54 protein-coding genes, 2 tRNA genes, 1 other RNA gene and 1 pseudogene (2 of these 58 cut by a window edge) are annotated in these 55,051 nt (G+C 69.2%); 31 read left to right on the top strand and 27 right to left on the bottom strand.

Annotation, left to right across the window (positions count from 1 at the left end; all coding sequences use genetic code 11):
- A protein-coding gene (locus AERO9AM_RS10965) for a helix-turn-helix transcriptional regulator (RefSeq protein WP_236602579.1) crosses the window boundary here: on the bottom strand, positions 1–17 show its 5' end (the start). 271 nt of this gene lie to the left of the window's left edge; 17 of the gene's 288 nt are visible here — the first part of the coding sequence; its start codon is at positions 15–17; its stop codon lies off the left edge, out of view.
- Between the two features lie 123 nt (positions 18–140).
- Between AERO9AM_RS10965 and AERO9AM_RS10960 the strand changes: the two genes are divergently transcribed.
- Positions 141–689 carry a DUF5067 domain-containing protein gene (locus AERO9AM_RS10960; protein ID WP_159576170.1) on the top strand — a complete coding sequence of 183 codons (549 nt, stop codon included), beginning with the start codon at positions 141–143 and terminating at the stop codon, positions 687–689.
- Between the two features lie 47 nt (positions 690–736).
- Here the strand turns inward: AERO9AM_RS10960 and AERO9AM_RS10955 are convergent, their stop codons facing one another.
- The 4 genes from AERO9AM_RS10955 to pepN all read right to left on the bottom strand — a co-directional run bounded on the left by AERO9AM_RS10955 (position 737) and on the right by pepN (position 6,886).
- Positions 737–2,404, bottom strand: a complete 1,668-nt coding sequence (locus tag AERO9AM_RS10955; protein WP_159576169.1) for an FAD-binding dehydrogenase — start codon at positions 2,402–2,404, stop codon at positions 737–739.
- Between the two features lie 42 nt (positions 2,405–2,446).
- Positions 2,447–2,884, bottom strand: coding sequence for a globin (locus AERO9AM_RS10950; RefSeq protein WP_159576168.1), 438 nt, complete (start codon positions 2,882–2,884; stop codon positions 2,447–2,449).
- Positions 2,881–4,173 (bottom strand): mechanosensitive ion channel family protein, encoded by a 1,293-nt coding sequence (locus AERO9AM_RS10945; RefSeq protein WP_159576167.1) that lies wholly within the window; start codon positions 4,171–4,173, stop codon positions 2,881–2,883. The genes AERO9AM_RS10950 and AERO9AM_RS10945 overlap by 4 nt, the downstream gene beginning before the upstream one ends.
- A gap of 118 nt (positions 4,174–4,291) precedes the next feature.
- Entirely contained in the window at positions 4,292–6,886 is a 2,595-nt protein-coding gene (gene pepN, locus AERO9AM_RS10940) for an aminopeptidase N (RefSeq protein ID WP_159576166.1), read from the bottom strand.
- Positions 6,887–7,065: 179 nt separating this feature from the next.
- Between pepN and AERO9AM_RS10935 the strand changes: the two genes are divergently transcribed.
- The 5 genes from AERO9AM_RS10935 (at position 7,066) to AERO9AM_RS10915 (ending at position 12,036) form a co-directional block, all read left to right on the top strand.
- Positions 7,066–8,256 (top strand): ferrochelatase, encoded by a 1,191-nt coding sequence (locus AERO9AM_RS10935; RefSeq protein WP_236602578.1) that lies wholly within the window; start codon positions 7,066–7,068, stop codon positions 8,254–8,256.
- Between the two features lie 84 nt (positions 8,257–8,340).
- Positions 8,341–8,826 carry a ribose-5-phosphate isomerase gene (locus tag AERO9AM_RS10930; RefSeq protein ID WP_159576165.1) on the top strand — a complete coding sequence of 162 codons (486 nt, stop codon included), beginning with the start codon at positions 8,341–8,343 and terminating at the stop codon, positions 8,824–8,826.
- On the top strand, positions 8,826–9,824 hold the full coding sequence (locus tag AERO9AM_RS10925) for an Fpg/Nei family DNA glycosylase (protein ID WP_159576164.1): 999 nt from the start codon (positions 8,826–8,828) through the stop codon (positions 9,822–9,824). The genes AERO9AM_RS10930 and AERO9AM_RS10925 overlap by 1 nt, the downstream gene beginning before the upstream one ends.
- 56 nt (positions 9,825–9,880) lie before the next feature.
- The gene (locus AERO9AM_RS10920) at positions 9,881–10,531 is read left to right on the top strand and encodes an FMN-binding negative transcriptional regulator (RefSeq protein ID WP_159576163.1); all 651 of its coding nucleotides are present in this window, start codon (positions 9,881–9,883) and stop codon (positions 10,529–10,531) included.
- On the top strand, positions 10,528–12,036 hold the full coding sequence (locus AERO9AM_RS10915) for an amidohydrolase (RefSeq protein WP_442923256.1): 1,509 nt from the start codon (positions 10,528–10,530) through the stop codon (positions 12,034–12,036). Before AERO9AM_RS10920 ends, AERO9AM_RS10915 begins: the two co-directional genes overlap by 4 nt.
- A gap of 80 nt (positions 12,037–12,116) precedes the next feature.
- On the opposite strand, the gene AERO9AM_RS10910 is transcribed toward AERO9AM_RS10915, so the two are convergent.
- Complete coding sequence (locus tag AERO9AM_RS10910; RefSeq protein ID WP_159576162.1) at positions 12,117–12,602, bottom strand: Dps family protein; 486 nt, start codon at positions 12,600–12,602, stop codon at positions 12,117–12,119.
- Between the two features lie 204 nt (positions 12,603–12,806).
- Between AERO9AM_RS10910 and AERO9AM_RS10905 the strand changes: the two genes are divergently transcribed.
- From AERO9AM_RS10905 to AERO9AM_RS10895, 3 genes are all read left to right on the top strand, one after another.
- A complete protein-coding gene (locus AERO9AM_RS10905; protein ID WP_159576161.1) occupies positions 12,807–14,930 on the top strand; it encodes an acyltransferase family protein in 2,124 nt (707 codons plus the stop codon).
- Between the two features lie 33 nt (positions 14,931–14,963).
- Entirely contained in the window at positions 14,964–15,494 is a 531-nt protein-coding gene (locus tag AERO9AM_RS10900; RefSeq protein ID WP_159576160.1) for a gamma carbonic anhydrase family protein, read from the top strand.
- A gap of 46 nt (positions 15,495–15,540) precedes the next feature.
- A tRNA-Ile gene (locus tag AERO9AM_RS10895) sits at positions 15,541–15,614 on the top strand.
- A gap of 12 nt (positions 15,615–15,626) precedes the next feature.
- Here the strand turns inward: AERO9AM_RS10895 and AERO9AM_RS10890 are convergent.
- The 3 genes from AERO9AM_RS10890 to AERO9AM_RS10880 form a co-directional block, all read right to left on the bottom strand.
- Positions 15,627–16,682, bottom strand: a complete 1,056-nt coding sequence (locus AERO9AM_RS10890; protein WP_159576159.1) for an MFS transporter — start codon at positions 16,680–16,682, stop codon at positions 15,627–15,629.
- 170 nt (positions 16,683–16,852) lie between these two features.
- Positions 16,853–18,823, bottom strand: a complete 1,971-nt coding sequence (locus AERO9AM_RS10885) for a right-handed parallel beta-helix repeat-containing protein (protein WP_159576158.1) — start codon at positions 18,821–18,823, stop codon at positions 16,853–16,855.
- A 44-nt stretch (positions 18,824–18,867) separates the two neighbouring features.
- A complete protein-coding gene (locus tag AERO9AM_RS10880) occupies positions 18,868–19,947 on the bottom strand; it encodes a LacI family DNA-binding transcriptional regulator (RefSeq protein ID WP_159576157.1) in 1,080 nt (359 codons plus the stop codon).
- A gap of 197 nt (positions 19,948–20,144) precedes the next feature.
- Between AERO9AM_RS10880 and AERO9AM_RS10875 the strand changes: the two genes are divergently transcribed.
- From AERO9AM_RS10875 to AERO9AM_RS10855, 5 genes are read left to right on the top strand one after another with little or no spacing between them, the layout of a single operon-like run.
- On the top strand, positions 20,145–21,443 hold the full coding sequence (locus AERO9AM_RS10875) for an extracellular solute-binding protein (RefSeq protein WP_159576156.1): 1,299 nt from the start codon (positions 20,145–20,147) through the stop codon (positions 21,441–21,443).
- Positions 21,444–21,448: 5 nt separating this feature from the next.
- The gene (locus AERO9AM_RS10870) at positions 21,449–22,405 is read left to right on the top strand and encodes a carbohydrate ABC transporter permease (RefSeq protein WP_159576155.1); all 957 of its coding nucleotides are present in this window, start codon (positions 21,449–21,451) and stop codon (positions 22,403–22,405) included.
- Positions 22,402–23,289 (top strand): carbohydrate ABC transporter permease, encoded by an 888-nt coding sequence (locus tag AERO9AM_RS10865; RefSeq protein ID WP_201298622.1) that lies wholly within the window; start codon positions 22,402–22,404, stop codon positions 23,287–23,289. The genes AERO9AM_RS10870 and AERO9AM_RS10865 overlap by 4 nt, the downstream gene beginning before the upstream one ends.
- A 39-nt stretch (positions 23,290–23,328) precedes the next feature.
- Positions 23,329–24,519, top strand: a complete 1,191-nt coding sequence (locus AERO9AM_RS10860; RefSeq protein WP_159576154.1) for a Gfo/Idh/MocA family protein — start codon at positions 23,329–23,331, stop codon at positions 24,517–24,519.
- Between the two features lie 29 nt (positions 24,520–24,548).
- Positions 24,549–25,403 carry a sugar phosphate isomerase/epimerase family protein gene (locus AERO9AM_RS10855; protein WP_159576153.1) on the top strand — a complete coding sequence of 285 codons (855 nt, stop codon included), beginning with the start codon at positions 24,549–24,551 and terminating at the stop codon, positions 25,401–25,403.
- Positions 25,404–25,466: 63 nt separating this feature from the next.
- Here the strand turns inward: AERO9AM_RS10855 and AERO9AM_RS10850 are convergent, their stop codons facing one another.
- The 3 genes from AERO9AM_RS10850 to AERO9AM_RS10840 all read right to left on the bottom strand — a co-directional run bounded on the left by AERO9AM_RS10850 (position 25,467) and on the right by AERO9AM_RS10840 (position 29,049).
- The gene (locus AERO9AM_RS10850) at positions 25,467–25,673 is read right to left on the bottom strand and encodes a CsbD family protein (RefSeq protein ID WP_159576152.1); all 207 of its coding nucleotides are present in this window, start codon (positions 25,671–25,673) and stop codon (positions 25,467–25,469) included.
- 113 nt (positions 25,674–25,786) lie between these two features.
- Positions 25,787–27,049, bottom strand: a complete 1,263-nt coding sequence (locus AERO9AM_RS10845) for an alpha/beta fold hydrolase (protein ID WP_159576151.1) — start codon at positions 27,047–27,049, stop codon at positions 25,787–25,789.
- Entirely contained in the window at positions 27,049–29,049 is a 2,001-nt protein-coding gene (locus AERO9AM_RS10840) for a DUF262 domain-containing protein (protein ID WP_159576150.1), read from the bottom strand. Before AERO9AM_RS10840 ends, AERO9AM_RS10845 begins: the two co-directional genes overlap by 1 nt.
- A 170-nt stretch (positions 29,050–29,219) precedes the next feature.
- Between AERO9AM_RS10840 and AERO9AM_RS10835 the strand changes: the two genes are divergently transcribed.
- Complete coding sequence (locus AERO9AM_RS10835) at positions 29,220–29,993, top strand: hypothetical protein (RefSeq protein WP_159576149.1); 774 nt, start codon at positions 29,220–29,222, stop codon at positions 29,991–29,993.
- Positions 29,994–30,196: 203 nt separating this feature from the next.
- The gene (locus tag AERO9AM_RS10830; protein WP_159576148.1) at positions 30,197–30,700 is read left to right on the top strand and encodes a DUF3145 domain-containing protein; all 504 of its coding nucleotides are present in this window, start codon (positions 30,197–30,199) and stop codon (positions 30,698–30,700) included.
- Between the two features lie 257 nt (positions 30,701–30,957).
- On the opposite strand, the gene AERO9AM_RS10825 is transcribed toward AERO9AM_RS10830, so the two are convergent.
- From AERO9AM_RS10825 to AERO9AM_RS10795, 7 genes are all read right to left on the bottom strand, one after another.
- Positions 30,958–32,199, bottom strand: coding sequence for a beta-ketoacyl-[acyl-carrier-protein] synthase family protein (locus AERO9AM_RS10825; RefSeq protein WP_159576147.1), 1,242 nt, complete (start codon positions 32,197–32,199; stop codon positions 30,958–30,960).
- An 88-nt stretch (positions 32,200–32,287) separates the two neighbouring features.
- On the bottom strand, positions 32,288–32,536 hold the full coding sequence (locus AERO9AM_RS10820; RefSeq protein WP_045250084.1) for an acyl carrier protein: 249 nt from the start codon (positions 32,534–32,536) through the stop codon (positions 32,288–32,290).
- A gap of 64 nt (positions 32,537–32,600) precedes the next feature.
- Complete coding sequence (locus tag AERO9AM_RS10815) at positions 32,601–33,599, bottom strand: beta-ketoacyl-ACP synthase III (protein WP_159576146.1); 999 nt, start codon at positions 33,597–33,599, stop codon at positions 32,601–32,603.
- Positions 33,596–34,528, bottom strand: a complete 933-nt coding sequence (locus AERO9AM_RS10810) for an ACP S-malonyltransferase (RefSeq protein ID WP_159576145.1) — start codon at positions 34,526–34,528, stop codon at positions 33,596–33,598. The genes AERO9AM_RS10815 and AERO9AM_RS10810 overlap by 4 nt, the downstream gene beginning before the upstream one ends.
- 101 nt (positions 34,529–34,629) lie before the next feature.
- The gene (locus tag AERO9AM_RS10805) at positions 34,630–35,841 is read right to left on the bottom strand and encodes a PucR family transcriptional regulator (RefSeq protein ID WP_159576144.1); all 1,212 of its coding nucleotides are present in this window, start codon (positions 35,839–35,841) and stop codon (positions 34,630–34,632) included.
- Positions 35,842–35,853: 12 nt separating this feature from the next.
- Entirely contained in the window at positions 35,854–38,577 is a 2,724-nt protein-coding gene (aceE, locus tag AERO9AM_RS10800) for a pyruvate dehydrogenase (acetyl-transferring), homodimeric type (RefSeq protein WP_159576143.1), read from the bottom strand.
- A gap of 145 nt (positions 38,578–38,722) precedes the next feature.
- A tRNA-Val gene (locus tag AERO9AM_RS10795) sits at positions 38,723–38,795 on the bottom strand.
- A 42-nt stretch (positions 38,796–38,837) separates the two neighbouring features.
- Here AERO9AM_RS10795 and AERO9AM_RS10790 point away from each other — a divergent pair.
- The 3 genes from AERO9AM_RS10790 to AERO9AM_RS10780 all read left to right on the top strand — a co-directional run bounded on the left by AERO9AM_RS10790 (position 38,838) and on the right by AERO9AM_RS10780 (position 41,176).
- A complete protein-coding gene (locus AERO9AM_RS10790; protein WP_159576142.1) occupies positions 38,838–39,968 on the top strand; it encodes an aminotransferase class V-fold PLP-dependent enzyme in 1,131 nt (376 codons plus the stop codon).
- Positions 39,965–40,351, top strand: a complete 387-nt coding sequence (locus AERO9AM_RS10785; RefSeq protein ID WP_236602577.1) for a YchJ family protein — start codon at positions 39,965–39,967, stop codon at positions 40,349–40,351. Before AERO9AM_RS10790 ends, AERO9AM_RS10785 begins: the two co-directional genes overlap by 4 nt.
- A gap of 63 nt (positions 40,352–40,414) precedes the next feature.
- Positions 40,415–41,176, top strand: a complete 762-nt coding sequence (locus AERO9AM_RS10780) for a zinc ribbon domain-containing protein (RefSeq protein ID WP_159576140.1) — start codon at positions 40,415–40,417, stop codon at positions 41,174–41,176.
- Positions 41,177–41,204: 28 nt separating this feature from the next.
- On the opposite strand, the gene AERO9AM_RS10775 is transcribed toward AERO9AM_RS10780, so the two are convergent.
- A complete protein-coding gene (locus AERO9AM_RS10775; protein WP_159576139.1) occupies positions 41,205–42,044 on the bottom strand; it encodes an aldo/keto reductase in 840 nt (279 codons plus the stop codon).
- 145 nt (positions 42,045–42,189) lie between these two features.
- Between AERO9AM_RS10775 and AERO9AM_RS10770 the strand changes: the two genes are divergently transcribed.
- Both AERO9AM_RS10770 and rnpB read left to right on the top strand, forming a co-directional pair.
- Positions 42,190–43,914, top strand: coding sequence for a bifunctional 3'-5' exonuclease/DNA polymerase (locus tag AERO9AM_RS10770; protein ID WP_159576138.1), 1,725 nt, complete (start codon positions 42,190–42,192; stop codon positions 43,912–43,914).
- Between the two features lie 12 nt (positions 43,915–43,926).
- Positions 43,927–44,291, top strand: an RNA gene (gene rnpB, locus AERO9AM_RS10765) — RNase P RNA component class A.
- A 15-nt stretch (positions 44,292–44,306) separates the two neighbouring features.
- Here the strand turns inward: rnpB and AERO9AM_RS10760 are convergent.
- The gene (locus tag AERO9AM_RS10760) at positions 44,307–44,669 is read right to left on the bottom strand and encodes a site-specific integrase (RefSeq protein ID WP_236602576.1); all 363 of its coding nucleotides are present in this window, start codon (positions 44,667–44,669) and stop codon (positions 44,307–44,309) included.
- Between the two features lie 9 nt (positions 44,670–44,678).
- Between AERO9AM_RS10760 and AERO9AM_RS17575 the strand changes: the two genes are divergently transcribed.
- The 5 genes from AERO9AM_RS17575 to AERO9AM_RS10740 all read left to right on the top strand — a co-directional run bounded on the left by AERO9AM_RS17575 (position 44,679) and on the right by AERO9AM_RS10740 (position 47,991).
- Positions 44,679–44,813 (top strand): hypothetical protein, encoded by a 135-nt coding sequence (locus AERO9AM_RS17575; RefSeq protein ID WP_268892367.1) that lies wholly within the window; start codon positions 44,679–44,681, stop codon positions 44,811–44,813.
- 70 nt (positions 44,814–44,883) lie between these two features.
- Positions 44,884–45,639 carry a M15 family metallopeptidase gene (locus AERO9AM_RS10755; protein ID WP_159576137.1) on the top strand — a complete coding sequence of 252 codons (756 nt, stop codon included), beginning with the start codon at positions 44,884–44,886 and terminating at the stop codon, positions 45,637–45,639.
- Positions 45,640–45,658: 19 nt separating this feature from the next.
- A complete protein-coding gene (locus AERO9AM_RS10750; RefSeq protein WP_159576136.1) occupies positions 45,659–46,129 on the top strand; it encodes a hypothetical protein in 471 nt (156 codons plus the stop codon).
- Between the two features lie 101 nt (positions 46,130–46,230).
- Positions 46,231–46,464 carry a hypothetical protein gene (locus tag AERO9AM_RS10745; RefSeq protein ID WP_159576135.1) on the top strand — a complete coding sequence of 78 codons (234 nt, stop codon included), beginning with the start codon at positions 46,231–46,233 and terminating at the stop codon, positions 46,462–46,464.
- 369 nt (positions 46,465–46,833) lie between these two features.
- Positions 46,834–47,991 (top strand): Fic family protein, encoded by a 1,158-nt coding sequence (locus tag AERO9AM_RS10740; RefSeq protein ID WP_159576134.1) that lies wholly within the window; start codon positions 46,834–46,836, stop codon positions 47,989–47,991.
- Positions 47,992–48,324: 333 nt separating this feature from the next.
- On the opposite strand, the gene AERO9AM_RS17570 is transcribed toward AERO9AM_RS10740, so the two are convergent.
- Positions 48,325–48,447 carry a hypothetical protein gene (locus AERO9AM_RS17570; RefSeq protein WP_268892366.1) on the bottom strand — a complete coding sequence of 41 codons (123 nt, stop codon included), beginning with the start codon at positions 48,445–48,447 and terminating at the stop codon, positions 48,325–48,327.
- Between the two features lie 422 nt (positions 48,448–48,869).
- On the opposite strand from AERO9AM_RS17570, the gene AERO9AM_RS10730 reads away from it, so the two are divergent.
- A complete protein-coding gene (locus AERO9AM_RS10730; protein ID WP_159576133.1) occupies positions 48,870–50,132 on the top strand; it encodes a hypothetical protein in 1,263 nt (420 codons plus the stop codon).
- 189 nt (positions 50,133–50,321) lie between these two features.
- Here the strand turns inward: AERO9AM_RS10730 and AERO9AM_RS10725 are convergent, their stop codons facing one another.
- The 3 genes and pseudogenes from AERO9AM_RS10725 to AERO9AM_RS17640 all read right to left on the bottom strand — a co-directional run.
- Positions 50,322–51,002, bottom strand: a complete 681-nt coding sequence (locus AERO9AM_RS10725; RefSeq protein WP_159576132.1) for a cation transporter — start codon at positions 51,000–51,002, stop codon at positions 50,322–50,324.
- The gene (locus AERO9AM_RS10720; protein ID WP_159576131.1) at positions 50,999–51,337 is read right to left on the bottom strand and encodes an ArsR/SmtB family transcription factor; all 339 of its coding nucleotides are present in this window, start codon (positions 51,335–51,337) and stop codon (positions 50,999–51,001) included. The genes AERO9AM_RS10725 and AERO9AM_RS10720 overlap by 4 nt, the downstream gene beginning before the upstream one ends.
- 92 nt (positions 51,338–51,429) lie before the next feature.
- Positions 51,430–52,059, bottom strand: a pseudogene (locus tag AERO9AM_RS17640) (SOS response-associated peptidase); the annotation flags it as partial.
- 348 nt (positions 52,060–52,407) lie between these two features.
- On the opposite strand from AERO9AM_RS17640, the gene AERO9AM_RS10705 reads away from it, so the two are divergent.
- Both AERO9AM_RS10705 and AERO9AM_RS10700 read left to right on the top strand, forming a co-directional pair.
- The gene (locus tag AERO9AM_RS10705) at positions 52,408–53,055 is read left to right on the top strand and encodes a hypothetical protein (protein WP_159576129.1); all 648 of its coding nucleotides are present in this window, start codon (positions 52,408–52,410) and stop codon (positions 53,053–53,055) included.
- Between the two features lie 17 nt (positions 53,056–53,072).
- Positions 53,073–53,279: a hypothetical protein gene (locus AERO9AM_RS10700; RefSeq protein ID WP_159576128.1), complete on the top strand. Its 207-nt coding sequence runs from the start codon at positions 53,073–53,075 to the stop codon at positions 53,277–53,279.
- Positions 53,280–53,380: 101 nt separating this feature from the next.
- Here the strand turns inward: AERO9AM_RS10700 and AERO9AM_RS10695 are convergent, their stop codons facing one another.
- On the bottom strand, positions 53,381–53,572 hold the full coding sequence (locus tag AERO9AM_RS10695) for a hypothetical protein (protein WP_159576127.1): 192 nt from the start codon (positions 53,570–53,572) through the stop codon (positions 53,381–53,383).
- Between the two features lie 45 nt (positions 53,573–53,617).
- Between AERO9AM_RS10695 and AERO9AM_RS10690 the strand changes: the two genes are divergently transcribed.
- Together AERO9AM_RS10690 and AERO9AM_RS10685 are read left to right on the top strand one after the other, a co-directional pair.
- The gene (locus AERO9AM_RS10690; RefSeq protein WP_159576126.1) at positions 53,618–53,773 is read left to right on the top strand and encodes a hypothetical protein; all 156 of its coding nucleotides are present in this window, start codon (positions 53,618–53,620) and stop codon (positions 53,771–53,773) included.
- Between the two features lie 272 nt (positions 53,774–54,045).
- Complete coding sequence (locus AERO9AM_RS10685; RefSeq protein ID WP_236602575.1) at positions 54,046–54,372, top strand: hypothetical protein; 327 nt, start codon at positions 54,046–54,048, stop codon at positions 54,370–54,372.
- A 12-nt stretch (positions 54,373–54,384) separates the two neighbouring features.
- Here AERO9AM_RS10685 and ppgK read toward each other — a convergent pair whose 3' ends face one another.
- Positions 54,385–55,051, bottom strand: the 3' portion of a protein-coding gene (ppgK, locus tag AERO9AM_RS10680; protein WP_159576124.1) for a polyphosphate--glucose phosphotransferase. 80 nt of this gene lie beyond the right edge of the window; the window shows 667 of its 747 coding nt (coding positions 81–747); the start codon falls outside the window, past its right edge; it ends in the stop codon at positions 54,385–54,387.

The raw sequence follows: 55,051 nt of genomic DNA, 5'->3' as shown, positions 1-55,051 counted from the left end.
GGCGGCGTGTGGGGCACCCCTCAAGTCGACCTGCGCAGGTGCAATGAGTCAGCATAGGAATCTGTACTATCGGTACAGCTATCTGTATTGGCGCCGGAGGGCGCCTCACCCGAGGGGACCTGGACATGAAGAAGCCTTCGATGCTGCTCGCGCTCGGCGCGGTCGCTGTGATTCTCAGCGGTTGCAGCACAATGGCCCCGACCGCCGAGCCGGCAGCTACGGTGCCCGCGGGCACGGGTGCCGCGTCGAGCGCCTCTGGCGATCCCGGCACCACGAACGGCTACTCCTTCGAGGACGGTGTTCTCACGACACCCGAGATCAAGATCGTCATCACCGATCACAAGGTGATCCCGGTGGGGCAGCCGGGCAACGAATACGGGGACAAGCCCGTCATCGCCTTCTGGTACGACATCACCAACCTCTCGGACAAGAAGAAGGATCCGATGGAGTGGATCTTCCTGTTCGCGGCGTACCAGGACAACAACCCCGACTCCGTGAATGAACTCCACGTCGCCTCGCTTCCCGATCAGGCCTTTCTCGAGACGCAGATGGAGGAGATCAAGAAGGGCGGCACGGTTGCGAATGCGGTGGCCTACGCCCTCGACGATGAGACAACGCCGGTGGATCTTGTGGCCTTGCGGAACGTGAAGCAGACCGAGATCGGCAGGATGACCCTGACGCTCAAGTGACCGTGCTCGCGCACCAGATGCTCGACGCCGTCGCCCGGCCCCGCCCCTCAGACCCGTGCAGCGGATCGCCCGGCCTGACGACCTGAAAACAGGCAGCCGCCGAGGAAAGTGCCCTCCAGGGCGCGGTAGCCGTGCATCCCGCCCCCGCCGAAGCCGCTGGCCTCTCCCGCGGCGTACAGACCGGGAATCGGACCGCCGTCCGCGCCGAGCGCACGTCCGTCGAGATCCGTCTCGATGCCGCCGAGCGACTTGCGCGTGATCACGCGCAGGCGCACGGCGACCAGGGGACCGGCGGAAGGGTCCTGCAGACGGTGCGGGGTGGCCGTGCGGATCAGCCGGTCGCCGCGATAGGCGCGGGCCGACCTGAGCATCGCGATCTGCGCATCCTTCGTGAAGTCGTTGTCGATCTCGCGATCGCGGGCCACGACCTCCTCGCGAACGCGGTCCGGATCCAGCGCGTCGCCGCCGGGAAGCTGCTGCATCCGCTCGATCAGCCGGGCCAGGTCGGGCTCGACGACGAAGTCCTCGCCGCGGTCGAGGAAGGCCTGCACCGGATCCGTCGGCCCCTTGGCCAGGCGCGAGCGCAGCAGCAGGGGCACGTCCTTGCCGGTGAGGTCGGGGTTCTGCTCGCTGCCGGAGAGCGCGAACTCCTTCTCCACGATCTGGCGCGTCGTGACGAACCAGGAGTGGTCGTGCCCGGTCGCGCGCAGATGCTCCAGGGTTCCGAGCGTGTCGAACCCGGGATACAGCGGGACCGGCAGGCGGCGGCCCGTGGCGTCCAGCCACAGTGACGACGGGCCGGGCAGGATCCGGATGCCGTGGCCGGGCCAGACCGGATCCCAGTTGCGGATGCCCTCGACGTAGTGCCACATCCGGTCGCCGTTGATGAGGTGCGCGCCGGCCGCCGCGGAGACGACCTGCATGGAGCCGTCGACGTACGCGGGCACGCCCGTGAGCATGTCCGCCGGCGGGCTCCCGAGCCACGCCGGCCACGCCGCCCGGACGAGGGCGTGGTTGCCGCCGATGCCGCCCGACGTCACGATCGTCGCAGCCGCGGTGATCTCGAAGTCGCCGACCCGCTCGCGGCCGCTCGCCACGCCGCGTGCGGCGGGCGAGGAGGCGAGGATCTCGCCCTGGGCACCCGTGACCACGCCGTCCTGCATGGTGAGCGTCGTCACGCGGTGCCGCGGGAGCACGACGATCCGTCCGGTGCGCTCGGCCTGCTCGACAGCGGCCTGAAACGGCGCCACGATGCCGGGCCCTGTGCCCCACGTGATGTGGAAGCGCGGCACCGAGTTCCCGGGCCCGAGCGCGCCATAGCCGCCGCGCTCGGCCCAGCCCACCACGGGGAAGAACCCCACGCCGCGCTCGCGCAGCCAGGCGCGCTTCTCGCCGCTCGCGAACTGCAGGTACGCCTCGGCCCAGCGTCGTGGCCAGGCGTCCTCGTCCCGATCGAAGCCGGCGTTGCCGAACCAGTCCTGTCGCGCCAGATCGAGGGAGTCCCTGATGCCCATGCGCCGCTGCTCGGGCGAGTCGACGAGGAACAGCCCGCCGAACGACCACCACGCCTGGCCGCCGAGGTTCGTGCGCGGCTCCTGATCCACGATGACGACACGTCGGCCGGCGGCGGCCGCCTCGGCGGCGGCGACGAGGCCTGCCAGCCCCCAGCCGATCACGAGGACGTCAGTGGAATGCGTGCTGGTCTTCACCGTCATGAGATCTCCGTCGAACTCTGGGTCTGCTGATTCGCTGCCGGGCTACAGGAGCGGGCGGCCGCCGAGGGGAGGCGCGCCGTCGGCGCCGGCGCGGCTCGGCTCGAACGTGTTCACCATCGCATGCGCCGCGCGCTCCAGGTAGTCCCACAGCGTCGCTTCGTGGATGGGTGAGAGCTTCGCATCGTCGACGGCCGTGCGCATGCAGCGGAGCCAGCGGTCGCGCGCGTCCGGGTCGACATGGAACGGCAGGTGCCGCATGCGCAGCCGGGGATGGCCGCGCTGCTCGCCGTAGGTCGTAGGCCCGCCCCAGTACTGCTCCAGGAACATGCGGAGCCGATCTGCGGCCGGTCCCAGATCCTCCTCCGGGTACATGGCCTTCAGCACCGGGTCGAGGGCGACCTCCCGGTAGAACACGTCGACGAGGCGCTGGAAGGTCGCGTGGCCGCCGACCTCGTCGTAGAAGGACACCGGCTCGCTCATCGTTCGTCTCCCCGCTCCTGCGGCTTGTTCGGACCCTCCGGGCGCTGCGGATCCGCTGGGCTCTGGGGATCCGCCGTGCTCTGCGGATCCGGCAGGGGCGGCAGCGGCAGGCTCTGCGGCGCGTCCGGGGGAGTCTTCTTCGGCTTCCCGGCCGGCTTCGGCGCGGCGGGCTTGGTCGTCGCCGAGGCGGCGGGGTTCGGCTTGGTGCGCGGCGCAGCGGCGGTGGCCGGCGTCTCCTCGGCCTTCTTGCGCCGCCAGAATCCGCGCTCAGGGGCGCTGCTGGGCGCCGCGATCGGGGTGGGGCGGGTGCGCGGGGGATTGGCGCCGTGCACCCGGCGGGCGCCTTCGGAGCCGGTGAGCTGAACGGACTCGAGGCTCGGCATCGCGAGATCCATGCCGCGCATCGTGTCGCGCAACCGCATCCGCAGCTCGCGGGCAACGTCGTCCATCGCGTTCGTTCGGGTCTTCATCACCACGCGGATCACGAGCGTGTCGCCCTCGACCGACTCCAGGCCCCAGATCTCCGGCTTCTCGATGATGCGGGTGCGCCACTTCGGATCCTTGGCCAGCGCCTGCGCGGTGACCAGGAGCGCCTCCTCGACGGCGGGGACGTCGGCGTCGGCCGGCACGCCGAGGTCGACGATGGCGCGGGCCCAGCCCTGCGACATGTTGCCGAGATGAGTGACCTCTCCGTTGCGCACGTACCAGAGGGTGCCGTTCACGTCGCGCACCTGGGTGACGCGCACGCTGACGTACTCCACGACGCCGGTTGCACCGCCGCTGGCCAGTCGCAGCTCGACGACGTCGCCGATCCCGATCTGGTCCTCGGCGACGAGGAAGATCCCGTTCAGCACGTCCTTGACGATGTTCTGGGCACCGAAGCCGAGACCGGCGCCGACGGCCGCGGTGAGCAGCGTGAGCGATCCCAGCAACGCGGTGTCGACCGTGTTCACCACGAGGATGAACGCGATGACGACCAGGGAGACGTTGACGATGTTCTGCAGGATCGTGCCGAGCGTCCGGGTGCGCTGCACGAGCCGCATGTCGGCGAGGGGCGAGCGCTCGAGCGCCTGGGTGTCGTCGACGTTGGCCTTCGACTTCGCGCCGGACACGATGCGGCGTACGACCCGGCGGATCACGACCCGCAGCGCGTAGCCGATCAGGATGCAGACGACGATGATGATGAGGCAGTTGAGGGCCTTCAGGCCGACGTCGCCCAGGACCTTGAGGATCTCGGCCCATTGGTCGACGACCGGGGCCGCGGTGAGCGCAGTGGGCAGCATGTTCATCGCGTCCGATCCTAGTTCGGCGTGCCTCGGTGAGGACTGAAGGCGGGAGCGGCGACACCTCCGCACGACGACGGCGCCGGACGGATCCCCGTCGCGGCGCCGTCGTCGGAACGGTCGATCAGGCCTGCGCCTTCTCCTCGGCGCCGTCCGCGTCACGCGCCTGAGCGGCCAGGGCCCGCTCGACGTCGGCGAGGTTCTCGAACACCAGGCGGCGCAGCGCCGGCGCCGCGTCCTGATGCGCGGTGAGCCACGCGCGGGTCGCGTCGCGCAGCGCCGTGTTGGCGAGCGCCTTCGGGTACAGCCCCACGATCAGGTAGTTCGCGACCTGGAAGGTGCGTCCCTCCCAGATGGCCAGCAGGCTGTCGAAGTACAGCGCTACGAAGGGCTCCAGCAGCGCGGCACCCGCGGGGTGCGTGAACCCGAGCGCGGCCGAGCGCACGATCGTGTTGGAGAGGTCGTCGCGGTCGACCAGGGAGGCCCACGCGGCCTGCTTCGCCTCGGGGCTCGGCAGTGCGGCGCGAGCCTGTGCGGCGAACTCGGCACCCTTGGCGGTGTTGTCGCCCGCCAGCGCGTCGTCGATCGCGGCGCCGTCCACCGCGCCGACCGTGGCGAGCCCGACGAGCAGCTGCCAGCTCAGGTCGGTGTCGATCGTGAGGCCGTCGAGCACCAGCTCGCCGTCGCGCAGGCGGCGGACGACGTCGGCGTGCTCGGGCGTCGTGAGCGAGTTCGCGAACGCGGTCACGAACTGCAGCTGGCTGTCGGATCCGGCCTCCGCGGCCTGGGCGAGCGCCCACAGTCCGTCGGCGACGCGGGTGCGCGCCTCGGCGCGGTGTTCCGGAGTGACGTACAGGGCGGCGGCGGTCTGCAGCTGGCTCAGGGTGGTGCGCACCGTGGTGGACTCGGTCTCGCGGCCGATGTTGCCGAGCACGAGGTCGATGTAGTCGCTCGCCGCGCTCTCCGCGTCGCGGGTCTGATCCCAGGCCGCGCCCCAGACCAGCGAGCGCGCGAGCGGGTCGCTGATGTCCGCGAGGTGCGCGACGGCCGTCGCGAGCGAGCGCTCGTCGAGGCGGATCTTCGCGTACGCGAGGTCCTCGTCGTTGAGCAGCACGAGATCGGGGCGCTTCAGGCCCTGCAACTCTGGAACCTCGGTGCGGTCGCCGTCGACGTCCACCTCGACGTGGTGCGTGCGCACCAGGGCGCCGCTCTCGTCGAGGTTGTAGAACCCGATGCCCAGGCGGTGCGGGCGGATCGTCGGGTAGTCGGCGGGCGCGGTCTGGGTCACGGCGAAGCGCGAGATCGTGCCGTCACCGGCCTCGGCGACGACCGGGGCGAGGGTGTTCACGCCGGCCGTCTCGAGCCACTTCTTCGACCAGGTGGTGAGGTCACGGCCACTGGTCTTCTCGAGCTCGACGAGCAGGTCGCTGAGCTCGGTGTTCTGCCAGGAGTGCTTCTTGAAGTACTCGGAGACGCCCGCGAAGAACGCCTCGATGCCCACCCACGCGGCGAGCTGCTTGAGGACGGATCCGCCCTTCGCGTACGTGATGCCGTCGAAGTTGACCTGCACGTCGTCGAGGTCGTTGATCTCCGCGACGACCGGGTGCGTCGAGGGGAGCTGGTCCTGGCGGTAGGCCCAGGTCTTCTCCATGGCGTTGAACGTGGTCCAGGCCTCGGTCCACTCGGTGGCCTCCGCCGTCGCGATGGTCGACGCCCACTCGGCGAACGACTCGTTCAGCCACAGGTCGTTCCACCACTTCATGGTGACGAGGTCGCCGAACCACATGTGCGCGAGCTCGTGCAGGATCGTGACGACGCGGCGCTCCTTGACGGCGTCGGTCACCTTGCTGCGGAACACGTAGGTCTCGGTGAAGGTCACCGCGCCCGCGTTCTCCATCGCACCGGCGTTGAACTCCGGCACGAACAGCTGGTCGTACTTGGCGAACGGATAGGGGACGCCGAACTTCTCCTCGTAGTAGGCGAAGCCCTCGCGCGTCTTCTCGAAGATGTAGTCGGCGTCGAGGTGCTCCCACAGGCTCTTGCGGCCGTAGACGCCGAGGGGGATCACCCGGCCCGAGGCGCTGGTGAGCTCCGAGAACGTCTCCTCGTACGGACCCGCGATGATCGCCGTGATGTACGACGAGATGCGCGGCGTGGGCTCGAAGCCCCAGGTCGCGGACGCCTCGGTGCCGGAGCCCGTGGACGGGTCGTGCACGATGGGCTCGGGGGTGGGGGAGTTGGACACGACCTTCCACGCTGCGGGCGCGGTGATCGTGAACTGGAACGTGGCCTTGAGGTCGGGCTGCTCGAACACGGCGAACACGCGCCGCGAATCCGGCACCTCGAACTGGGAGTACAGGTAGACCTCCCCGTCGACCGGGTCGACGAAGCGGTGCAGGCCTTCACCGGTGTTGGTGTACTCGCAGTCGGCGTCGACGACGAGCACGTTCTGCTCGGCGAGGCCGTCCAGGGTGATCCGGGAGTCGGCGAACGCGGTGGTCGGGTCGATCTGCTCCCCGTTGAGGGTGATCTCGCGCACCTCGCGCGCGATGAGATCGATGAAGGTGGAGGATCCGGGGGTCGCCGTGAACCGGACGACGCTGCGGGATCCGAAGACCTCCGCGCCCTTGGTCAGGTCGAGCGCGATCTCATACGACTCGGTGTCGACGATCGCGCGGCGCTCCTGCGCCTCGATGCGGGTGAGGTTCTCTCCAGGCACTGCTCAGACTCCCAGGGGTGAGGGTTTCGGCCGCAAGATCCGCGCTGCTGGCGCCGGCGGCAACCGTCCCAGCCTACGCCAGAGCGCCCGCGCCCGGTTTCGCGGGGCGTCACGGTCGGTCGCGACAGCGCGCGGCGGCGTTCGGCCCGGGCAAAGGAGAACCGGGAGAGGATGGAGGGGTGACCGCCCCAGATGTGACCGAAGCCACCGTCCCCTTCGCCTCCGCCGCCGCGGCGTGCGGGCCCGAGTACGTCGAGACGCCCGTCGCGTACGACGGCGTGCTGCTCGCCGGCTTCGGCGGCCCTGAGGGCCAGGACGATGTGATCCCGTTCCTGCGCAACGTCACCCGCGGGCGCGGCATCCCGGACGAACGCCTCGAGGAGGTCGCGCACCACTACCGGCACTTCGGCGGCGTGAGCCCGATCAACGCGCAGAACCGCGCCCTCAAGGCCGCGCTCGAGGCGGAGCTCGCCCGCCGGGGCATCGACCTCCCGGTGTACTGGGGCAACCGCAATTGGACGCCGTACCTCGCCGACGCCGTGACGGAGGCCGCGGAGCAGGGGGACACCACCCTGCTCGCGTTCGCCACCAGCGCCTACAGCTCGTTCTCCAGCTGTCGCCAGTACCGCGAAGACTTCGCCCGGGTGCTCGACGAGACCGGGCTCGGCGGCACGGTGACCATCGACAAGATCCGCCCGTTCTACGACCACCCCGGCTTCGTCGAGTCGTTCGTCGAGGGCGTGCGCGCAGCCGTCCAGGGATTCATCGCCGACGGCGTCACCCCCGCGGCGATCCAGGTGCTGTTCACGACCCACAGCGTGCCGACCGACGACGCCCTGCGCTCAGGCCCGCGTGATGTGGACTGGGGCCCCGGCGGCGCCTACGCCGCGCAGCACGAGGCGGTGGCGGCCTGGGTCATGAACCGCGTGGCCGAGCTGCTCCCGGAGGTGGCCGACGTGCCGTGGGAGCTCGTCTACCAGTCTCGCTCGGGTCCCGCGTCCCAGCCGTGGCTCGAGCCCGACATCTGCGACGTGATCGAGGAACTTCCGGAGCGCGGTCGCACCGCGGTGGCCGTCGTCCCGCTGGGCTTCGTGAGCGACCACATGGAAGTGCTCTGGGACCTGGACACCGAGGCGAAGGACGCCGCCGCCGATGCGGGTCTCGCATTCGTGCGCACCCCCACGCCGGGCGTCTCGGAGTCGTTCGTCGCCGGGATCGTCGATCTCATCGAGGAGCGGCTGGAGGGACGTCCCGCGGCGGAGCGCAAGCACGTGACCGCGCTCGGCCCGGCTTTCGACGTGTGCCGCCCCGGCTGCTGCGAGAACATCCGGGCCGGTTTCAAGCCGGCCGCGGCCGGGATCGCGCCCTGACCGCAGCCGGCACGGGATCCTGACGCCGGCCGGAGCGCTCGTCATCGCGGCGGCCGGTGTCGCGGTCGTCCGTAGGATTGACGCATGCGCATCCACATCGCCACGGACCACGCCGGTCTCGAGTTCTCCACGCAGCTGCAGCACCACCTCGCCGAGGCGGGGCACGAGGTCATCGACCACGGTCCGGTCGAGTACGACGCCCTGGACGACTACCCGGCGTTCTGCATCCGTGCGGCCCAGGCGACCATCGCCGACCAGCGCGCCGGCGTCGAGGCGCTCGGCGTGGTGTTCGGCGGATCCGGCAACGGGGAGCAGATCGCGGCGAACAAGGTCGAGGGAATCCGCGCCGCGCTGGTGTGGAGCATCGCGACGGCGGAGCTCGCGCGTGAGCACAACGACGCGAACGTGATCGCGATCGGCGCCCGTCAGCACAGCTTCGAGGAGGTCACCACCTTCATCGACCGGTTCATCGCGACGCCCTTCTCGAACGAGGAGCGCCACGTGCGCCGCATCGCGCAGATCGCCGACTTCGAGCGCGACGGATCCCTGCTTCCCGACCCCCGCGCCTGATGCCCGAGGGCCATTCCGTCCACCGCATCGCGCGGCAGTTCGCGCGCAACTTCGTGGGCAAGCCGGTCGCCGCGTCCAGCCCGCAGGGGCGGTTCGCAGAGGGTGCCGCCCTCCTGAACGGTCGCACCGTCGAAAGCGTGCAGGCCGTCGGCAAGCAGATGTTCCTCGAGACGGAGGGGGATCTGTGGCTGCGCGTCCACCTCGGCCTCTACGGGGCCTGGGACTTCTCCGGCGAGATCCTCGTGGATCCGACGATCGCGTCCGCGAACGGGCGGATGGGCCAGACCAACCAGCGCGGCACCGACCTCGACGTCCCGATCCTGGATGCGGCGGGGGAGAACTCGCTCTCGTCGATCGGCGCTCCACGCAGGACTCGCGTGCACGTGCGCATGTCCGAGGCCACCAGGGGACTCGCCGATGAGGGCGCCGAGTGGCCCCCGCCGGTCGTCGGCCAGGTGCGCCTGCGCCTGCTGACCGACGTGACCTGCGCCGACCTGCGCGGTCCGACCGCCTGCGTGCTGCAGACTCCGGACGAGATGCTCGCCACCGTGGCCAAGCTCGGGCCGGATCCGCTCGTCGGCGACCTCGCCGAAGGCGAGGAGCGCTTCGTCGCGGCCGTGCGCAAGAAGTCGACGCCCATCGCGCTGCTGCTCATGGACCAGGCGGTGGTCAGCGGGATCGGCAACGTGTACCGCGCGGAGCTGCTGTTCCGCGCGCGGCTGAACCCGCACACTCCGGGTCGAGATGTGCCGGAGGAGACGGTCCGCGCCCTCTGGCGCGACTGGGTGCGACTGCTCGCGATCGGCGTCGAGACCGGTCAGATGATGACCATGGACGACCTCTCGCCGGAGCAGTACCGCGCCGCCATGGCGCACCGCGACGACCGGCATTGGGTCTACCACCGCACCGGTCTGCCCTGCCGCGTCTGCGGCACGGCGATCGTGCTCGAGGAGATCGGCGCCCGCAAGCTGTACTGGTGCCCCCGCTGCCAGGCGTGAGCCGCGGTTCCCGGGGGCGACGCCCAGGCGGCGGCCGCCGCTCGTAGGCTTGTGCCATGCGCCAGAACCCCAGCTTCGCCATGACCGATGTCGCCGAGCTGCGGCGGATCATCGCCGCGAACCCGTGGGCGACGCTCGTGGGTCGCGACGAGAACGGCATGACCGCCTCGCACTACGCGGTGCTGCTCGATCCCGACCGCGACGATCTCACGATCGTGGCGCACGTCGGCCGTCCCGACGACCTCGTCCTCGGCCTCGGCGCGCAGGAGCTCCTGGTGGTCTTCCAGGGCCCGCACGGCTACGTCTCGCCGGGCTGGTACGGCGACGTCGCCGGCGTGCCGACCTGGAACTATGTCGCGGTGCACCTGTCCGGCGTGCCGGAGGTGCTCGGCACCGAAGAGAACCTGCGCGTGCTGGAGCACCTGGTGGGCCACTTCGAAGGGCGTCTCTCGCAGCCGCGCGGCATGTGGACGCCGCCGAACGATGAGGCGTTCGTCCGCCGGCTCGAAGCGGGCACGGTCGGGTTCCGGCTCACGCCGACGCGGGTGACCGCCAAGCGAAAGCTGAGCCAGAACAAGCCGGACGACGTCATCGAGAACGTGATCCTGGAACTGCAGGGCGACGGCGTCTATGCGAACCCGGCCCTGGCCGCCGAGATGCGCCGCGCACAGGACGCCCGCATCGCCGCGCGGCTGGACGCCCCGTGACCGCGCCGGAGCGCGGCGCCACCGTGGACGCCGTGCGCGCGGTGCGGATCGCGACCGATGACCGGCGCCTGCTCCCGGTCGACGGTCCCGTGGATCTGCTGCTCGCGGACGGTCGGATCGCCGACATCGCCCCGACCGGCGCTCTTCCGCTGCCCGGACGAGTGCTGGAGGGCCACGGCGCCTGGATCGCGCCGGGGTTGTGGGACCACCACGTGCACACGGTGCAGTGGGCGCTGGCCGCCCAGCGCGCGGACCTCTCTGCGACCGCGAGCGCCGTCGAGGCCGCCGCCCTGATGGCGACCGCGCCGGTGCTGGCGGACGGGCGCCGGGTCGGCACCGGGTTCCGCGACGTGCGCTGGGCGGATCATCCGAGCCTGGCGCTGCTCGACGAGCACACCGGCGAGGTGCCGACCTATCTCATCAACGCCGACGTGCACAGCGTGTGGCTGAACTCGGCGGCGTTCCGGCGCGAACGCTTCCCTGCGGCGGAGGACGGGATGCTGCGGGAGGAGGACGCGTTCGAGATCTCCCGCCGGCTGAACGCGGCGGATCCCGCTGTCGCGGACGAGGCCGTGGCAGCGGCGGCGCAGCGTGCCGCCGGGCGGGGCGTGGTCGGCATCGTCGACTTCGATATGGCCTGGAACGCCGCAGCCTGGGAGCGGCGACTTGCGAACGGCTTCGACACCCATCGCGTGGAATACGCGGTCTATCCGCACGACCTGGATCGCGCGATCGCCGAGGGGATCAGCACCGGGCAGCCGGCGGCGGGCGATCCGCACGGCCTGGTGCATGCGGGGCCGCTGAAGATCATCTCGGACGGCTCACTGGGCACGCGCACCGCGGCGTGCAGCCACGGCTACGCCGACGACGTGCACAACCACGGCGTGCTCACCGTCCCGCCCGCCGAACTGCAGGCGCTGCTGCTGCGCGCCGCCGGGGCCGGGCTGGAGATCGCGCTGCACGCGATCGGCGACGTCGCCGTGACGGCGGCACTCGACGCGTACGCCGCGACAGGAGCCCAGGGGACGGTCGAGCACGCGCAGCTCGTGCGGCACGGAGACCTGGCGCGCTTCGGCAGGCTCGGAGTCGCCGCGAGCGTGCAGCCGCAGCACGCCCTCGACGACCGCGACACGGCCGATGCGCTGTGGGCGGGGCAGACGGCGATCCCGTATCCGCTCGCCTCCCTGCACCGCGCCGGCGCGGCCCTCCGCTTCGGGTCCGACGCGCCGGTGGCGCCGCTGGATCCCTGGCACGCGATCTCGGCCGCGGTGTTCCGCACCGACGACGACCGCGCGCCGTGGCACCCCGAGGAGCGCGTCGAGCTCAGCACGGCACTCGCGGCCAGCGCGCATCGGGGGACCGGAGGCGATGCCGGGATCCGCCCGGGAGCCGTCGCCGACCTGGTGCTGATCGGCACGGATCCGCAGCGCGCCGATGCGCGATCGCTGCGGGAGATGCCGGTCGCGGCGACCCTGCTCGGCGGGCGCCTGACGCACCAGGGCTGACCCTTCCAGCGACGGCGAAGGCCCCGCCCCTCGAAGAGAGGCGGGGCCTTCGCGGTGTGAAGCCCGTGGCGTCCGCGGGGTCAGGCGGCGACGTGCGACACCAGGAACCAGCGGTCCTTCTCCAGGCCGCGCTGGATCTCGATCGCGACGTCCTGGCTGGTGAGGTCGATCTCGTCGAGGCCCTCGACGGCGGCCTTCACGTCGACGAGGATCGCGTCGATGTCGGCGATCACGGCGCGGACGAGGTCGTCCGACTTCGTGAAGCCGGCCGGCACCTGGGTGGCGCCCGCCTTCTCGGCGACGACCGCGGCGCGGGCGTCGATCGGCAGGCCCAGGGCGACGATCCGCTCCGCAGCGGTGTCGGCGAAGTCGCCGGCGTGGTCGACGATCACGTCGAGCAGCTCGTGGACGCCCACGAAGTTGGCGCCGCGCACGTGCCAGTGCGCCTGCTTGCCGTTCAGGGTGAGGGCCTGCAGGCCCAGCACGACCGGGGTGAGGAACTGCGCGGCGCCGGCGGCGACGGTCGGGTCGACGGAGGTGGCGGTGATGGTGTCGGTGTTGCTCATGATGTCTCCTCGGTGGTCGCTCGGATCCGTCCGGCTGATGTTGTGATCTCAACGCTACTCGCCGCAGAATGTTCCGCAACCAAGCTGAGGCAACGCTAACTCGCTGGTCATGGGCTATTTCGGCAAGGCTTGCCTTCGCTGCGGATCCGCTCTGGCGCGGTGTGGAAGACCGGCGCGCACAGCGATCCGGGATACCTTCGTCAGGTGGCAACAGCTGGTACCTCCTCCCGTGCGGCCCTGCGCCGACTCCGCACATCCGAAGCGCAGAGCGCTCCCGCTGGGCAGAAGGTCGGTGCGAACTTCATCCCGCACGTCCAGGGCCTGCGCGCGATCGCCGTGCTCGCCGTGGTGCTCTACCACTTCTGGCCCGGGCGGCTGACCGGCGGCTACGTCGGCGTCGACATCTTCTTTGTGATCTCGGGCTTCCTGATCACCGCGCACCTGGCGCGGGAGCTGGAGTCGACGGGCCGCGTGAACCTGGGCCAGTTCTGGGCGCGCCGGGCCCGACGTCTGCTGCCCGCCTCTCTGCTGGTGCTGCTGTTCTGCGCGATCGTCGCCGCCGTCCCCGTGCTGTCCCCGCTGTCGCAGCTGCCGGCGGAGCTGAAGGAGATCGTCGCCTCCACCTTCTACGTGGAGAACTGGTTCCTCGCACTGAACTCGGCGGACTACCTCGCGCACTCGGGCGATCCGACGATGGTGCAGCACTACTGGTCGCTGTCCCTCGAGGAGCAGTTCTACGTGCTGTGGCCGCTGATCATGCTGCTCGCGGCATGGATCGCGGTGAAGTACTTCCGCGGCTCCCGGCTCCGCGCCGCGGCGTTCGCGATCGGCGTGGTGTCGGTCGCCTCGTTCGCATTCTGCGTGTGGTTCACCGCGACCAACCCGGCGCCCGCGTACTTCGTGACGTTCGGGCGCATGTGGCAGTTCGGCGTGGGGGCCGTGCTGGCGCTGGTGCCGCGCCTGCGGATCAGCAACGCGATCGGGAGCTTCGTGCTCGGCTGGGGCGGCATCATCGTGCTGCTCGTCGTGATCTACCGTTTCGATGGGCAGACGCCGTTCCCGGGCTACATGGCCGCGATTCCGACTCTCGCGGCCGCCGCCGTCATCGCGGCGTCGAACACGGAGCGCTGGTGGTACCCCACGCGGATCCTCGCCATCCGTCCCATGCGCTTCACCGGCGACATCTCGTACAGCCTCTACCTCTGGCATTGGCCGCTCATCATCATCGCGCCGTCGGTGCCGTTCTGGGGCCTGACGATCTACCATCGCGTGGCCCTCGTCGGCATCTGCTTCGTGCTGGCGTGGCTCACCAAGAGGTTCGTGGAGGACCCGGCGCGCACCTGGAAGCCGCTCACCTCGCGCAAGCCGAGGCTGTCGCTGTGGGCGGCCTTGGCCGCGATGGTCGTCGTCGCCGGCACCGCAGGCGCAGGATGGGCCGCCAACGCCGGCACCTACCAGCAGGGGGTGCAGGCGATCGCACAGCTGCGCGCGAACCCGCCGGCATGCTTCGGCGCCGCCGCGATCCTCGACGACTCCTGCGCGGGGAAGACGACGGATCAGATCCTGCCCGCGCCCGGCTTCGCCGGAGTGGACCGGCCCGAGGAATCGCAGTGCTTCGTGCAGCTCAACGACGCGCGTCCGGTGTCCTGCGAGTTCGGCTCCAAGGATCCGGGGGCGAAGCAGGTGGCGCTCATCGGTGACAGCCACGCTTACCAGCTGCTGACCACGTTCCAGGGCATCGCGAAGAAGGAGGGGTGGCACCTCACGACCTACTTCAAGGGCGCCTGCCCGTGGAACACCACGCCGCTGTCGACCGGAGGCGCGTTCGGCGACGCGTGCACGCAGTACCGCGGCGCGGTGGCGGATCAGCTGGAGAAGAAGCACTTCGACGCGATCTTCACCGCGGCCCTCTCGACCACGCCCTACGCGGCCGGCGACCACGGCTCGTCCTACGAGGCAGCCGTGGCGGGCTATCGCGAGGCCTGGGCCACGCAGACGGCCAAGGGCACGCCCGTGATCACCGTCGTGGACAACCCGGTGTGGGAGACCGACCCGAACAAGTGCCTGAGGACCCGTGCGCAGAGCGCCTGCGACGGCTCCCGGTCCGAGCTGCTCACCGAGAAGGATCCGCTGCGCGAGGCCGCGGCGGGGCAGAAGGACGTCACGCTCCTCGACTTCACCAAGGTGTTCTGCGACGACGAGACGTGCCGTCCCGTCGTGGGCGGTGCGAACATCTATCGGGATCAGGACCACATCACGGTGACCTTCGCGAACTCCCTCGCCCCGCAGTACACCGCGGCGCTCAAGGCGGCGATGGGTCTGGGCTGATCGGGGCGCGGTCGTGACGGGTAGGGTCGCGGTATGAGTGACGACGCCACGATCCTGTCCCTGCCGGGCCGCACGCCCGCGATCGATCCGACCGCCTTCCTCGCCGCCGGGGCGAGGGTGATCGGATCCGTGACGATCGGCGAGGGATCCAGCGTCTGGTACAACGCCGTGCTGAGGGCCGATTCCGCCGAGATCCGGATCGGCGCGGGCAGCAACGCACAGGACAGCGTGTCGGTGCACGTCGACCCGGGTCACGGTGTCACGATCGGCGACGACGTGTCGATCGGCCACAACGCGGTCGTGCACGGCTGCACGATCGGCGACGGTTCCCTGATCGGCATGGGCGCGGTCGTGCTGAACGGTGCGGTCATCGGATCCGAGTGCCTCATCGCCGGCGGCGCGCTCGTGCTGAGCGGCACGGAGGTGCCGGACGGGTCGCTCGTCGCCGGCGTCCCGGCGAAGGTGCGCCGGGAGCTCACCGCGGAGGAACGCGAGGGACTGCGGCGCAACGCGCGGGTCTACCGCGAGCACTCCGCGCTGCACCGCCAGGCGACGCCCGCCTGAGGGGCGTGCACCGGACCCTGCCCGAGCCCGGTAGTCTCGAAGGTCCGGGGCGGTGGCCAAGCTGGTGAAGGCAGTGGGCTCATAACCCAACGATCGCGGGTTCAAGTCCCGCCCGCCCCACGCTGGACGACGTCACGAACCCGCGTGCTCGTCGCGATGCCCGCGGATCAGGGCGAGCATCGCGGGATATCCGCACGCGGTGAGCGCCGCCGTCGCCAGCATGGTGACGGTCCAGCTGCCGGTGGACGCGATCATTCCGGTCATCACGACCGCCACCAGCGCGCCGACGAGATACCCGATGCCCTGTCCGAGTGAGGACAGCGCCGTCGCGGGGCCCAGCGACGCAGGCGCACGCGCGATGACGATCAGGCACAGCGGGTACAGGCACTGGCCGGCGCCGGCCACGATCGCGGCGGGTATGGCCAGCGGTGGCGGCACGAGGGGCAGGACGATGCCGCCGAGGCACAGGCAGAGCGTCCCGACGGTCCCGACGATCCCCGGACGCCGCACTCTCGAGACCAGCCAGGGCGTGAGCACGGCCACCGGGAGCGCCATGGCGGAATAGACGGCGAGGAGCACGGCCGCGGCGCGGTCGTCGAGCCCCAGCGCCTGGTGGGCGAGCGTGGGCAGCCACACGAACAGGGCGAACGCGTTCCCCGCCGACATGCCGAAGACGACCCCGATGCGCAGCGCGTGCCGCACCATCGCCCGCTGGTCGCCACGAGGGAGCGGCGCGTGCTCAGGAGCGACGTGCGTCGACCATCCGCCTCGACCGCGCAGCACGATCAGCAGCAGCGGGCAGGCGCCGACGAGGGCGACCGCAGCCCAGGGGAGCAGCGCGGTACGCCACCCCGCGTCGGCGAGCAGACTCGACACGATCGGCGGAAGCGCGCTGCTGAGTGCGATCACCGCAGCGTAGACGGCGGTGACGCGCGCGATGGCGTGGGGGAACCACGCGCGGGCGAGCGGGGGCAGCGCGACGTTCACGGCGCCCATCCCGGCGAGTGCCGCGAGCGTCGCCGCCAGGAACATGCTGCCCGTCGAAGCGGAGGATCGGATCGTGAGGGCGATCGCGATGAGAAGGAGCGCTCCGGCGGCGAGGACGTCCGGTCGGCGCACCTCGAGGAACAGCCCGAGGACGATGCCCACGGCCGCGAACATGAGCGGCGCTGCGGCGCTGTAGCCCACGTCATCGCCGTGGTGAAGCCGAGCTCGGCGCGGAGGGGACCGAACAGCGGCGACGCGGCTGTCATCGCCGCGCGCGACGACAGCGCCATGGCGACGATGCCGGCGCCCGGCAGCAGTCCCGCCGATGCGGCGCTATGCGCAGACACGGCGCGCTGCGTGCGTCGGCGCGGTTACCACACCCGCACCCGGGATGATCCCGAGCGCAGGCCTGCGAGAGGGCCGACGGGATAGCTCTGCCCACCGTGCTTCTGCGTGCCGGTGAGATCGACGTCGAGGATCACGGACGTGCCGTCCGGATTCTCGAAATGCGCGTTCGCGAAACGGACCGGGGGCAGCTCCTCGCCGTCGACGAGTCCGACGTTCGCGTCGTCGAAGGAAGAGGGAAGCTCGGCGAGGAGGTGGACCTCGTCGCCTTCGTCGGCGACCTCGATGCGCACGGGCTCGGTGAGGACGACGGCGTCGGCCTCCCGCGCGTACGCGATCGCCCCGGGGCCGTACGCGTTCCGGCGCAGATACACCGGCTGACGGGCGTGCAGGAACCGCTCGTGATCACCGAGCGCGGGGTCGGCGACCGCCTCGAGGTACTCCTCGAACGTCGCCGGATGCGCATCGTACGCCGAGGTGCCATGCGTCACGATCTGCCCTGGGCGCTTGGTGGCACCGTAGGCGACGTCCGGGTCCCCGCCAAGGAAGAGGTTGCCGATAAAGCGATCGTCGCCGCCGTGGACGGGCGCGAATCCGGCGACGTGCGTGCTGTGCGGCAGGTGATACGGGGTGGCGCGGTCGAGCACGGGCTCGACCGACACGGTGCCGCAGACGAGGTTGTTGACGAACGCGCCGCCCTGGCTGAACACCTCGAGCGAGGCACGGGATCCGAACACGTTGTGGTCGACGAGGTAGGGGCCGTGGCTGACCTCGATGAACAGGTCCCGGCTGTTCCCCGACAGGACGTTGCGCGAGATGCGCGTACCCTGGGTCTGCCAGTCCAGCCAGATGCCGAGAGTGCAGTCGTGGATGCGGTTGTGCACGATCTGCGTGTCGATCGCGGCATGCAGCTTGATACCGGCGATCTCGTACCCGTAGAACTCGCGCTTGACCGCGATGTTGTAGATGTGGTTGTCCTCGATCGTGGAGAACACCGCCCCGAGGTGGCCGACGATGCCGTTCTGCCCGCAGTCGAAGATCGTGTTGCGGCGGACGATGTGGGATCCGATGTGCTCCTTGTCCCAGCCGATCTGCCGGGCCGCGAAGACGGACTCGAGCTGGTACTGGTACCCGGGCTTGTCGCCGCGCTCGGTGGCGAAGTTGTGCCCCGTCGAACCCTCCTTGCCGAGGGAGATGCCGGAGCACTTCGCGTCGTGGATCACGTTGTCTTCGATGATCCAGCCCTTGGCCCAGTTCGGACCGATGAGTCCCGGCTGATCGGCGGTCGGGGGCGTCCACGGCGACGCGGCGTGCGCCAGTTCGAAACCGCGCACGGTGATGTAGTCGATGTGGTTCCGGACGGGGGAGAACACGGAGCGGCGCACGTTGATCTCGACGAGCTCGCGGTTCGGATCGGCGCCCTGGAAGTTCGCCCAGATGACCGTGTCGGCCTCGTCCACCTCCGCGAACCAGACGAGCAGCGTCTGGTCGGGGTTGCGCACGCGGTCGGCGGATCCGGTCCAGTCGTCGACGGCGTCCGTGCGACGGACGGGCCGGTGCACATCGTCGAGGCGGGCGGCCTCGTAGAAGCTGAGCCCGTTCAGGTACACGTCGCCGAGGTGCTTGCGGACACTGCCGTCGGGGTGCACGATCCAGTCGCCGTCGATGATCTCGGCGAACGGGTTGAAGGAGCCGAACAGGGTGTTCGGCACCGTCGCCTTCCACACGGTGCCGTCCACCGGAACCCATCCGGTGATCCTCTCGGATCCCTTGATCGTCACGTGCTCGCCATCGGCGGATTCGAACGTGATGCGGCGCTGCTCGCTGACTCCGCCGCGCACCGGCTGGACCCACTCGCGGTAGACGCCCTCATGGACGCGGACCGTGTCGCCGGGACGGGCGACGTGCGCCGCGCGGTTGATCGTGCGGAACGGGGCGTCCGCCGTTCCGGCGGCGGTGTCGGAGCCGGTGAGCGCGACATGGAGCACGGACGTCATGGGGGTTCCTTCGTGGTGGTCGGGGTCTGGCGGCGGCGCGCGTGTCAGGGCGCCGGTGCGGAGCCGGGGCGGCGGGCCGGGACGTCGGTCGAGTCCCGGACGATGAGGTGGGTCGCAAGCTCGACCCGCTTGGACGGGAGCAGCTCGCCGCGGGCGAGCTTGAGGATCGTCTCGACCGCGGTCTGACCGATCTCCTCGACGGGCTGGTGAACCGTCGTCAGACGCGGCGAGGAGGTGTGGGCGAGAAGGGTGTTGTCGAAGCCGACGATGCTCAGCTGCTGCGGCACGCTGAGGCCGCGCGTGCGGGCCGCCTCCATGACGCCCATGGCGGTGACGTCGCTGGCGGCGAAGACGGCGGTGGGCGGAACCGGGCGGCTGAGCACCTCGAGGCCGGCGGAGAGCCCCTGCTCGAACGTGAACGGCCCGTGGATGACCTCGGAGAGGTCGGGGTGCAAGCCGGCCTGCTGCATGGCGGCGAGATAGCCGTGGGTGCGCGCGACATCGCAGGCGGAACCCGCGGGGCCCCCGATGTAGGCGATGTCGGTGTGACCGAGCTCGATGAGGTGGCGGGTCGCGTCGAGGCCGCCGGCCCAGTTCGTCGCGCCGACGCTGACGAGACTCATCCGCGGCACTTCCAGCGGATCCACCAGGACCACCGGGAGTCCCACGGTCCGCAGCGCACGCTCACGCTCCGCGGAGAACTCGCTGGTGACCTCGATGACGCCGATGCGTCCGCCGCGGGCGAGCCGCTGCGCCCACTTCAAGGGCGTCTGCCGATCGACCGCGGACAGCGAGCGGACCACGATCGCGGTCTCCGCGATGTCGGCCCCGGCGACGGCCCCGGACAGCAGGGCGAGCGTGTAGGGGCTGCGCAGCGAGTCGACGATCACCTCGATGAGCGGCTCCCGGGTGCCGCGGACGGGGCGCTCCCGTTCGCCGATGCTCACGTAGCCGAGGCGGTCGGCGATGTCCTCGATGGTGCGGCGCGTCTCGGCGCCGACGCCGCCGCGCCCGTTGATCACCTTGGACGCGGTGGCGACGGACACGCCCGCCTCCTCCGCGACGCGCGCGAGCGTGACCCGGTTCGGGCGGAGGTTCTCGGCGGTGCTGCTGGTCGTGGTCATCGTTGACTTCCGTTCGGTCGTGATGTCATTCCTAGTCGCGAAAACAACGCGACGGCAACTTCATGGTAGCGAAATTCTTTCGCGCTAGATCGGCTTGACTACGCGGATCGCAATGGCCGACGGTGGGTTGAGACGCAAACACAGTGCGAAACTTTCTCCCGAAAGCGCACTCCTCACCAATGAAGGAAGGATGAGCGATGAAGCTCACGCAGAAGACCGTGCGCCTCACGAGCCTGGTGGCGGTCGCCGCCACTGCAGCGCTGGCTCTCACCGCGTGCGGGTCGGCCGGACCGAGCGGCAGCTCGGGCGGTCCTGCCACCGCCTGGTCGTTGACCGGGCAGCAGGTCACGATCCAGAACGCGTTCGACGCCTTCGGCAAGGCGAACCCGAAGGACGCGATCAAGGTCCAGTTCTTCCAGAACGACGCCTTCAAGCAGAAGATCCGCACCGCGATCGGATCCGGCAACGCTCCCACGCTGATCTGGTCCTGGGGAGGGGCGGGCAGCTTCAAGACCTACGTCGACTCGAAGAAGGTCATCCCTCTCGACGAGTCGCTGGTCAGCGACTACTTCCCGTCGATCGCGAACAACGGGAAGATCGACGGGAAGCTCTACGCGGTGCCGAACAACTCGGTCCAGCCGGTCCTGATGTACTACAACAAGGACCTGTTCGCGAAGGCGGGCATCTCCGCGCCGCCGGCCACCTGGGACGAGCTGCTCGAGGACGTGTCGACGCTCAACGCGAAGGGGATCGCACCGTTCGCGATGGGCGGCGCGAGCAAGTGGCCGCAGCTGATGTGGCTGGAGTACCTCACCGAGCGGATCGGCGGGCCGTCCGTGTTCCAGGCGATCCAGGAGAACCGGAAGGGCGCGTGGTCCGACCCGGCTGTCCTCGAGGCGCTGCAGAAGATCCAGCAGCTCGTCAAGGCGGGTGGCTTCATCGACGGGTACGCCTCCGTGGCCACGGACAGCAGCGCCGACACGGCGCTCGTGCAGACGGGCAAGGCAGCCATGATCCTGCAGGGCGCATGGGCGTACGCGAGCTTCCAGACCACCGACCCCGCATTCGCGAAGTCCTCCCTGGGATGGGCGGAGTTCCCGACCGTCGCCGGCGGCAAGGGCGACCCGAAGAACGTCGTCGGCAACGCCTCCAACTACTGGTCCATCTCGGCGGACGCATCCCCCTCACAGCAGGAGTCGGCGAAGAAATACCTGGCGACCGGAAACATGACCGACGCCTACGTCGACGACGTGCTCAAGGGCGGCGCCGTGCCGCCCGTGAAGGGCATCGAGGACAAGATCAAGGCGAGTCCGAATGCCGACTTCCTCCTCGACGTCTACGACCTGGCCAAGGACGCACCGGCCTTCACCCTGTCCTGGGACCAGGCCATCGCTCCCGCAGCCGCGGCGGCGCTGCTCACGAACCTCGACCAGGTGTTCCTGGGGCAGATGACGCCACAGCAGTTCGCCGAAGCGATGAACGCGACCATCAAGTAACGATCATGACTTCTGCAACCGCACTTCCGGGGCCGGCCACGACGGCCGGCCCCGGCGGGACACGTCGGCCGCAGCGCGCCTCGCGCCGCCGGCTCGCCGCCGGCCCGAGCTTCCTGTACGCCGTTCCCGCGCTCGTGATGTTCGTCGCGTTCGCGATCATCCCTCTGGTCGTCGTCTCGGGCCTCAGCTTCACCAACTGGGACGGCATCGGCGTGATCACCCCTGCCGGGCTGAACAACTGGATCGCGGCGCTCGGCGATCCCGAGACCTGGCATTCCCTCGGCCTGACCCTGCTGGTCATGGTGCTGTGCTGGGTGATCCAGACCCCGCTGGCGCTGCTGCTCGGCGTGTTCACCGCGGGCAAGCAGAAGTACCGCGCCGTCTTCGCGGTCCTCTTCTTCGTCCCGCTGCTCATCTCCTCGGCGGCGATCGCCATCGCGTGGCGTGCCCTGCTGGATCCGAACTTCGGCCTCGGTGCCTCGTCCGGGCTCCGCTGGCTCGCTCGTGACTGGCTCGGCAACCCGGACACGGTGCTCTACGTCGTCGTCATCATCATCGCGTGGCAGTACGTGCCGTTCCATGCGCTGCTCTACCAGGGTGGCGTGCAGCAGATCCCCGAGTCGATGTACGAGGCGGCGACGCTCGACGGCGCGGGGCGGATCGCACAGTTCTTCCACATCACCCTGCCGCAGCTGCGGAACACGGTCATCACGTCGTCGACGCTCATCCTCGTCGGTTCGCTGACGTACTTCGACATCGTCTACGTGCTGACGCAGGGCGGCCCCGGAACGTCCACGCGGATCCTGCCGCTGCAGATGTACCTGACCGGTTTCGTGGGCTCCAACATGGGCGCGGCGAGCGTGCTGGCGATCATCCTCGTCGCGCTCGGACTGATCCTGTCGCTCACCCTGACCAGACTGACCGGCTTCAGCCGGATGACCAGCGACCTCGAGGGGGCATGATGACAACCCAGGCGATCATCGTCGGCGCCGAGCGGGCGGCGTCGACACCCTCCCGCACCGCTCGCCAGCGTCCGAACGTGCTCGGCGGGCTGGCGGCGACGCTCTGGCTGATCTTCGCGATCGTGCCGGTCTACTACGTCGTCATCACGAGTTTCAAGACGCAGAAGGGGTTCTTCTCCGAGAACGCGCTGCTGCCGCCGTCGCACCCCACCCTCGACAACTACGGGCTGGTGCTCGCCAGCGGCTTCACGACCTACTTCCTCAACAGCGTGATCGTCACGATCGGGACCGTCGTCCTCACCGTGGCCTTCGCGCTGGGGGCGGCCTACGCGATCGTGCGCGGCTCGCGGTCCAACCCGTGGCTGCGCCGGGCGTTCTCGTTCATCCTGGTGGGCCTCGCGATCCCGTTGCAGGCCGTCATCATCCCGGTCTACCTGATGATCATCCGCGCCGGTCTCTACGACAGCCTCGTCGCCCTGATCCTGCCTTCGGTCGCGTTCGCGCTGCCGTTGACGATCATCATCCTCGTCAACTTCCTCCGCGACATCCCGGGTGAGCTGTACGAGGCCATGCGCGTCGACGGCGCGGGGGACTGGCGCACGCTCACCACCCTCGTGGTCCCGCTCGCCCGGCCGGCGCTCACGACGGTCGCGGTCTACAACGGCCTCAACGTCTGGAACGGGTTCATCTTCCCGCTCGTGCTGACGCAGAGCCCCGACAAGCGGGTGCTGCCCCTGGCGCTGTGGACGTTCCAGGGGGAGTTCACGACGAACGTCCCCGCCGTGCTCGCCGCGGTCGTCCTGTCCACGCTGCCGATCGTCGTCGTGTACATCTTCGGCCGGCGGCAGCTGCTGGCAGGGCTCACCGCAGGCGTGGGCAAGTAACCCTCCACCCGAACACTCACAGGACGGAACACCTTCGACATGGGCAGCGCCCGAACCGGATCCCCCTCCACGCCCTCCGAACGCCAGCTCTCCGGGAGCGGCTCGCCCCTCGACGAGGGCACGACGGCACCGCCCCGAATGCGCATCGGCGTGCTCGGCTGCGGCCTGGTCAGTCACATGTACCTGCCGAACCTCGTCGAATCCCCGATCGTCGACCTCGTCGCCATCGCCGACCTCGACTCCGCCCTCGCCGAGCAGGTGGGCCGGCAGTACGGCGTGCGCGCCGTCGCTCCGGACGCCTTGCTCGAGGACGCATCCGTCGAACTGGTCGTGAACCTGACGCCCATCCACGCGCACGTCGGCACCACGCGCCGTCTGCTGGAGGCCGGCAAGCACGTGTACACCGAGAAGTCGCTGGCCCCGACCTACCCGGAGGCGCGCGCCCTCGCCGACGAGGCCGATCGTCGCGGGCTGGTCCTCGCCGCGGCCCCGGACACCCTGCTCGGCTCGGGCTTCAGCGCGGCGCGCGCAGAGCTCGACGCCGGCGCCATCGGCCGACCCGCATTCGCGTCGGCCGTGATGGTGCGCGGCAGGGTGAACGAGTCCAGCTGGTACACCGCAGGCGCGACGCCCCTGCTGGACATGGCGCCGTACTACGTGACCGCACTGGTGTCGCTCTTCGGATCCGCCGTGGAGGTGACCGCGAGGTCGACGCTCTGGCAGCCCGGTGAGAAGCCCGTCGAGGCGTCGGAGGGGGCGCAGCTCGGCGCGGACGCGATCATCCGATTCGCGAGCGGGGCGACCGCGATGCTGACGCTCGCCTGGACCGCGACGACGCCGCATCCCGAGACGACACGCCTGGACGTGTTCGGCGCGGAGGGCATCATCCATTTCCCCAACCCCAACAACTTCGGGGACCCGGCGTTCCTCACCCGGTACGGCACCGACGAGCGATCCGAGATCGCCGACAGCCGGCAACCCGCGGCCCTGCGCGCGAACCTGCGCGGCCTCGGCATCGCGGAGGCGGCGCAAGCCATTCGCGAGGGCCGGCAGCCGCGCTGCTCCGCGCACCTCGCCGCACACGTGGTCGAGATCATCACCGCCATCGCGGAGGCCGGTGAGACACGGGCGCCGGTCGCGATCACGAGCCGCGCAGAGCGCCCGCGGCCGCTGGCCGCCCAGGGCCGCAACGCCTTGCTCCCCACGCCGGTCGGCGTCGGACGAGCCTGAACCTCACCCCTCAGAGAAAGTCACCCTTCATGCATCAGTTCGCCATCAACCCGCTGCAGTGGCTGGCAGGCCCCGACGGAAACCTGGATCGGGCCCTCGCTCCGAAACGGCAGGAGCTCATCGCTCGCGTCGCCGCGTCGGGGTTCCGCGCCATGAGCATCGCGGTCCTGGATGACGCGGCGGTCGAGCAATACGCCCAGGAGCTCGAGGACGCCGGTCTCGCTCCGGCGCCCGGTTACGTGAGCTTCGATCTCACGACGACCGATCTCGACCCGGTCTTCGAGACCGTCGACCACCTCGCCCGTGCTCATCGCGCGCTGGGTCTGAGCGAGATCTTCCTCGCAGGCAGCGCGGTCCCGGAGCGCATGGCTGTCCCCGCCGTCGGCGTCGCCGCGGACGAAGAGCGCGAGAAGCTGATCGCGCGCAACGTGAGGGCCGTCTCCGAGCGGTTCCTGGACGCCGGCATCCGTGCCGGTTTCCACCAGCACATCGGCACGTGGGTGGAGACGGAGGGGGAGCTGCTCCACCTTCTCGAGAGGACCCCGGCCGACGCCGTCTTCCTCGGCCCGGACACGGGGCATCTGACCTGGGCCGGGATCGACCCCGTGGCGTTTCTCGGCGAGCACGCCGATCGCGTGCGCGGCCTGCATCTGAAGGACATCCATCAGGATCGCCTCCGCGCGGCGACCGGGAGCTACTCGCAGGTGATCGCTCAGCGGGTGCTCACCGAACCCGGGCGAGGTGACATCGACAACGACCGCGTCCTCGCTGCGCTGGGGGAGGACTTCGACGGATGGGTCGTCATCGAGGTCGATCACCCGGACGGCATCTCGCCGGACGAGAGCGCCCAGCGCGCCGCTGCGTGGGCGAACAGCCGGGCGTAGCCGGTGCGCGCACCGCCCCGCCCGGCATCGCGCGATGCCGGGCGGGGCGAGTCGTCGCGGACCTCAGTCGTCCAGCGCGTCCTTGGCGTGGTCGCGGGCGTTCTCGAACCCCTCCTTGAGGTGCTCGCCGCTCTCCTTGAGGTCGGCCTTGGTCTGATCCAGGCGGCCCTCGTTCTCGAGCTTCTCGTTGTCGGTGACCTTGCCGGCGGCCTCCTTGGCCTTGCCCGCGATCTTCTCGCCGGTGTGCTTCACGTGATTGGCAGCGCTCATGGGCGTGCTCCTCTCCTTGTGGTCGAGGACACCACGATCGCAACTCCGCGGGCTCGGCGCGACGGGGTTGACGCGGCGCGGGCGGCTCGCTATCGCCGGGCCCACGCGCGGCGTCAGCGCATGCGGCGGTCGTGCGCGAGGTCGACCAGGTGCTCCAGCACGGGGCCGGCACGCAGACCGTTGTGCTGATGCTCACTGGTCACCCAGAGGCGGATGCCGGGCAGCAGCGCGGCCGTCTCCAGGGAGTACTCCAACGGCACGTAGGGATCGTCGACGTAGACGGAGGCGGCCCCGCGCGCGTCGGACGCGGCGAGCGCGGCGGGATCGTAGATCCTCGGCCACGCGTGCTCCGCCAGCGACAGCGCGACGTCGCGCCACGGCTGGAACGCGGGGACGGTCTCGGTCCACTCCCGCCGGATGTGCTCGCCCGTGAACAGCGTCACGTCCTCGACGAAGTCCGCGGGCTCGACGCGCTCCGCCGACCACGCCGTGACGTGGCCGTTCGCGTAGCTGGACTCGTGGAACACGAAGTACAGCGGGTTGCGCCCGCCGAACGGCATCGCTGCGGCCAGGTCGTAGCGGAACGCGTTCGTGTCGGGATCCTGCTCGAGCAGCTGCCACAGGCTCTGCCAGCCGTCGTTCGTGCCGAGGGCCGAGCCCACCGAACGCAGTCGGGACGGCGAGACGACCTCGCCGCCGGGCAGCACGATGTCGCCGGCCGCGGCGAGATCCACGAGGCGGCGCATGCGGTCGCGATGCTCGGGGAAGCGCCGGTAGTAGCGCTCGGAGGCATCGCGCATCTTGTCGTAGCAGAGCGCGTACACCTCGTCGGGCGTGCGCGTGACCGTGCTGAGACCGCCCGTGAGATAGGCGCGATCGATCGAGGCCGCGTCCGTGGACAGGTAGGCCAGGGTCGTGAAACCGCCGAACGACTGCCCGAGGACGTTCCAGCGCTCGACCCCCAGGTGCGCGCGCATCGCCTCGCAGTCACGGACGATCGCGTCCGCCCGCAGGTGCGTCAGATGCTCCGCGACCGCGTCCGTACCGCGTGAGAGGATCCCGTCGCCGACGGGCGTGGAGCGTCCGGTGCCGCGCTGGTCGATCATGACCACCCGGTGGTGCGCCAGCGCCTGATCCAGCCACGAGGGCGCGGCCGGCGCGTGCAGCGCGCGCGGCGCCTCGGATCCGGGGCCGCCCTGCAGGAACACCAGATACGGCAGGTCCTCGCCGCCCTCGCGGGTCACCACGGAGGCGAAGACATCGATCGTGCGGCCGTCGTCGGGATCCGACCACACCAGCGGCACCGTGAGCGTGTGCTCCTCGAGGGTCAGGTCCATCATCCGGCGGCGCAGGACGGGGGCGGCGGAGATCGTCATCACATCACATTCCCGATGTAGGAGTACTTCACGAACACTTCTTCGGCCAGTCCCGATTCCTCGAGGAGGCCCTGCACGGCGCTCATCATGTACTTCGAGTCCCAGCCCATGTAGAGGAAGTGGCTTTCGTCGAGCTGGTCCCAGGGGCCGTTCCAGGCCTTCTCGTCGTAGATCGGACCGCCGTTGCGCGCGTTGAACGCCTCGAGCGCCTCGCGGGTGTCCGCCCAGCCCCGGCGGAAGACGCGGTTGAACAGGTACTTCACATCGGGCACGTCCCAGCGCTCGCCGCGATACTCCACGTACTCGAACTCGCGCTCCCAGCCCGCCGGCCAGCCGCGGCGGCGCACGGCGTCGAGGATCGGCGTCAGGCCGTCGTCGTCGATGTCGGTGACGGCGGGCCGCGGCCAGATGCGCAGGAAGTCGTCGGTGAGCGCCGCGGTGCGCTGGGAGATCGCGGCAGTGCCCCACGCGTCGAGCTCCGCGAGCGCCGCGGTGCCCGCGATCCGGCTGCGGCGGTAGGCGTCGCGCTTGCTCGGGAAGGAGTCGCCGAAGACGCGCTCCGCGAGCGACTCCTCGATCAGGGTGAGGTTTCCCAGCGTGGAGGCGAGAGCACGATGGCTGTTCTGCTCGTCCTCCGTGTACTCGCTCCACAGCCGGACCCCGTCGCCGGACCAGTTGTTGTGCGGCGCCGGCGGCACCACGTACTCGACGTCGTAGCCCCCCGGGTCCTTCGCGCCCTGGATGCGCCCGAGCACGTAGAGCGCGTGCGGCAGGTCGGCGAACTTCAGCGCCACCCGGATCCGCTCGTCGGAGGGCGTGATGCGGGCGAAGGCCTTGAGCAGCTGCTCCGGCCCCTCGGCCCTGGCCCGGCACAGCCGCGCGATGAGGCGATCGGTCGGGACGCCGACGACGGCGCGTCGCAGCAGGAGGGACTGGATCCGCTCGAGAGTGCGGATGAGCTCGTCCTTGCTGATCGCGCCGCGCTGGTGGTCGCGGTACACGTTCATCACGAGCGGGTAGGTCGAACGGCCGAACGTGTTGACGTACGCGAGCTGCCGGCGGATCTCCGGATCCGGTTCCTGCGCGGGATCCTGCAGCACGCCGTAGATCTCCGCGTACTCCCGCCAGACGAGCGCCTGCGCGCGCAGCGTCTGGAGCTCCGGGCGGGGGAACTCGTGCCGGAACGCGCTGTACACGCCGTGCTCGCCGTCGACGGCGACCTCGCGTCCGGTGGTCATGATCAGGTAATGCCGCCAGAAGGCGCCGATCGCCTCGCCCGTGCTGCGCTCGATCGGCAGCCAGAATTCGTCCTCGACCTGCTGCTGCTCCGAGTGCGAGAGGCCCATAAGCACGTAGTTGTGGATCAGCTCGTGATCGCGCAGCGGCTCTCCGGTCGAGTTCAGGCTCTCGAAGATCTGCTGCGCACTGGCGGCGACGCCGAGCGTGATCGACACGTGCTCCAGCTTCTGCAGACCGCGCCAGATCCGCGGCGCCTCATCGGCGTGCACCTGGGAGCGGAAGAACGCGTAGTTGTCGTCGAAGCGCGATTCCGGCTGGTCCGGGCTGCGGCGGTCCAGGACGACGGACTCGAACAGGCCGGCCCAGGCGTCGTGCGGGCGGAGCTTCGTCCGGGCGGGGTCGTCGGGGCGGACGAGCACCCGCTCGAGCTCCGCCGCCAGAGCCGGATCCGTGTCGCGCACGGAGTGGTGCAGTGCCGCGATGAGCAGCATGAGCGTGGTGATGCGCTGCTGCCCGTCGATCAGGATGAGGTCGGCGTCGGGATGAGCGCAGTCCTCGGCGGAGAGGATGGAGCCGAGGAAGTGCCGATGCAGGTCGTCCTCGTCGGCGACCGCCCGGATGTCCGAGAGCAGCTTCTCGCAGCCGCCGATGTCCCAGCGGTACTGGCGCTGATAGACGGGCACGACGATCGTGGTCGTGGGGGAGGAGAGCCACTCGATCGTTGAGACTGCGGTTGCTTCGACGTTCGTGGCCGTGCTCATGCTCGCTGTGCTTCTCCTCGTGGGCGGTATGCCCTCCAGTCTATTCAGCGGCCGGTAGGCCCGGATATTCACGGCCCGGTCCCGGAGGCCGGCGAAGGCCCGCTGTTAGGCTGTCCTAAGAAGGGCCTGTTAAAACGTGCTGGCCCCTTATGAAAGGACATGACTCGCTCATGGCATACATCAAGTCCGCCGCCCTCGAGGACAAGGGCTTCGTCGTCCTCGACAGCTACAACCAGGAGCTCGACCCCAAGGAGTGGCTCGACCTCGAGTACAACGACTGGAAGTCCTCCGGCGACACCCGGTTCGCTCCGCTGGCCAGCGCCAAGGGCGAGATCGAGTGCAACGGCTTCTGGAACCACGTCCCGCCGCGCACGGACAAGGACGGCGTCTGGATCGAGTCGCAGGTCGCCAAGGCGCCGAACCTCACCCGTCGCGCCCAGGAGCCCGGAGCGAACGTCGGACGCTGCCGTGTCATCGAGCTGCAGCCCACGCCCTACGGCGAGTGCCTCTACAACCTGCACCAGGACGACAACAACCGCCTGAACCCCGACGGCACCGGCTGGGTCGTGCGCGGCTTCTTCAACCTCACCGACGACAAGGACAGCTACTTCGTCCTGCGCGAGAACCGCACTGACCCGAGTGTCGAGTACCGTATCGCCCTCCCGGCCGGCGCGCAGCTGATCGTCGACACCCAGCGTCTCTGGCACGCCGCCACGCACAACGGCACCGAGCCGCGCTACTGCCTGATCACCTCGTGGACGTCCGGCCCCGAGCTCGACGCGTACATCGAGAAGTACCACGGCACCCAGGACGTGGAGAACTACCCGGTCGACCAGGCGATCCTGGACGCGGGCTACGAGGAGCAGGCGCGTCGCGACGCCGCCCGCGCCGCGTACTACGCGGCCAAGGGTCAGAAGGAGAAGATCGCGATGAGCGAGGCCTGAGCCTCCCGCGGCACCCGCGGCCCTGACCGGCTGCGATATCACGACCCCCGGCATCACACGCCGGGGGTCGTTGCCGTTTCGCAATGAGTTACATGCTTGTGATTTCCGAAGGCATCGGTGAGAATGGGCGCATAACCGCATACCCGCCGTGCTTCGCGGATCAGGTCGTAGGGGAAGACGCACCTGATGAAACGGAGAATCCCATGGCGACAGCACAAGCACGCGGAGTGGTGTACATCCACTCCGCACCGCGCGCGCTCTGCCCGCACCTGGAATGGGCGGTCGGACGCGCTATCGGGCGCGCCGTGAACTTCGAGTGGACGGAGCAGCCCGTCCTCGAGGGCGCCCGCAGGGCGGAGTTCTACTGGGACGGCCCGGTCGGCACCGGCGCCGCGCTCGCGACCGCCATCCGCGGCTGGGAGCACCTGCGGTTCGAGGTTACCGAGGACCCCACGCCGCGCAGCGACGGCGGACGCTGGCTGCACACGCCCGATCTCGGCGTGCACTACGCGCAGACGGATGCGGCCGGGAACATCGTCGTCGGCGAGGACCGGATCCGCTACGCGATGGAGATCGCCGCGGGCAGCCCGGTCGAGCTGCAGCGCGAGCTGGACGTGGCGCTCGGCACCGCCTGGGACGAGGAGCTGGAGCCGTTCCGGCACGCGAGCGACGACGCGCGCGTCGTGTGGCTGCACAAGGTTGGATAGGCCGCTGCGCTGGCGGGTCGGTTGACGAGAACTCGTGTGATCCGGGCCCTTCGACAAGCTCAGGGACCGGATCACACGAAGGGACGAGGACCGGAGGAGGCGCGACTATCGGGAGTCGGAGAGCAGGGACCCGGAAACCGAGAAAGCGTATCCCCGGTCCACCACCGGAGAGATAACAGAACAGCACAACCGCACAGGGATGAGAAACGCCCCGACCGCTTCGAGCGCGAAGCGACCGGGGCGATTCTCTGCCTGGCTCAGCCGTCGTAGGAGCGGAACGCGACGACGGCGTTGTGGCCGCCGAACCCGAACGAGTTGCTGATCGCGAGCTGCGGACCGTCGCCCAGCGGCTGCGGCTCGACCGACAGCTTGAACGGCACGGCCGGATCCGGCTCGGTCATGTTGATCGTCGGCGGAGCGACGCGATCGCGCAGCGCGAGGATCGTGAACACGGCCTCGAGCGCTCCGGTGCCGCCCAGCAGATGCCCGGTCGACGCCTTCGTCGCCGAGACCGGGATGTCGTTGATCCGGTCGCCGAACACGCTCTTGAGCGCCTCGTACTCGTTCGGGTCGCCGACCGGAGTGGACGTGGCGTGCGCGTTGACGTGGGTGACCTCGTCGGGCGTCGCGCCGGCCTGAGCCAGCGCTTCCTGGACGGCGCGCGTGGCGCCGGCGCCGCTCGGGTCGTTCGCGGTGATGTGGTACGCGTCGGCGGAGACGCCGCCGCCCACGAGCTCCGCGTAGATCTTGGCACCGCGGGCCTGCGCGTGCTCGAGGGTTTCGAGCACGAGTGCCGCACCGCCCTCGCCCATCACGAAGCCGTCGCGGTCGATGGCGCCCGGACGCGAGGCGTGCTCGGGGTCGTCGTTGCGGCGGGACAGGGCCTGCGCGGAGGCGAAGGCGGCCATCGTGATCGGGTGGATCGCCGACTCAGCCCCGCCGGCGATGACGACGTCGGCGAGACCGTCCTGCAGATGCTCATAGGCGTTCGCGATCGACTCGGTGCTGGAGGCGCACGCGCTCACCACGGTGCGGGCGTAGGCCTTCGCTCCGAAGTGGAGGGAGAGGTTTCCGGCTCCGGCGTTCGGCATCAGCATCGGGACCGTCAGCGGCATGACGCGGCGGGGGCCCTTCTCACGCAGCGTGTCCCAGGCGTCGAGCAGCGTCCAGAGGCCCCCGATGCCGGTGGCCCAGTCGATTCCGAGCCGTTCGGGATCGACCTCGGGGGCTCCTGCATCCTCCCACGCCTCGCGTGCGGCGATCATGGCGAACTGCACCGAAGGGTCCAGACGCTTGGCCTCGTGCCGGGGCAGCACCTCCTCCGGGCGGACGGAGGCCTCGGCCGCGAACGTCACCGGGAGCTGGTGCTCTGCGACCCAGTCGTGGGTCAGGGTGTGCGTGCCGGAGACGCCGGCGAGCAGGTTCGCCCAGTTCTCCGGGGCGGTGCCGCCGAGGGCGGACGTGGCACCGATGCCGGTGACGACGATGCGCTTGGTCATGCGTGATCCTTCTCAGGGAGCGGGTGGAGTTGAGGAGCGGAGGATGCCACGCCCCGTGCCCTCGGGCCGGGGGTGGCATCCACAGGTGTCACTCCTGGCCGGCGACGATGAAGTTCACGGCGTCACCGACGGTCTTGAGGTTCTTGACCTCGTCGTCGGGGATGGTGACGCCGAACTTCTCCTCCGCGTTGACGACGATGGTCATCATCGAGATCGAGTCGATGTCCAGGTCGTCGGTGAAGGACTTCTCCAGAGCGACCTCGGAGGCGTCGATGCCGGTCTCGTCGGTGATGAGCTCTGCCAGGCCGGCGAGGACCTCGTCGTTGCTGAAAGCCATGATTTCCTCTTTCTATGGGGTGGTTTCGGAACCGGTGAACAGTCTAGGAGTCCGCAGTGCGCGGTCAGGGCAAGACGACGACCTGCGCGCCGAACACGAGCCCGGCGCCGAAGCCGATCTGCAGGGCGAGGCCGCCGCTCAGCTCGGGGTGCTCCTCCAGCAGACGATGCGTCGCGAGCGGGATGGAGGCGGCGGACGTGTTGCCCGTGGTCTCGATGTCGCGGGCGATCACGGTCGTCTCGGGCAGCTTCAGCTGCTTGGCGAACTCGTCGACGATGCGCATGTTGGCCTGGTGCGGGATGAACGCCGCGAGATCCGAGGCCTCGACGCCGGCCTGCTCGAGGGCCTGCTTGGCGACCTTGGCCATCTCCCACACGGCCCACCGGAACACCGTCGGACCCTCCTGACGCAGGGTGGGCCAAGGGGCCTGACCGTCGCGGAACTCGGTGAGGGTGTGGTTCATACCGACGGCGTCGGCCTTCGAACCGTCAGAGCCCCACACCGTGCCCGAGATGCCGGGGGTGTCGCTCGGCCCGATCACGACGGCGCCGGCGCCGTCGCCGAGCAGGAACGAAATGCTGCGGTCCGTGGGATCGACGATGTCCGAGAGCTTCTCGGCGCCGATGACGACGGCGTACTTCGCGGCCCCCGCGCGGATCAGCGCGTCGGCCTGGGCGACCGCGTACGCGTAGCCGGCGCAGGCGGCGTTGATGTCGTAGGCGGCCGCGGGGTTCGCACCCACGCGGTCGGCGACGATCGCCGACACCGAGGGCGTCTGCTTGGGGTTGCTGATCGTGGCGACGATGACGAGGTCGATGTCGGACGGCGCCACACCGGATCGCTCGATGGCCTCTGCCGCGGCCGCGGTGGAGAGGTCGATCGCGTCGGTCTCGGCGTTCGCGCGGACGCGCGTGACGATGCCGGTGCGCTGGCGGATCCACTCATCGCTCGAATCGATCGGGCCGATGAGGTCGTCGTTGGGCACCGCGTTCTCACCGCGGGCCGCGCCGACGGAGTAGATGCGCGTGTATGCCGGGCCGGTGGCCTGCTTGAGCGTGGTCATGCTGCTTCTCCGTTGTTCGTGCCGACCAGCTGCGCCACAGCCGCGTCGAGGTCGTCCGGGGTCTTCACGGCGACGGCGGGGACGCCCCGCAGACCGCGCTTGGCGAGGCCGGTGAGGGCACCCGCGGGGGTCAGCTCGATGAGACCGGTGATGCCGTTGTCGGCGAACGACGCCATGCACAGGTCCCAGCGGACGGGGGAGGAGACCTGCGTGACGAGGTTCTCCAGCGCCGTGGCACCGTCGGTGAGGACGGATCCGTCCTTGTTGGTCCACAGGGTGATGGCGGGGTCCGCCGGTGCGATATCCGCCACGGCCTCGCGCAGGGTCGCGACCGCGGAGGACATGTAGTCGGTGTGGAATGCGCCGGCCACCTGGAGCGGGATCACGCGGGAACCGCGCACCGGCGCCTCGGCGAGGGCCGCGAGCGCGGGCAGGGCACCGGCGGCGACGATCTGGCCGCCGCCGTTGTAGTTGGCGGGGGTGAGGTCGAGGTCGGAGAGCAGGGCGAGCACCGCTTCTTCGTCGCCGCCGAGGACGGCGCTCATCCCGGTCGGGGTCTTCGCGGCCGCGTCGGCCATGGCCCGGCCGCGGATGCCGACGAGGCGCATCGCGGTGACCGCGTCGATGACGCCGGCGCCCACCACGGCGGCGAACTCGCCGACGGAGTGCCCGGCGATGCCGTCGGCGGCGCGTCCGGCGCGCTCGCGCAGCGCCTTCTCCGCGATGAGCGAGGCGGCCACGATGAGCGGCTGCGCGATGCGGGTGTCGCGGATGGTGTCGGCGTCCGAGACGGTCCCGTGCTGGACCAGGTCGACCTCGGCCGCGTCGGAGTACGCCGCCAGGTCATCGGCCACGCCGTCGAGCTCGAGCCAGGGGGAGAGGAAACCGGGGGTCTGGGAGCCCTGTCCTGGGCATGCGAAGACGATCACGTTCCCAGTCTGCCAACGATCCGCCGGTTTCGGTGGCTCAACCCTCACAACAATCCGCAGATCGGTTGTCTCCGATCGACAGTCGGCGGGCAGGCGAGGGGTCAGCGCAGGCGACGGGGGCGCAGGCCGCGGCGCACCGGATCGGCTGTGCCGATGGTGCCCAGCACGAGGGCGGTCTGCAGGATGAACGCCTCGCGCGGGCCGGTCGCGTCCCAGCCGATGACCTCGCTGATCCGCTTCAGCCGGTAGCGCACCGTGTTGGGGTGCACGAACAGTTCGCGGGCGGTCGCCTCGAGCGACCGACCGTTGTCGAGGTAGCTCCACAGCGTCGTGACGAGGTCGCTGGAGTGGTCGTTGAGCGGGCGGAACACGCGTTCGATCAGCGTCTGCTTCGCCAGCGGGTCGCCGGCGATCGCACGCTCGGGGAGCAGCTCGTCGGCGTCGACCGGACGCGGCGCACCGCGCCAGGCGCGCGCCACCGCGAAGCCCGCGAGCGCGGCACGAGCGCTCTGCCCGGCATCCACGAGGGCGGCCACCGCAGGACCCACCACGACGTGCCCCGGGCCGAAAGACGGCTCGAAGGTGCGGGCGATCTCGGCGAACGAGAACTCCTCGGGATCCTCCTCGGCCGCAGTGGGCTTGGAGCGGCCCACCACGAGCACCAGCCGGGATCCCTGCACCCCGATCAGCACGTCGACCGCGAGCTTGCGCGCGGTGCGGCGCACCTGGTCGACGTCGAACTGCGGCGGTGTGGTGCCCACGATCACGCACACCTCGCCGTGGCCGTGCCAGCCGAGCGCCGCGATGCGGCTGGGCAGCTCCTCATCGGCCTCGCCGGTGAGGATGGAGTCCACGACGAGCGCCTCCAGGCGAGCGTCCCAGAGGCCGCGCGCCTCCGCGGCGCGGGCGTAGACGTCCGCCGCGGCGAAGGCCACGTCGCGCGAGTACAGCAGGATCGCGTCGCGCAGGTGCCCGCCGTTGCCGGCCACCCGCTCCTCGGTCACCTCGACGGTGACCCGGATGAGCTGCAGGGTCTGCTGCAGGCTGACGCTGCGCAGCAGTTCGCGGGGCGCGGCGGCGAAGATGTCCGCGGCGATCCAGGGCGTCGACGTGGGGTCGTCATACCACTGGATGAACGAGGTGATGCCGGCCTGCGCCACCAGCCCGACGGCGGAGCGTCGGGCCGGCGGCATCTCGGCGTACCACGGCAGCGAATCCTCGAGACGCTGCAGGGTCGCCGTGGCGAGATCACCGGAGATGCGGCGCAGCCACGCCAGCGTCTCCTCCTTGGTCATCTCCGAGGGTCTGCTCATCGTGCGGACGGGTCAGCTCTCGCCGCCGGCGTTGCCGCTGGTGCCCGCGTTCACGTTGTACAGGTCGTACTTCGCGATCGCCTGACCCACGACCGAGCGGTCGATGCGGCCCTGGTCCGCCAGAGCCTGCAGCGCACGCACCACCATCGACGGGCCGTCGATCTTGAAGAACCGGCGGGCGGCCGCACGCGTGTCGGCGAACCCGAAGCCGTCGGCGCCCAGCGTGTAGTACGCACCGGGGACCCACTGGCGGATCTGGTCCTGCACGGCGTGCATGTAGTCGCTCGTCGCGATGAACGGGCCCTGCGCGTCCTTCAGCTTCTCGGTGAGGTACGCCGTGCGCGGCTCCTCCTCCGGGTGCAGGAAGTTGTGCTCGTCGGCGGCGAGACCGTCGCGGCGCAGCTCGGTCCACGAGGTGACCGACCAGACGTCGGCGGACACGCCCCAGTCCGAGAGCAGGAGCTCCTGGGCCTCGATGGCCCACGGCACGCCCACACCCGAGGCGAGCAGCTGCACGCGCTGCCCGTCGCCGGATCCGACCGAGACGCGGTGCAGCCCCTTGCGGATCCCCTCGACGTCCACGTCCTCCGGCTCCGCCGGCTGGCGCATCGGCTCGTTGTACACGGTGAGGTAGTACATGACGTCGGGATCCGGGTGGTTCCCGCCGTACATGCGCTCGATGCCGTCCTGCACGATGTGCGCGACCTCGTACCCGTAGGCCGCGTCGTACACGAGCGTGGCGGGGTTGGTGGAGGCGAGCAGCGGCGACTGGCCGTCGGCGTGCTGGGTGCCCTCACCCGTCAGGGTGGTGCGGCCGGCGGTGGCGCCGATGATGAAGCCGCGGCCCATCTGGTCGCCGGCGGCCCAGAACGCGTCGCCGGTGCGCTGGTAGCCGAACATCGAGTAGAAGATGTAGATCGGGATGAGCGGCTGGCCGTGCGTCGAGTACGAGGTCGACGTCGCGGTGAACGCCGCCGCGGCTCCCGCCTCGTTGATGCCGACGTGCATGATCTGGCCCTGCGGGCTCTCCTTGTAGGCGAGCAGCAGCTCCCGGTCGACCGCGGTGTAGTTCTGGCCGTTCGGGTTGTAGATCTTCGCGGTCGGGAAGTACGCGTCCATGCCGAAGGTGCGCGCCTCGTCGGGGATGATCGGCACGATCCGCTCGCCGAAGCCCTTCACCCGCATGAGGTCCTTGATCATGCGCACCAGGGCCATGGTCGTGGCGACCTCCTGGTTGCCGGAACCCTTCTTCGGCAGGGCGTAGTCCTTGTCCTCCGGAAGGTTGAGCCCCACGTGGGTGGTGCGGCGCTCGGGCAGGAAGCCGCCGAGCTCGCGGCGGCGCTCCAGCATGTACTGGATCGTCTCGTCGCCGGGTCCGGGGTTGTAGTACGGCGGCCGGTACGGGTCGGCCTCGAGCTGCGCATCGGTGATCGGGATGTGCATCGTGTCGCGGAACAGCTTGAGGTCGTCCAGCGTCATCTTCTTCATCTGGTGGGTCGCGTTGCGGCCCTCGAAGTGCGGACCGAGGCCGTAGCCCTTGACGGTCTTGGCGAGGATGACGGTCGGCTGGCCCTTGTGCTCCATGGCCGCCTTGTAGGCCGCGTACACCTTGCGGTAGTCGTGGCCGCCGCGGCGCAGGCGCCAGATGTCGTCGTCCGAGTAGTCCTTGACCAGCGCGAGCGCGCGCTCGTCCCGGCCGAAGAAGTTCTCGCGCACGTAGGCGCCGGACTCCGCCTTGAACGTCTGGAAGTCGCCGTCCGGCGTGACGTTCATGAGGTTCAGCAGGGCGCCGTCGGTGTCGCGGGCGAGCAGGTCGTCCCACTCCCGGCCCCAGACCACCTTGATGACGTTCCAGCCGGCGCCGCGGAAGAAGCTCTCCAGCTCCTGGATGATCTTGCCGTTGCCGCGGACCGGGCCGTCGAGGCGCTGCAGGTTGCAGTTGATCACGAACGTGAGGTTGTCCAGGCCCTCGTTGGCCGCGACCTGGAGCTGACCGCGCGACTCGACCTCGTCCATCTCGCCGTCGCCGAGGAACGCCCACACATGCGAGTCGTTCTCCTTGATGCCGCGGTTGGCGAGGTACTTGTTCGTCATCGCCTGGTAGATCGCGTTGATCGGCCCGAGACCCATCGACACGGTCGGGAACTGCCAGAACTCCGGCATCATCCGCGGGTGCGGGTAGGAGGGCAGCCCGTTCGGAGCGCCCGACTTCTCCTGGCGGAACGCGTCGAGCTGCTGCTCGGTGATCCGGCCCTCGAGGAAGCCACGGGCGTACGCGCCGGGGGAGGCATGCCCCTGGTAGAAGATCTGGTCCCCGCCGGACGGGTGGTCCTGCCCGCGGAAGAAGTGGTTGAAGCCGACCTCGTACAGGGAGGCGGCCGAGGCGTAGGTGGAGATGTGACCGCCGACGCCGATGCCGGGGCGCTGCGCGCGGTGCACCGTGATAGCCGCGTTCCAGCGGATCCAGTGCCGGTACCGGCGCTCGAGCTCCTCATCGCCGGGGAAGGCCGGCTCGTTCTCGGAGGCGATGGTGTTGATGTAGTCCGTGGTCGGCACCATCGGCACGCCCAGGTGCAGCTCCTTGGAGCGCTTCAGCAGGCTGAGCATGATCTCGCGACCGCGGCCGTGGCCCTTGGCGTCGACGAGCTCGTCGAGCGATTGCTGCCATTCGCTGGTCTCCTCCGGGTCGCTGTCGAGCGGGCCCTGGGAGTACGGATCCTGGTCGTGAACAGTCACAGGAGGCCTTTCGTCTGTCTGGCAGGTCGTGCCAACGAAATCGGGATGCGACGCGGGGAGGTGTTGTCGGCTCCGCACAAAGCGCGCGGGAGTCAGCCTAGCCCCGATCCAGCGTCGTGGGTGCACGCGATGACGAGCTTCGAGGTGCGCCCAGAGAGACTCGAACTCCCGACCACATCGGTGTAAACGACGTGCTCTACCAACTGAGCTATAGGCGCGTGAGCTCCAGCCTACCGGTGCCGATGTGCCAGGGTGGGGCCATGAACCTTCCGCACGACGATGTCGATCCCGGGGGCCTGCTGGAGTACTCGGTGGTCTTCACGGATCGCTCCCTGAACCACATGTCCGCGCGCTTCGTCGGGGTGATGCAGAGCATCCAGGCCGATCTGCGCGCCGCGTACCGGGCGACGACGACGGCGATCGTGCCCGGCGGCGGCACCTACGCGATGGAAGCGGTCGCGCGCCAGCTCGCCACGGGGCGACGCTGCCTCGTGGTGCGCAACGGGCTGTTCTCCTACCGGTGGTCGCAGATCCTCGATGCCGGCGACATCGCGCAGAGCACCGTGGTGTGCGCGGCACGCCCGGCCTCGGACGATGCGCAGGCCGCGTGGGCGCCGGTGCCGATCGAGGAGGTCGTCTCCGCGATCCGGGCGCAGCGCAGCGAGGTCGTGTTCGCGCCGCACGTCGAGACCGCTGCCGGGATCGTGCTGCCCGACGCGTACGTGAGGGCTCTCGCCGATGCGGTGCACGAGGCCGGCGGCCTGCTGGTGCTCGACTCCATCGCCTCAGGCGCCCTGTGGGTGGATATGGACGCACTCGGCGTCGACGTTCTGCTGAGCGCTCCGCAGAAGGGCTGGAGCGGATCCCCTGGTGCGGGATACGTGATGCTCAACGACGCCGGCCGTGACGCGGTGACCTCGCGCGCCTCCTCGAGCTTCGCGATCGACCTGGCGAAGTGGCTGTGGATCGCGGAGGAGTACCGCGAGGGCAGGGCGCCGTACCACGCGACCATGCCCACGGACACGCTCGCGCACAACGCCGTGCTCATGGCGGAGACGCGTGAGCGCGGGTTCGATGCGCTCCGCGCCGCCCAGTGGGACCTCGGCAGGCGGGTGCGGGCGCTGCTCGCGGAGCGGGGCCTGCCGTCCGTCGCGGCGGAGGGCTTCGCCTCCCCGAGCGTCGCCGTCGTGCACACGACGGATCCGGGTCTGCGCAGCGGAGCGCTGTTCCGGGAGCAGGGACTGCAGATCGCTGCGGGGGTGCCGCTGCACTGCGGCGAGCCGGACTCGTTCTCCACGTTCCGGATCGGACTGTTCGGCCTGGACAAGCTCGGCGACGTGGACGGCACGGCGCGCCGCCTCGGCGACGCGCTGGACCGGATCGGCGTGTGAGCGCAGCGGCGGACCGCTGCCCGTGCGGCAGAGGCGACCTGTTCGACGCGTGCTGCGCGCCGATCCTCGCGGGCCGTCCTGCGCCGACCGCGGAGCGCGTGATGCGGTCGCGGTACACCGCGTTCGCGCGCGGTGATGCCGGGTACCTGCTGCGTTCCTGGCACCCGTCCACCCGCCCGGAACGCCTGGACCTCGACGACGACGTGCGCTGGCTGCGTCTCGACATCCTCGGCAAGACCGGCGGCGGCCCGTTCGACACGGAGGGCGTCGTCGAGTTCGAGGCGATACACCGGGATCCGACCGGTCGCGGAGTGCTGCACGAGCGCAGCCGCTTCGTGCGCGAGGACGGACAGTGGTACTACGTCGACGGCGTCGTGGCCTGACGCCTCCCCGCACGCGCTTCCCGCACGCGCGGGCGGGCGCCCGGCTGGCGTAGGTTTGACGTCGTGAAAGCCAACCCCGCGCACCAGCTCGTGCTCCTCGACATCGCCGACATCGACCGCCGCATCCTGCAGGCCGATTACGCGCGCACGCACCCGGCGCAGGGGGAGCGGATCAACGAGCTCGCCGCCCAGCGGCAGGGGCAGCTGCGCGAGCTGACCGTGCTGTCCGGTGCGCGCGATGACGTGCAGGCCGAGCTCAAGCGCGTGGAGTCCGACGTCGCCCTCGCGACGCAGCGCCGCGACCGCGACGCGGAACGGCTCGCGGCCACGCAGAATCCCAAGGACGCGGTCGCCCTCGAGCAGGAGATCGCGAGTCTTGGTCGCCGGATCAGCGACCTCGAAGACGCGGAGCTCGAGATCATGGCGCGGCTCGAGGACGCGGAGGCGGCTGTGGCGGCCCAGCAGGCGCTCATCGACGAGACCGTCGCCGAGGGCACCCGGCTGACCACCGAGGCGAAGGCGCTCATCGCGGCCGCGACCGCCGAGGGGGAGCAGCTCGCCCGCGATCGCGCGGCGCTCGTCGACTCCGTCTCCCCGTCGCTCATGGCGGAGTACCAGCGCCGGGTCGGAAGGACCGCCGGAGCCGCTCTGCTGCGTCGCGCCACGTGCGAGGGGTGCCGCATGGTGCTCTCCGGCACCGATCTGAACGTGATCCGTCAGGCCGCGGACGACGACGTGGTGTCGTGCCCGGAGTGCGGTTGCATCCTCGTCCGCACCGAGGAGTCGGGGCTGACCAGCAGCGCGAGCGCGCACGCAGCGGACTGAACGACGCGGCGCGCCCGCCCGGCGCGCTTCAGAACTCCTCGTGCGTGGCGGGGTCGGACTCCCACAGGCGCCCGTCCGGCGTGCCGAGAGCGGTGATCGCGGCGACCTCGTCCTCGGACAGCCGCACCTCGGCCGCGGCGAGGTTCAGCGCCTGGTGCTCGGGGGACGCCGCCTTCGGGATCGCGACGACGCCGCGCGCAGCGTGCCAGGCCAGCACGGCCTGCGCGGGCGTGATGCGGTGCGCGGTCGCGACGGCCGTGATCGCGGGATCCTGGAGCAGGGCGCCGGCGCGGCCCAGAGGACTCCAGGCCTCGGTGATGATCCCCTGCGCCCGGTGGTAGGCCAGTGCCTCCTCCTGCGGGAAGCGCGGGTGCAGCTCGATCTGGTTGACGACCGGGCGCACGCCGGTCTCATCCTCGATGCGCTCCAGGTGCTCCGGCAGGAAGTTCGACACCCCGATCTGCCGCACGAGGCCGCGATCGCGCGCTTCGATCAGCGCCTGCCACGCCTCGACGTAGGTGTTCCGGCGCGGCAGGGGCCAATGGATGAGGAACAGGTCGATCGCGTCCAGGCCGAGCCGGAACCGGCTCTCCTCGATCGCGTCCAGCGCCTTCGCCCTGGCGTGGTGGCGGCCGGCCAGCTTCGACGTCACGATGAGCTCCGCGCGGTCGACGGCGGCTCCCGAGATGCCCCAGCCGACGGCGCCCTCGTTCTCGTAGTTGAACGCCGAGTCGATGAGGCGGTAGCCGCTCTCGATCCCGCTGCGGACGGCGTCCGCGCCGGCTTCGCCACGGAAGCCGTAGGTGCCGAGGCCCTGTACCGGCAGGGTGAAGCCGTTGTGGGCGATGAAGGGGGATGCGTCGGACATGGGGTCTCCTCTCCGGTGCTCCCACGCTAATCGTCGCCGCCCTCGCGCGCGCGGGGCCGTGATACACGCCGACACACCCAAGGCTCCGGAGCGCGAGCGAGGGCCGTGTCGGGGGCCGCCCCCGCGAGGGCGTAGATTCGAATGCATGATCGAATCGGACCTCCCGCATGAGATCGTGCTGGGACGGTCGGCCCGGCCGGGCCACTGGTGCCTCGTGGCGTACGGGGAAGATGGCGCGGAGCAGGACACGCGCGAGGTCCCCGGCGCCGCGCTGCACGCCCTGATCCGCGCGGTCGAGGAGCAGGCGCATCCGCGCTGGGTGGTGCGGAGCCTCCGCGAGATCTACCCGCCGCTGCTGGCCGCCGGGATCCGGATCCGCCGCGCTCACGACCTGCTGCTGTGCCATGCGATCCTGCGCGACACCGCGAGCCTCGCGGATCCGGTCCCCGCGTCGCCGCGCTGGCTGCGCGCGGATCCGTCGGCGGTCCCGGTCTCGTCGCCCGCGCTGTTCGACCTCCACGACGAGACGTCCGCGGTCGACGAGGCCCCGGAGATCGACGAACTGCTCGCCGAATACGCGCGGCAGCGGGCAGCGCTGCGCCGCGCCCCGGATGGTCGCCTCGCCCTGCTCTGCGCAGCGGAGTCGACCGGCGCGCTCATCGCGGAGGAGATGACCGCCGCGGGGCTCCCGTGGAGCACCGCCGTGCACGAGCGCCTGCTGGCGGATGCGCTCGGGCCGCGGCCGGTGACCGGAGCCCGGCCGGCGCGGATGGCCGAGCTCGCCGCGACGATCGCGGCGTCCCTGGAGGATCCGTCGGTGAACCCGGACAGCCCGCCCCGGCTCCTGAAGTCGCTGCGCCGCGCTGGGATCCTCGTGGATTCCACCTCCCGCTGGGAGCTCGGTGAGATCGAGCATCCGGTGGTGGAGCCGCTGCTCGCGTACAAAAAGCTCGCCCGGCTGTACTCCGCGAACGGCTGGCACTGGCTGGCGGAGTGGGTGCACGACGAGCGGTTCCGCCCGATCTACCTGACCGGCGGTGTGGTGACCGGGCGCTGGGCGTCCAGCGGCGGGGGAGCGCTGCAGATCCCGCGGAGTCTGCGCCCGGCGGTGCGCGCTGACGAGGGATGGGTGCTGGTGTGCGCCGACGTGGCGCAGCTGGAGCCCCGCGTGCTCGCCGCGATGTCGAAGGACCGCGCGATGGCGGACGCGGCGCGCGGCGCTGACCTGTACGAGGGAGTGGTGCGCTCCGGTGCCGTGCAGACGCGGCAGGAGGCGAAGTACGCCGTGCTCGGCGCGATGTACGGGGCGACGACGGGACCCAGCGGCCGGCTCGGGCCGAGACTGCGCAGCGTGTTCCCGCGCGCCATGGCGCTCGTCGACGGCGCGGCGAAGACGGGCGAGGAGGGCGGAGTGGTGTCGACGCTGCTGGGCCGGAGCTCGCCCCGGCCGGATGCGGCGTGGACCGCCGCGCAGTTCCGGGCGAGCGACCCGGAGGCCGACGGCGCGGACGAGCGCGCGGCGCGCAGCAGGGCGAGGGATCGCGGTCGGTTCACGCGCAACTTCGTCGTGCAGGGCACCGCGGCGGAGTGGTCGCTGCTGTGGCTCGCGGAAATCCGCCACCGCCTGAGCGCGCTGCCCGGGGCCGCTCGGCCCGCGACCGGATCCGGTCCCGTGTTCTCCGATCGTGCGCACCTCGCGTTCTTCCTGCACGACGAGGTGATCGTGCATGCGCCGGCCGAACTCGCGGCCGAGGCGGCGCGCGCCGTGCAGGAATCCGCGGACGCCGCCACCCGCAGGCTCTTCCTGGGGTTCGAGATCGACATCCCTCTCGACCTGCGCATCGCGGAGGACGCGGGCAAGGCCTCGTAGACTGGATCCGAACGGGTCGGCCGGACGGTCGCGTGGCGGGAGACCGCACCGAGGAACGTCCGGGCTCCACAGGGCAGGGCGGTGGGTAACACCCACCCGGAGCAATCCGCGAGACAGTGCCACAGAGAGAAGACCGCCCCGGTCCGCACGGACCGGGGTAAGGGTGAAAGGGTGGTGTAAGAGACCACCGGGGGCCGTGGTGACACGGCCCGCCAGGTAAACCTCGCCCGGAGCAAGGCCAGACAGGGGATGATGACGCGGCCCGCCGAGTCCCCGGGTAGGCCGCTGGAGCGGCGCGGCAACGCGTCGCCGAGAGAGATGACCGTCGAAGGGGCTCCGCCCCGGAACAGAACCCGGCGTACAGGCCGGCCCGTTCACTAACTACTGGCTGATCAGGAATTCCCTGGTCGGCCGGTCGTTTCTGTCCGCGGAGAGTCCGCAGAATCCGGTCGATTCAGCAGAACCGAGTCCACCGCCTCGCGCGTCCGGTCGTCGGAGTCCGCCCACAGGTGACTGTATGTATCGAGCGTCTCGGCGGCGCTGGCGTGCCCGAGGCGCTCCTGCACCACCTTCACGGACTCGCCGTACCGGATCAGCAGGCTCGCGTAGTAGTGCCGAAGCGCGTGCATGCCCTTGCCGGTCCCTTCGGTGAGTCGCGCGGCCGTTGCAGCAGGGCGCCAGAAGTGTCCGAACTTCTTCTGCCGGGTGGTGCCCTTGCCGTCGATCGTGAACAGCAGTTCGCCGTCACGAACCACCTAACCGAGGTGCTGCTGTTCGGCGGCGACAACACCAACGTCATCCGCGGCCGCATCTACGACGTGATCGTGTACCCGACCGCGCTCACCGCCGCGCAGCGCGCGCTTCTCGCCGCCCACCTCCGCAGCGAGAACGGTATCTGAGCCTCGCAGCACCCCTCGAAGCCCCATCCCATGTGGCGGGGCTTCGTCGTTCCTCCCGGAAGGACATCTGATGACTTATTTCGTCTGGCAGGACGGTTCCCGGCTCACGCCGTACATGGCATACCAGATCCGACGGTTGAGCGCAGACATGGTCCGACTGTTCGGCGTGGAGGTGCTCGTGACTTCCGGGATCCGCACCAACCAGGAGCAGATCGACATCTTCCTGGACACGTACACCCCGCAGGCATATGGCGACGGCCCATTCGGGGACGTGCGCTGGTGGCAGGGCGTCCGTTACGTCCGATACGACCCGTCCGGCACCGCCGCGCCTCCCGGTGAGTCGAACCACGAGATCCAGGGCACCGCGGGTGCCGCCGACCTGCGCGACACCGGAGAAGACTCGGGCATCGCCACCATGGGCTCCGCCCGATCCGAGTGGCTGCGCGCCCATGCCGGTGACTACGGCATGGAACCCGAGGGCTTCAGTTTCGGCGAGGCCTGGCACTACAAGTTCCCGAACATCTACCTGCCGGTCCCCGCCGGCGTCTCACTGTCCGAGGAGGACGACATGCTCGATGCAAACCGCGACTACGACGCGTTCAAGACAATGCTCCAGCGCGCGCTGAAGTTCGACGTGCGCCCGAACGGTGCCGGCGCCGACTGGAAGCTCGGCCCGACCGTCTGGGAGCGCCTGAACCAGATCCAGGCCGCAGCGTCCGGCGTCACCATCGACCCGCAGCAGGTCGCGTCCGCGATCGCTGACGCCGTCCCGGACGACATGGCGAAGCAGGTGGCCGACGAGCTCGCGAAGCGCCTGCAGTCGTGATGGACAAGCAGGCCGCCGGATGACCGGGCACCGTAAGCACCGCCAGATCCCGCAGTGGTTGATCATCGCGATCGGCGCCGCCGTCGGCATCGCGGCCCTCATCTGGTCGTTCGGCCTCCACGACGACACCGGCGACGCCCTGATCGACAAGGACACCGCCCCGATCCTCATCGCCCTGTTCACCGCGACGGGAACGATCCTCGGGCTTGTGTTGCAGCGCACGCGAGCCGTCGAGCACGAAGTCAAGCCAAACTCCGGGAGCTCGATGCGCGACTCCACGAACCGCACCGAGCAGAAGGTCGACGCGCTCGTGGACGCGGTCGCTCACCTCGAGCGCGCTCACCGCCAGCAGGGTATCGACATCGTGCAGCTGCGCGAGGACCAGCAGCAGACCCGTGCGGATCTCTCGGGCCAGGCCTCGGACATCCGCGGCATCCGCAAAGACATCGGTCACGTCGCCGACGCAATCACGAAGGGAACGACTTCATGAACATCGAACTCCCCACCATCCCCGCCGGCGTGCTCGTACTGTTCGGGCTCGTGGCGCCATACCTGCAGGCGATCATCCAGCGGCCATCGTGGCGGCCGTAGGTGAAGCGCGTCCTCTCGGTCGTGCTCGCAATTGTGCTCACGGGCCTCGTGCTCGCGTTCTACTACGCCGCGACAGGCGAAGTCGTACCGGACTGGCCGGCGCTGGCTCTGCTCGCGATCGTCGTCGCGCAGACCTCGTACGGCCTGCTCACGCGAGATACCGCAGCGAAGGTCGAGCGCACCCTGAATGCCGGCCCGATCGGCCCCGACACCCTGCGCCGCGACCTCCGCTGAACCACAACATGCGAACCGCCCCGCTTCTCTTCGAGAGGCGGGGCGGTTTCGTCGTTCAGTGCCTGTCGTAGTCCTTGCGGTCACGCGAATGTACGAAGCGTCCAACGCGGTGTGCATGACCCGAGGCTCGGGCCGAAGTATGCGCTCGTGTTCCCGCCCGGCGGTCTCAACGATCGTGCCAACCGTCCCACTCCTGGGCTGCCTAACCCGGCGACTCGATTTGATCGACAGGCTACGCCAATCGAACGGCGAGTTCAGTCAGTTCATCATGACAAATATGGCAGTGGCGCTCACGCAAATAGTTTCGCCGGAGTACCCTTCTGATGGCTTGATTTTTCAGGCACAGAGACAAATCTGAGGTGGTTGCAGGTGCAAGACTCCGACTTCGGTCGTGACAAGTATGAGTTTCCCCAGGTCGCGACTGACTCAGAACTGATCGTGCGAGCGTTCGAGCTCGAGAGACTTCGAGGGAACTTCGGAGTCACTGCGACCACGCCGCCAGATTTTCTCGTGAGCTTGCACTCCCTCTTCCAGATCCTGATGAGTGTCGTGTCAGCTCGGATCGAGGGGAACCGGACTACGGTCTACGATGCTGTCCGAGCGATCTCAAAGCCCGACCTCTCGGAAGGGGAGCAGGAGATCCAGAACATCCGGCGGGCGATGACCTTCATCGACGGTTTGGAACCGGGCGCTCCGCTAAGCCACGTGACGATCCGAGAGTTGCATCGTATATCCGTGCAGAACTTGACACGGGAGGGCGACCCAACGCCCGGGCAATATCGAAGGCAGGACGTCGAGATTTCCCGGGCAGAGCACATGCCCCCGTCGCACCCTTACGTACATCCCGAGATGACGGAGTGGATCAGTTTCGCGAACCGTGATCTGCCTACCTCGCAGCACATGCTTCATGTGGCGATCGCGCATCATCGCTTCCTCTGGATCCACCCGTTTCGCAACGGCAACGGACGTGTATCTCGTTTGCTGTCGTATGCGATGCTGCGGCGTCATGGGTTCGTCAGCCCGGTCGGACTGCGCGCGGTCAACCCGACGGCTGTGTTCGGCAACGACCGTGATGGCTACTACAACGCGCTCGCTGCGGCTGACTCACTGTCTAACGAGGGAACGGTCGAATGGTGCACGTTTTTCGTGCGTGGGATCCATGAAGACCTGGAGAGGCTGTCCCAGATCCAGGACTTCACCTTCGTCAAGTCTTCGCTGCTCGAACCGGCGATTGATCGCCTAGTTGCAACGGGCGGCGCCTCACTGAGAGAGGGCGAAGCGCTCAAGGAAGCAATGCGTAAGGTAATCGTCCGAGCCGGTGATCTCGCGCCTGCATTGCCTGGCACGGCGTCGCAACGTTCTCATGCGATCCGTAGCTTGTTGGAGAGAGGCTTGCTCGTAGCTGAGCGCCCGGGAGCGCGAACCTATCGCTTGAACATTCTCGGAGCAGCGTTCGGCCCTCTCCTGGTGCGGCGCCTCGACGAGATCGGATTCTTGCCTCACATCCTCAAGGGGGACGCGCCCTGAGGGCTCCGTAGACTTGCCCGTTCACCCGCGAGTCGACTGCCACCGGGCGCGAACAGGCTGCGGAGCAAGAATCAGAACACGGGATCCATGTCTGGCACTATCAAGGGCAGGTCAACTCTCACTGAGTCCCCCTGCTCGGTCAGGCGTCGATGTGATCACTGATGGACCCTGCATGGGCCTAGAATCCGCATCAACGTTGGATTCGATGTCGGAAGCGACACCCTGAACCCGGGCCCGATTGGCCCAGACACCTTGCGCCGCGACCTCCGCTGAGGCCCCATCGTCGAACCGCCCCGCTTCTCTTCGAGAGGCAGGGCGGTTTCGTCGTTGGGATCAGACGCGGCGCACGGAGAGCAGCTGGTAGCCCTCGGGGACCTTGGCCTGCAGCGCGGCCATGTCGTCGGCCTCGATCTCGGTCACGCCGTCACGCCGCGCGATCGTGCCCTCCGCGGTCATGGTCGTGTCCTTCTTCGCCATGGTCACCGGGGCGGAGATCGTCTCCCACCCGGCCGGCGTCTGCGCGCGGATCAGGTCCTGGATCTCGTCGAGCTCCTCGGCCTAGACGGTGATGGTGCGGGTCTCCCGCGGACGGATCATTCCAATGAGCACCAGAACAGCCTAGAGCTGTCGTCGCCGTCGCAAGGCGGCCTCTTGAATCAATCGCTTCAGCGACTCGATCCGCTTTCGACCATGTTGATCCGATATGCGAAGAGGTGCTGGAGTCCTGATTTGAACGGTCCATAGCGTTTCGATAGGGTCCGAAATATCGGTACTCAGTTCGCCACGCTAAAGCCTTCAAGGAGCCGCAGTTGTCCCCTGACCAAGAAGTGAAGCTATCTCGTCGCACCGTTACGAAAGGGGCCATCTGGTCTGTTCCCGTGATCGCTGCTGCGGCCGCCACTCCTCTGGCGAGTGCCTCTGCTGCAGCGCCGACTCTGACGTTCGTCAACGGGCCGTACAGCGTGGGCGGCTGCGGCGATCTCACCAACGTGACGCTCGCGGCGACGACGAACGGGACAACGCCAGCCGCGAGCACGACAGTGACCATCCTGCTTCCGAGCGGTCTTAAGTGGGCCGACGGCTTCACCGGTGCACGCACGTTCACGACCGATCAGAACGGCAGGGTTGTGCTTCCCGCCATTACTGCCGTCAACGGCGACGCCTCTGTCACGCTGAGCGGCTCCATCCCTGGAGCGAACGCGACAGCTCCAGTGACCGTGACAGCCCAGGTCGGCGCGAAGATCTACAACGTCGTTTCCACTGAGAACCCGCCGGCCACCGGGATTCCGCTCGGATCTGTCGCTGTCGGGCACGGCACGTACCTGACGGGTGACGGTAACCTCGTGTACTTCAACACCGGCGCAGGCGTCGCGATGCCTCTCGCCACCGACGTGAGTAGCGGCACTACCGTCCTCGTCGGGGGAACTCAGTCTTACGCCACGTACGTGTCCGGTGGGATCGCGATGGTGCAAGACGTCGCGACTGGGACCACGATTACCGCCGCTGGGATCCCGAACGGCTCCACGGTCGTCGGCCATGGGACGTTCCTCGCGCCGAACGGCGATCTGTACTACTTCAACTCGGGGGCGAACACATCGGTGCTCATCGGCTCCGGAGTCTCGAGCGCTAAGGTGGCGCTCCTCAACGGAACCCAGCCCGTGGTGACCTACGTCTCCAACGGTACGGCGATGGCGTACAACGCGGCGACGGCTAGCTTCGTCACCGCGACGGGAGTCCCAGCCGGATCCACCGCCGTTGGACACGCCACGTACCTCACCCCCGATGGAATGCTCTATGTCTTCCGAGCAGCCACCAACACCGCGGTCGTCGTCAGTTCCGGGGTCTCCAGCGCAACAACGGCCCTATACGGCGGCACCCAGCCCTATGTGACCTACGTGACTACCGGCATCCCCGCGGTCTACGACGTGATCAACGGGACGTATCAGACGGCAACGGGGGTCCCCTCAAACTCTGCGGTCGTCGGCCACGCCACCTTCCTCGCCCCGGACGGCCAGCTGGTCTACTACAACGCCGGAGCAAACGCGCCGATCGTCCTCGACGTCGCAGTGACGAGCGCGGATGTGCACCTCTACGAAGGCACCTACCCGATCGTGACCTACACGCACCAGCTCGTCTGCTGATCGCGCTCAGGCACCCCAGATCCGAAATCGGCCCCGCTTCTCCACGGCGAATTCCAGTGATCGTTGCAACACGATGTGGTTTAAGCATGGCAGCAAGCCCCGGTCGACCGTCCACGGTCGACCGGGGCTTGCTCTCGTGGAGCCAATGCACTTCGTGATCGGAGTCAGCAAGTTGGCGCGCGACGGCTGCTAGTGAGTGGTCGCGTGGCTGTGGTCTTCGTGCTCGTCCTCGAGGAGCATGCCGACAGAAGTGGCGCACGCGTCGCCGCGCCAGGCTTCTAGCCCCTCGCGTATCGCGAAGCCGGCGATGACGAGGCCGGCGACGGCGTCGGCCCACCACCAACCAAAGAGGCTATTGAGCGCGAGACCAACTAGCACGGCGGCGGAGAGATAGGTGCAGATGAGGGTTTGCTTCGAGTCCGCGACGGCTGTGGCCGAGCCGAGCTCCTGACCGGCTCGGCGCTCTGCAAGGGAGAGAAAGGGCATCACGAGCACGCTGAGCGCGGTAATGAGAAGTCCTAGCGGACTTTTCTCGATCTCTGCCTTCAGGAGCAGTGCGAGCAACGATGACGCGGTCACGTAAGCGGCCAGGAGGAAGAACGCCACCGCGATGGTTCGCAGCGTCCCCTTCTCCCAACGCTCGGGGTTTCGCCGCGTGAACTGCCAGGCGACCGCGGCCGCGGAGAGCACCTCGATCGTCGAGTCCAATCCGAATGCAATCAGAGCGGACGAGGAAGCAAGGCTGCCAGCCGCGATGGCCACTATGGCTTCAATGAGGTTGTACCCGATCGTGACGCCCACGATCCAGCGGATCCGACGCTCCAGCGTGCGCTTGCGATCGGCGGACGGTGACGGTGTACGGGTGGTCATGCGCAACTGCAGCTCTCACCGGCACAGCAACTGGGATCGACGTAGAGGACGACCTGCAGCAACTCATTGAGTGCCGGCGCGAGGTGCGGATCGGCCAGGCGGTACCAGGTGCGACGCCCATCCGGGACGGCCTCGACGAGCCCGCATCCGCGCAGGCATGCCAGTTGGTTCGACATGACCTGCCGGGAGACGCCGAGTGCATCGGCGAGGTCGGAGGGGTATGCGGGAGCCTCGCGAAGTGCCAGAAGGACGCCTGCCCGCGTCGCGTCGGAGAGTGCGTACCCGAGGCGGGCCAGAGCGGCGGTGTGCGTGACGGATGCGGTGACGGTCGACATGGCAGCAAATGTACAGGCTTTGCTGAATTAACGGAACGCTGTATTCGGGCTGCTTCTGGAGCGCGGTCGACGGCGCGGGAGTTGTTCACCTTCCGGTCGACGACGTACTGCTCGATGGTCGACGCGACCGCCTGCGAGGATCCGTCGAGCAGCGCGAGCATGTTCTCGCGGCCGCCGCGGTCAAGCTTCACCGGCTCGAGCCACGCGCCCATCGCCTCCGGGGTGAGGAACGCGGGCATCCGGTCGTGGACCTCGCCGCCGGCGTCGTGTGCTTCGCGGGTGACGACGACGAAGCAGCGCGTCGGTTCGCCGTGCAGGTCCATCGACCAGGTGAGCCCGGCCGCGGCGAGGAGCCCGTCGCCGTGGAGGTAGTGCGGGATCTTCGCGCCCTTCTCGCCCGTCCACTCGAAGTAGCCGCGCATCGGGACGACGCACCGCGCCGCGGTGAATGCCGGCGCCCAGAACCCCGTGGCGAGCTTCTCGACCCGCGCGGTGATGAGCGGCGCGCCGGGGCGCATGTTCTTCGGCTTCTCTCAGTCCCACCGCACGAGCTCGAGGAAACGGCCGTCGCCGCCGTCGCGGACGATCGGCGTGGAGTCGGTGGGGGCGATGGAGTAGGAGCCGTGCCATTCCTTCCACCACTCCTGTGGGGCACCGCCGTGCGCGACGAACTCCTGGATCAGCTCGTCCGCCTCGGCGTTCATCACGAATCGTCCGCACATGACCGCTACCCCTACGCCCGACGACACGCGGCTAGCCGGTGTCCCCCAAATGACCGACGCGCGTGGCTATGAGTCTTCTGTACGTTCGAGTTATCAGCCGAAAACTGGCCGGTCTGACGAAAGGTGCACGACGTGAAAGTACGGCATTCCCAAGTCCTGGTCGGCGCGGCACTCGCGCTTCTGGCTGCTCCGCTTCTGGCCGCGCCTCCGGCATCTGCGGACACCTTCGATCCATACAGCATCGTCGAGTCTCAAGGGCTCCTGCAGCCCTCGACAAAGGCTCCGAGTGTTCAGGCGCGATCCGCCGCGGAACAGCCACCTGCCCAAGGAGTGAGCAGCATCGTCCCCGTGTCCATCACACCGGTGACGTCGACTCCGGGCGTAGCACGCGACGGAGCCACCGTGTACGAGGCGGGCAACTACGGAGTCGTCACCGGTAAAAACACGAACGGTACGAACGCAGGCTTCCTCGTCCTGAGGGACGCCAGCGCCGCCAGCACCTATCGGTTCACGATCGGCGATCCAGGAACGACGCTCAGGCTCAACGACGACGGTACAGTCACCGTGCTCAACGCGAACGGCCAGTTCGTCAACTATCTCTCCGCGCCTTGGGCGCGTGACGCGAATAATCGTGACCTGCCGACCAGTTACTCGGTCGAGGGGAACAACATCACCCAGCACATTGATACAACGGGTGCGGCCTTCCCTGTCGTGGCAGACCCGTCATCAGAGTGCGGCGTCGGGTGGTGCTCCGCGTACTTCAATCGCACCGAGACCAAGCAGATCGCGGCTGGCGGGCCGCTTGCCGCGACGCTGATCTCCGGCGCATGCGTGGCGATCAACCCCTGGGCAGGCCTCGGGTGCGCGATCGCCACCGGAGGGGTCGTCGGAATGGCGATTGCCGCGGACTCCACTGGTGATTGCATCGGCCTGTTCTTCACCCCCGTCGGGTCCAACCCGTTCATCGAACCGCGCGGAACCGCGCACTGCTACTAGGAGAGGAAGCGAGCATCGTGGCGCACAAGTACCCAACCCGGCGGAGCTACAGGATCTTGTCTATCTGCTTCGCGGTCATCGCAGCGGTGATGCTGCCTTTCACTATGACCGGCGCCCTGCCTGCTTGGTTGGGCATCGCGGCCTTCGTCTTCATTGTGTTCTGGGCCGCCTACGGCACCTACGTCTGGCGTGCCACCAAACCCCGGGCACAGGTCCACCAGTAGCCCGAATCATCCACCGCTGAAGGCAGCAGTGGGGCTCCGAGCTACATGCTCGGAGCCTCACTGCACGTCCCGATCTACACTGGCTCGTCCTCGCACCGCACTCAGAACCCGACGCGTGCAACTGATGCGGCGACCGCGGCCTTCTCCGCGTCGGCGTTGAGGATCTCGTCGCGGCACCAGTTCTCGGCCGCGAGGAGTCCGTCGCAGACCGTGAGGACGTGACGATTCTTCGGGTCCGGGGCCCACCGCTCGACCCTGTGTTTGATGTGCGTCTCGCCGGTCTCGCGTAGCACCAGCGGTCCCTCGACGATGAGGAACCGCGCCCGGAGTGGTCGTCGATGCCCAGCCATTGCGATCGGGCGAGCTGGCTCGTGGTCTACATCGAGGAGGAAGCGCGCGATTGGTACGAGAACGTCGCCGACTACTCGGATCCTCTGCCGTACGACGAATTCATGAATCGAATGCAGCCCTACACGCCAGCGCCGACGCGCTGAAGGCATTTGCGAGTCCGCAGAAGTGCCCACGGAGGGCTATTTCCGCCGTCGAACCCCAACGGGAGAATCTATTGGCTGATCTGGGATAACAACAAATCTCAACGAGACCCTAGTTTGAGCTATTACTGCATGTGCTGAACCCGGCGTACAGGCCGGCCCGTTCCACGAAGGGCCGACCGGGATCACCCTGGTCGGCCCTTCGTGTCTTGATCGCACCCGCTCGGCTGTGATGGGCTTCTTATGTGCGACTGATATTCCGGTTTCTTCTCATCGTGTCGGCAGCCGCGATCGCGGTCATGGTCTTCGCGGGACTCGGTCTGAACCAGACCAGCGGAGTCCGGTGCGGAGACGAGGTGATGAGCCCCGGCGATCGATGCGCTCCGATGAAGACCACGTTCTCGGCGTACCAGGATCAGGGCCGCTCTTATGAGGAGATGGCCGCGGTCTCCGACGACCTCCATCGCACGCAGAGCGGCTGGCTCATCACGTCCGGCGTCGTCCTGGTGATCGCCGCCACGGGGGCCGTCGTGGTCTGGCGTCGCGAGCGGCGTACGTCGGCACGCGCGGGCTATCTGGTGTCGGAGGATCCGCGGCCCTGATCCCGTTCCCGCTCAGTCGCCGGCGAGCGAGGCGGCGCCGATGATGCCGGAGTTGTTGCGGTGGATCGCCGGGACGATCGGGGTCTTGAGCTCCAGCAGCGGGAGGAAGTCGCCCGCGTTCTTCGACACGCCGCCGCCGACGACGAACAGGTCGGGGCTGAACAGGAACTCGATGTGCGAGTAGAACGCCTGCAGGCGCTCGGCCCATTCGGCCCAGCTGAGCCCCTCGCGCTCGCGGGCGGAGGTGGCCGCCCAGGTCTCCACGGAGTCGTAGCCGCGGAAGTTGAGGTGCCCGAGCTCGGAGTTGGGGATCAGCACGCCGTTGTAGAGGAAGGCGGATCCGATGCCGGTGCCGAGCGTGGTCATCAGCGTGAGCCCGATGACGTCGCGCGCGGCGCCGTGGCGCGCCTCGGCGACACCGGCGGCGTCCGCGTCGTTCACGAAGACGATGTTGCGGCCGAGCCCGTCGCGGAAGAAGCGCTCGGCATCGAAGTCGATCCACTGCTTCGACACGTTGGCGGCGGACAGCGTCTTGCCGCGCTTGACGATCGCGGGGAAGGCGACGCCGAGCGGCAGCGTGGAATCGTGCACGTCGAGCGTGCGCAGCACCGTCTGGACGGCCGTCAGCACATCCTGCGGCGACGCGCCCTCGGGGGTCGGGACGCGAACGCGGTCGGAC

The sequence above is a fragment of the Microbacterium sp. 8M genome, from assembly GCF_902506375.1.
In the GTDB taxonomy this organism is placed as follows: domain Bacteria; phylum Actinomycetota; class Actinomycetes; order Actinomycetales; family Microbacteriaceae; genus Microbacterium.
This window is presented reverse-complemented; position numbering and strand designations above follow the sequence as displayed.

Coding starts and splice junctions, on each gene's coding strand:
- AERO9AM_RS10960 (WP_159576170.1), top strand. CDS start 141: ATGCTGCTCGCGCTCGGCGCGGTCGCTGTGATTCTCAGCGGTTGCAGC.
- AERO9AM_RS10955 (WP_159576169.1), bottom strand. CDS start 2,404: ATGACGGTGAAGACCAGCACGCATTCCACTGACGTCCTCGTGATCGGC.
- AERO9AM_RS10950 (WP_159576168.1), bottom strand. CDS start 2,884: ATGAGCGAGCCGGTGTCCTTCTACGACGAGGTCGGCGGCCACGCGACC.
- AERO9AM_RS10945 (WP_159576167.1), bottom strand. CDS start 4,173: ATGAACATGCTGCCCACTGCGCTCACCGCGGCCCCGGTCGTCGACCAA.
- AERO9AM_RS10930 (WP_159576165.1), top strand. CDS start 8,341: ATGCGCATCCACATCGCCACGGACCACGCCGGTCTCGAGTTCTCCACG.
- AERO9AM_RS10925 (WP_159576164.1), top strand. CDS start 8,826: ATGCCCGAGGGCCATTCCGTCCACCGCATCGCGCGGCAGTTCGCGCGC.
- AERO9AM_RS10920 (WP_159576163.1), top strand. CDS start 9,881: ATGCGCCAGAACCCCAGCTTCGCCATGACCGATGTCGCCGAGCTGCGG.
- AERO9AM_RS10910 (WP_159576162.1), bottom strand. CDS start 12,602: ATGAGCAACACCGACACCATCACCGCCACCTCCGTCGACCCGACCGTC.
- AERO9AM_RS10900 (WP_159576160.1), top strand. CDS start 14,964: ATGAGTGACGACGCCACGATCCTGTCCCTGCCGGGCCGCACGCCCGCG.
- AERO9AM_RS10885 (WP_159576158.1), bottom strand. CDS start 18,823: ATGACGTCCGTGCTCCATGTCGCGCTCACCGGCTCCGACACCGCCGCC.
- AERO9AM_RS10880 (WP_159576157.1), bottom strand. CDS start 19,947: ATGACCACGACCAGCAGCACCGCCGAGAACCTCCGCCCGAACCGGGTC.
- AERO9AM_RS10875 (WP_159576156.1), top strand. CDS start 20,145: ATGAAGCTCACGCAGAAGACCGTGCGCCTCACGAGCCTGGTGGCGGTC.
- AERO9AM_RS10870 (WP_159576155.1), top strand. CDS start 21,449: ATGACTTCTGCAACCGCACTTCCGGGGCCGGCCACGACGGCCGGCCCC.
- AERO9AM_RS10865 (WP_201298622.1), top strand. CDS start 22,402: ATGATGACAACCCAGGCGATCATCGTCGGCGCCGAGCGGGCGGCGTCG.
- AERO9AM_RS10860 (WP_159576154.1), top strand. CDS start 23,329: ATGGGCAGCGCCCGAACCGGATCCCCCTCCACGCCCTCCGAACGCCAG.
- AERO9AM_RS10855 (WP_159576153.1), top strand. CDS start 24,549: ATGCATCAGTTCGCCATCAACCCGCTGCAGTGGCTGGCAGGCCCCGAC.
- AERO9AM_RS10850 (WP_159576152.1), bottom strand. CDS start 25,673: ATGAGCGCTGCCAATCACGTGAAGCACACCGGCGAGAAGATCGCGGGC.
- AERO9AM_RS10845 (WP_159576151.1), bottom strand. CDS start 27,049: ATGACGATCTCCGCCGCCCCCGTCCTGCGCCGCCGGATGATGGACCTG.
- AERO9AM_RS10840 (WP_159576150.1), bottom strand. CDS start 29,049: ATGAGCACGGCCACGAACGTCGAAGCAACCGCAGTCTCAACGATCGAG.
- AERO9AM_RS10835 (WP_159576149.1), top strand. CDS start 29,220: ATGGCATACATCAAGTCCGCCGCCCTCGAGGACAAGGGCTTCGTCGTC.
- AERO9AM_RS10830 (WP_159576148.1), top strand. CDS start 30,197: ATGGCGACAGCACAAGCACGCGGAGTGGTGTACATCCACTCCGCACCG.
- AERO9AM_RS10825 (WP_159576147.1), bottom strand. CDS start 32,199: ATGACCAAGCGCATCGTCGTCACCGGCATCGGTGCCACGTCCGCCCTC.
- AERO9AM_RS10820 (WP_045250084.1), bottom strand. CDS start 32,536: ATGGCTTTCAGCAACGACGAGGTCCTCGCCGGCCTGGCAGAGCTCATC.
- AERO9AM_RS10815 (WP_159576146.1), bottom strand. CDS start 33,599: ATGACCACGCTCAAGCAGGCCACCGGCCCGGCATACACGCGCATCTAC.
- AERO9AM_RS10805 (WP_159576144.1), bottom strand. CDS start 35,841: ATGAGCAGACCCTCGGAGATGACCAAGGAGGAGACGCTGGCGTGGCTG.
- AERO9AM_RS10790 (WP_159576142.1), top strand. CDS start 38,838: ATGAACCTTCCGCACGACGATGTCGATCCCGGGGGCCTGCTGGAGTAC.
- AERO9AM_RS10775 (WP_159576139.1), bottom strand. CDS start 42,044: ATGTCCGACGCATCCCCCTTCATCGCCCACAACGGCTTCACCCTGCCG.
- AERO9AM_RS10770 (WP_159576138.1), top strand. CDS start 42,190: ATGATCGAATCGGACCTCCCGCATGAGATCGTGCTGGGACGGTCGGCC.
- AERO9AM_RS10755 (WP_159576137.1), top strand. CDS start 44,884: ATGACTTATTTCGTCTGGCAGGACGGTTCCCGGCTCACGCCGTACATG.
- AERO9AM_RS10750 (WP_159576136.1), top strand. CDS start 45,659: ATGACCGGGCACCGTAAGCACCGCCAGATCCCGCAGTGGTTGATCATC.
- AERO9AM_RS17570 (WP_268892366.1), bottom strand. CDS start 48,447: ATGACCGCGGAGGGCACGATCGCGCGGCGTGACGGCGTGACCGAGATC.
- AERO9AM_RS10725 (WP_159576132.1), bottom strand. CDS start 51,002: ATGACCACCCGTACACCGTCACCGTCCGCCGATCGCAAGCGCACGCTG.
- AERO9AM_RS10720 (WP_159576131.1), bottom strand. CDS start 51,337: ATGTCGACCGTCACCGCATCCGTCACGCACACCGCCGCTCTGGCCCGC.
- AERO9AM_RS10690 (WP_159576126.1), top strand. CDS start 53,618: ATGCCCAGCCATTGCGATCGGGCGAGCTGGCTCGTGGTCTACATCGAG.